Source organism: Rathayibacter sp. VKM Ac-2928 (assembly GCF_022815545.1).
GTDB classification, from domain to species: Bacteria; Actinomycetota; Actinomycetes; order Actinomycetales; family Microbacteriaceae; genus Rathayibacter; species Rathayibacter festucae.
Window position 1 is genome coordinate 224,880 of the sequence record NZ_JALGRU010000002.1, and the last position, 55,897, is coordinate 280,776.

Genomic DNA, 55,897 nt, shown 5'->3' on the forward strand with positions numbered 1-55,897 from the left:
CAGCGTCGTGGGCTGCAGCGTCACTGGGTAGGACAGCGGCGGGAGGTCGACCGCGGTCGGGCAGAAGGACGTCGAGCCGAGATCGACCTGCGTGGTGCCCGGAGCGCCGGGGACCGCGAGCACCATGACGGTCGCGGCCGTCGGCGCGCACGAGCCGGTGGTGTCGGTGAGGAACGTGAGGTAGGCGTGCCCGCCCGGCTCGACCGTGACCGGCTCCCCCGAGAACTGCTCGCCGGAACCCGCCTGGACCACGGTGTCCACCGGGGCGCCGGCGTCGTCGAGGAAGGTCACCTCCGGAGTGCCCTGCAGCACGCAGGTGCCGGTGCCCGCATCGGTCAGCTCCACGATCACCGTCACCGTGTCCTGCACCTCGAAGGTGGACGTGCCGGCGAGCGCGCACTCCTCGGCGACCGCCGAGGGCGTGGTCGTCGCGCTCGCGGTGCCGCTCGGAACGGGGCCGGCGGACGCGGTGCCGCCGGCAGCGGTGCCGTCCGGACTCGGCGCCGTGCAGCCCGCGATCCCGACGGCGAGGAGGACGGCCACCCCGCCGAGAGCGCACGCACGACCGGGCTTCATCGCGGACCTCGCACGATCATCGGACGCTCCTTCGCAGCACGGCCCCGCCGGAGGCCGATTCACCGTGCCGGCTCTCCGCGAGCCTCCTCCCAGTGTGCGCGCACGAAGGGAGGAGCGGTAGTGGCCCGCTGACGCAAAACGACAGATGGCGAATAGAGCGCCGGAAACCTACTGTGGAGGGGCGGCCGAGGAGTGGGGGCTCCGGTGACGCCGCAGGCAGACCGACGCGGACGTCGGTGCCGAGGTGCTCTCGGCCGCATCGGGGGACTGCGGCCGAGAGCACCAGCCCGGTCGGGACGGCTCGGCCGAGCCGCGGCCGACTCTCGGAGAATCATGCTGATCGAGCAGCCCGCGGAGCGCGGCGTATCGAGATCCACCCACCCTCGCCCTCGCCCTCGCCCTCGGGGATCGACCCGTGGGCCCGCTCCGCCCTACGCTTCGACGATGACACGCACTGACGCGCCGCGTCGCCCTCGCAACACGGTCGGGCTGATCGGCTTCCTGCTCGCGGTCCTCCAGACGCTGACGCAGATCCTGCTCGCCGGTGCCACCACTGCAATACCGGTGCTCGCCTACGGCAACGGCATCGACGCGACGAGCATCGGCGCGCTGTTCGCGGGCATCGCCCTCGTTCAGCTGCTGCTCGCCGCCGCCACCACCGGGCTCGGCGTCGCCGGCGTGGTCCGCCCGGGACGCCCGCGGATCCTCGCCGCGATCGCCCTGGGCGTCGGGGCGCACGGCGTCCTCGTGGGCCTGGCGACGCTGGTCCTGCCCCCGCTGGTCGGACTCGTCCTGCAGTGATCGCGCCGCGGTCTGCGACGGCCGCGGCGTCACCGGCCCGCCGGATCACGACCGCCCCGCGCCGCCCCCGGTCGTCCGATTCCGGACATGACCGCTAGAGGACGTTGCCTCCACGACCCGGAGCCTGCCACTGTCGCAGAGCGACCGACGACGGTCCACAACTCGAAGGACCGGAGTTCACCGATGAGCGATTCCCTGTCGACCGATCACCCCACGAGCGAGATGACGCCCGAGGTGCTGGCGGCGTTCAGCGACGCCTGGTCCCGCCACGACCTCGAGGAGCTGATGAGCCACGTCACCGACGACTGCGTCTACGGCGCGTCCGTCGGTCCCGAGCCCGGCCGGACCTGGTCCGGGAAGGAGCAGGTCCGCGAGGGCTTCGCGCTGATGCTCGCCTTCGACACCGGCCAGGAGCGGCACGAGGAGGGGGAGCCCCTCATCGCCGGCGCGCGCGGCGCGGCCACCTGGTCCTTCACCGGGACCGGCCCCGACGGCGAGCCCCAGGTCACCCGCGGCTGCGACATCTACGAGTTCCGCGGCGGCAAGATCGCCCGCAAGGACGCCTTCCGGAAGGTGTACAAGGCCGACGCGCCGTCCAACTGACGATCGGAGCCCGCACGCTGCCTCATGGTGGTCGAGTAGCCCCGCAGGGGCGTATCGAGACCCGCCGCGATCAGCAGGGCGGTCCGCATGCTCCTCTTCCGACGCTGGTGGATCTCGATACGCCCGCTCCGCGGCCTACTCGATCAGCATGCTGTAACCCGCACGAACAAGGCGATCGACGTGCAAGAGGCGCCCGCAGACATGCTGGTCGAGTAGCCCCGCCGGGGCGTATCGAGACCCGCCGCGATCAGCAGGGCGGGCCTGCAGACTCCTCTTCCGACGCTGGTGGATCTCGATACGCCCGCTCCGCGGGCTACTCGATCAGCATGCCTTCACCCGAGCGATGCCGGCGACTCTAGGCCTTTCCCGCGAGCCTGAGCGCGCCAGCCACCACCTCCGGCACGCGATCCCAGCTCCGGCACGCCGTTCCGCGCGGAACCGGCGAGCCCAGGCCCGTTCCGCGAGCCTGAGCGCGCCCGCCACCACCTCCGGCACGCGAAACGACCTCCGGCACGCCGTTCCGCGCGGATCCAGCGCGCCCGAGCCGATTCCACGAGCCCGAGCTCACCCTCCGGGACGCGAACCGGCCTCCGACTCGACGATCAGCGAAGAATCTCGCGGCGCGGATGAACGCTCGCGGGGGCCGGGCAGTACCCCTCTTCGAGTCGCCGATCTGCGGCGACCGGAAGTCTCGAGGAGTTCATGATGAGCAGGACCTTGAAAGTCGGCATCACCGCTGTCGCCGTCGCGAGCGTGATGGCCGTCGCCCCCGTGCTGGCCGGCGCGAGCACTGTCGCTCCCGCCGCCGCGACCAGCGATGCCAGCAGCGCTCTGGTCAGCGCCGCCCGCTCGGTGGCCGCCAAGCTGCGCGTCGTCGGTCTCGCCGACGAGGGCACGGCGCTCGTGCAGTTCAACCCCCTCAAGCCCGGCACGGTCTCCGGCAGTGTCGCCGTCACCGGTCTGACCGGCGGCGACACCGCGCTCGTCGGCATCGACTACCGCGTCCAGGACGGCGAGCTCTACGGCGTCGGGAACACCGCGGCGAGCGCCGGCGTCTACTCCATCGACGCGACCACCGGCGTGGCCACCCCGGTCACCCGCCTCACCGTGGCGCTCAGCGGCACCACCTTCGGCGTCGACTTCAACCCCGCCGCCAACGCCCTCCGCGTGATCAGTGACACCGGCCAGAACCTCCGCCAGCCGTTCGCGACTCCGGGTGCCGCGACCGTGGCCGACGGCGCGCTCAGCTACGCCGCGCCCGCCGTCGCCACCGGCGTCAACGGAGCCGCGTACACGAACAACGATCTCGACCCGAACACGGCGACGACCCTCTTCGTCCTCGACACGGCGCTCGACCAGATCGCGATCCAGTCCCCCGCCAACGCCGGCACGCTGGCGCCGACCGGGAAGCTCGGCGTCGACGCCGCCGGTGTCACCGGCTTCGACATCTACTCCGTCCTGCGCAACGGCGGCTCGATCGGCTCGATCGGCCTGGCCGCGGTGAACGGCTCGCTCTACGAGGTGGGCGTGCTCAACGGCACAGCCACCCGCCTCGGCACGATCGGCGCGGACGTCACCGACATCGCGATCCCGCTCGTCCAGCGCTGACCCGACCGGTCAGGCGCGGCACCGACGCCGGCCGGCGCTCCACGGGGAGTGCCGGCCGGCGTCCTGCTCGGCATCGACGTCACTGCTCCGAGGGGGCGGTGCGCGCCCGGAGGACGCCGAGGGCGACGAGCGCGGCGGCGAGGCCGGCCAGGACGAGCCCGGCGACGCCGACCGCGCCGGAGAGCTGCTCGGCCCCGGCCGCCGTCGCCCGGGCGCTCGTGATGCTGCCGGCGACGAGCGCGCTGAGGATCGTGCCGCCGGCGGCGATGCCGACCGCGGTCGCGAGCTCGCTCGCCGTGTCCACGAGGGCCGCGCCGACGGAGGTGCGCTCGGCCGGGAGCCCGCGGAGCACGTTCGTCCCGGCGACGACGCCGACCACGCGCATCCCCGCCGCGACGAGCACGAGGGCGATCAGCACCCCGCCGTAGCCGAAGCGGCCGAGCAGCCCGAAGACGGCGAGCCCGGCGACCACGGCGCCCGCGCTCACCGCGGCGGCGCGCTCGAGGCCGACGCGCGCGACGAAGGGGCCGACGAAGCGACCGCCGGCGAGGAGGACGACGACCTGCGGGAGCAGGCCGAGCGCCGCGGCGGCCGGGCTCCAGCCCCAGGCGAGCTGCAGCTGGAGCGTGACCAGGTAGGAGAGCCCGCCGACGGCGAGACCGGTCGCGGCCTTGAACGCCAGTCCGCTGGAGACGAGCGGCAGGGCCACGAGGCGCAGGTCCAGCAGCGGATGCCGGGCGCTGCGCTGGCGGAGCACGAAGCCGGTCCCCGCGAGGACCGCCGTCGCCACGGCCGCCCACGGCGCCCACGGTCCGACCCCGGTGCTGTCGGCACCCACGGATCCGGTGCCGACGAACAGCGTCGGCGCGACGAGGGCGGCCGCGATCGTCACCGTGCCGAGCAGCGCGCCGACGACGTCGATCGGGCCGCGGTGCAGGTCGTCCGGGGCATCGGCCGGCACGCCCAGGCGGATGCCGATCAGCGCGAGCACCGCGATCGGCACGTTCGCGAGCAGGAGCACCTGCCACGGCGCGACCGCCAGCACGAGACCACCGGCGGTGGGGCCGACCGCGAGTCCGACGAGCCCGGCGGTCGAGACGACGGTCAGCGCCCGGACCCGGAGCTCGTCGGTCCCGAACAGGCGGAAGGCGAGGGCCATCGACCCGGGCGTGGTCATCGCCGCCGCGACCCCCATCACGGCCCGGACGGCGATGAGCTGCTCCGTCGTCGTCACGGCCGCGGTCGCCAGGCTCGCGACGGCGAGCAGCACCAGGCCGGCGAGCATCACCCTGCGGCGTCCGAAGCGGTCGGCGATCGCGCCGAAGAGGAGCATGAGGCCGCCGAACGCGACCGAGTAGGCACCCGTCACCCACTGCAGGCCCGCGGTCGACGCGTGCAGCTCGCGACCGAGCGTCGGCAGGGCGACGTTCAGGACCGAGTTGTCGAGCATCTCGAACAGGAAGACGGCCGAGAGTCCGGCGAGGGCGATCCAGGCGTCGCGCAGGCGGCGGGGAGCCGCGTCTCGCGGGGCGGATCGGGGGGTGTCGTGCACCATGGGCGCACTCCTTCACAGGGAAGAAGTGGCGGATCTCTCGATGCCGCGTGCGCGTGCAGACCGGCGCGGCCTGCGTTTTACCTCAGATGCGACGACCGTACACCCGGGGCGGGTCGAAGGGCGACCACCGCCGCCGAGGTGGCCGGCTCAGCGGAAGGGCAGCGCCTGCTCCCGGCTGGTCAGCGTGCCGCTCGCGACCGGGCTCCGGCGCCCGCCCCCATGCTGGTCGAGTAGCCCCGCAGGGGCGTATCGAGACCCACCGTCGCCAGCACGGATGCCGGAAGCGGCTCAGCGCTCGGGCAGGCGAGCGGTGGTCCAGGCCAGGGCGTCCGCGACGGCGGCGGAGTCCGGTCCGACGACGGTGCCGTGGTCGAGGCCGGGATAGGGGCGCGCCTCCAGGGCGGTGCCGTCGGCGGCGGCGGCCCAGCGCTCCAGCGAGGCGGGGGCGACGACGTCGTCGGCCTCGCCCCAGGCGACGAAGGTCGGGGTGCCGGGCGCGGTCGTGGCCGTGTTGCCCGCGAGGCGGCGCCGGAGCAGCGAGGCCGAGTCGCGGACGCCGACCGGGACGGCCCCCGCGGCGACCTGCTCCAGCCCGGCCGTGAGCTCGGCGGTCGGCGGGTCGCCCAGGCAGCCGGCCGCGACGGCCTCGAGGACGGGGGCGAGCGCCGGATCGAAGCCCTCCGTCGCGGAGTCGTCGCCGTACCAGGCGTCGTAGCCCGCGGCGATCCAGCCGCCGAGCAGCGCGGCCGCGACCGGCGGCGCCGTCGGCGCGATCAGCTCGCCGGGATCGACGGCGGGCGCGAAGGCGGCCACCGCTCGCACGGTCAGCTCGGGCGCGTACGACGCGGCGGTGCTCGCCGTCCAGAGCGCCGCGTGCCCGCCCTGCGAGTGGCCCCAGACCGCGAAGCCGGCGTCGAGTGCGCCGCCGGACAGCTCCCGCGTCGCGCGCACGGCGTCGAGCGACGCGCGCGCCTCCCCCTCGCCGACCAGATAGGGCATCGGCCGGTCCGTGCGCGGATCCGCGAGGTCCGGCGCGACGACGGTCCACCCTCCGCGCAGGAGCTCGTCGAGCCCGGGCACGGCCCCGCCGGTGAGCCAGCCGGGGATCGCGCTCGGCGAGCAGGCGGCCTGCGCGCCGGTCGTCCCGTGCTCCCAGACGAGGATCCGCCCCGCGGCGGCGGCGCCGGCGGCGGTCGGGCTGATCACCAGCGCGTGCGAGGAGACCGCGCGGTCCTGCACGTCGAGCGTGCGGAAGGTGACGCTCTGCACGACCGAGCCGGCCGGCGCCTCCCCCGCCCACGGCCCGACGTCGAGGACCGCCCCGGGCCGCGACGGATCGGCGGACGACGGCGCGGGCTCCGGCGCCGCCACGCAGCCCGCGCCGCCCAGGAGCACCCCGACGGCGAGCAGCGCGACGCCGAGCCCCCGCGCCCGCCCACCCGCGCGACCCGCCCTCACGCGTCGAGGGACCCCGAGACCAGCCCGGCCTTCCACGAAATCGTGCCGTGCTCGAAGTCCTGCACCGTCGTCCCCGCGGCGTTCACGTACTGGCCCGCCAGCGGGAAGCCGTAGGCCGGCCGCCACGCGGTCAGGATGTCGCCGAGCACGAGCCAGGTCCCCGTCGGCGCGTTCGAGAAGACGCGCACGCCGGTCGGGCCGTTCTGCATCCCGTCGGCGAACGGCCCCGACGGCGGCAGCGCGACCTGCCGCCAGAGCACCCCGGCGGCGACCGGCGAGCTCCACCAGCCGGTCGGCGTCTCGAAGCGGGTGCCGGACACGTGGTCGCGCCCGAGAGCGGTCGGCCCCACGGTGAAGACGGGGCTCACCGCCGCGCCGAGGGCGGAGTCGGCGTGCGCGTCGAAGCGGACGACCTCGTCGCGCGCGGGGACGCCGTTCTGGAGCATCCACTGCACCGCGAAGGCCGCCTGCTTCGGCGCGTTCGCCGTGTCGAAGACGCCGAAGGTGTCGGAGGCCCCCTGGTCCTTCAGCTCGTGGAGGTACATCGGCCCGGCGAAGGACATCTCGGCCCACTGCGTCACGCCCGACGAGAGGAACCGCGCCTGCGGATCCGTGCCCAGGACGCTCGGGTAGCCGTACTCCGTCGCCCAGATCTGCGACGACCCCGCTCCGGCCGCCCGCAGCGACGCTGCGAAGCCGATCACCTGGCGCACCGGAGTGAGGTCCCAGCGGGCGCTCTCGGCGAGGGTGCCGTCCATGTCGTAGGGGTGGAAGGCGTAGTGGTCCACCTTCGTCGCGACGATGCCCGCGGCGATCATCCGGCGGACGAACTCCGGCGCGAGCATGTCGCCCGCGGCGGTCGATCCCGGCCCGAGACCGCCGCAGACGGTCAGGGTCCCGGGGGCGGCCGCGCGGATCTCCTCGACCGCCGCCTTCACGAGCGAGGTGAAGAACACCGGATCCGGCCCGGGCCAGAAGTACTCCTTGCCGTTGGGCTCGTTCCAGATCTCGTAGGCGAAGATCCGCCCCTTGTAGCGGGTCGCTGCGGCCTTGACGAAGCGGCGCCAGGTGGTGAGCGAGGCGGGCCGGTTGTGCGGCTGCCCCTCCTTCTTCTGCGCCGCGGCCCAGTACGGGGCGCTGCCGAGCACGGCCAGCACCGACAGCCCCCGGGCGCGGGCGCCGTCGACGATCGGATCGAACAGCGACCAGTCGAAGGTGCCGCTCTTCTGCTCGGCGAAGAACCAGGAGAGGTCGAAGCGGAGGGAGTTCGCGCCCACCGCGACCATCCAGTCGAGGCTGCGGGTGCGCGACTCCGCCGTCTCCCAGAGGATCCCGGAGTTGACCGAGAAGCCCGCCCCCGAGCGGGGCGCGATCGCGCGGGGCGCGGCGGCCGCGGCGCTCGGCAGCGCTCCCGCCGAGAGCGCGAGCGTGGACAGCCCCGCGGCGGAGATCAGTCCGCGGCGGGAGAATCGTGGTGCGTCGGACGGTCTGCTCGATGCCATGGCGCTGCTCCTCCACCGGTGCACCGAGAGCTCTCCCCCGGCCGTGTCCCCCGATCATTCCCGCTCCCCGCGGATCCCGCCCCCGTGCGGATCCGGCCGCGCAGGGCGCTCCCGAGGGGCGCCGCCTCGGTAGCATCGATCCGGGTCGACGCGGGCGGACCCGTCGAGGGCCCGATGCGAGGAGGATCCGTGGCCGAGAGACCGGGAATCGACGCCGGCAGGCGCGAACGGCTCCCCGAACCCCCTCGGCCGGCCGGCACGACGCCCGCCGAGATTGGCGGATTCGGGCGCCGCCCTGTCGCAGCGGCACGCCCCGGCGCCGTTCGAGGAGCCGCCCGATGAGCGCCGCGGAGACCGCCGCCGAGCCGTCGCTCCGCCGCCGGCGCTCCCCGCGGATCCTGCTGGTCTGCGAGGGCAACATCTGCCGGTCGCCCGCGGCCGAGCTCCTCCTCGAGTCCCTGCTCGACGGCGTGCCGGTGCGGATCGCGAGCGCGGGGCTCGGCGCCGCGATCGATCGGCCGATGCCCGAGCCGATGCGCGCGGCGATCGCGGACTGGGGCGTCGACGCGCACGCCCTCGATGAGCACCGCGGCCGGCAGCTCACCCCCGAGCTGCTCGAGCGCTCCGATCTGGTGCTCACCATGACCCGGGAGCAGCGCACCGCGGTCGTGCGCCTCGCCCCGGCCCTCCTCTCCCGCGCCTTCACCCTCGCCGAGCTCGCCCGCCTGGCCGACGGCGCCCGCCCCGGCGACTCGGCCGATCCCGGCACCCGGCTCCGGCAGCTGCTCGCCAGCGTGCAGGCCCGACGGCCGCTCGCCCAGGCGGCCGCCGCCGCCGAGGACATCGCCGACCCCTACCGCCGGTCCCACGACTCCTACGAGCAGGCGGCCACGGCGATCCGGGACGCGCTCGAGCGGGCCGCACCGGCGCTCCGGGCAGCGCTCACGCCGGGCGACGGCGTCCCAGCTTCCGCAGTCGCAGCGCCGGTCGCTCCACCCCCAGGAACACCACCGACGCCAGCGCGACGGTCGTAGCGAGCACGACGGCGGCGCCGGTCACCAGCCCGAGCGGGGTGTCCGGGAAGTCGACGCCGGCGCGGTCCAGGAAGAGGATCACCGGCATGTGCAGCAGGTAGATGCTGAGCGAGGTCTTGCCCAGCCAGAGCAGCACCGGGTTGTCGACGAGGTGCGAGACGCGCCAGACCGAGTGGCCGTCCTTGACCGGCAGCGCGAGCAGCAGGATCACCCCGAGCGACGCGATCGCCACGCCCGCGCTGATGAACCGCGGCACGAGCAGGTAGGCGGCCACCACCGCGACGAGCCCGACCGCGATCGCGATCCAGCCCGAGCGCCGGGCCGTGCGCAGCCCGCGCGGCCCGACCGCCTCGCGCTCGACGGCGATCCAGACGACGATCGCGATCATCCCCCAGCCGAAGCCGTCGGCCCAGACTGGCAGGCTGCGGCTGAAGACCGCGAGGGCGTTCGGCCCCCACTCCGAGGAGCCGTACTCGAGACCCGACGCCTGCTGCCAGAGCGTGCCGGCGGTCTTCGAGACCAGGCCCACCGCGACGAGGACCGCTCCCGGTGCCGCCGCGACCGCGTAGCGCCCGAGCCGCGGAGCGACCCGGCCGAGGACCAGGACGCAGACGGCCACCAGCGGCGGCAGCAGCAGGTAGTAGGCGAGCTCGATGGTCAGCGTCCAGGCGGGCGCGATGCCGGTCTGGATCTGGGAGGGGAGGTAGGACTGCTGGAGGCTGAGGTGCAGGAGCACCCGCCACGGATCCTCGAAGCGGCCGATCGCGCTGTCGCCCGCACCGTCGCGGACGGCGTCGTAGGCGTTGGTGAGGTAGAGGGTGCCGCTGAGCCAGGCCACGACGAAGCCGACGGTCGCTCCCGGGAAGACGCGCAGCACCCGCGAGAGCGCGTAGTCGCCGAGCTTCCCGCGCATGCTCGTCCCGGCGACGACCGCCCGGGCGAACGGCCAGTAGATCAGGAAGCCGCTCAGCACGAAGAAGGAGACGACCGCCTGCGCAGTGACCTCGAGCCCCGTCCCGCGGAGGGCGCCGGGCGCCCAGTGCGAGCCGACGTGCGCGACGATGATGCAGATCGCCAGGCCGCCGCGGAAGCCGTCGAGGCCGATGACGCGCAGGGGGCGGCGGACGGGGGTCCGCTGGGTGGTGGCGGTCATGGCTGACGCTCCTGTCGGGGGGACGGCTGCGGAGTCGCGAGGGCGGCGGCGGTCCGCACTCCGGCCACCGGATCGGCGGGTGGCGGCGCGGGCGGAGCCACGCTGCAGAGCTGGGTCAGCAGCAGGCCGAAGGCGAGCGTGAGCGGGGTCATCGTGACGACCGGGAAGTCGACCTGGAAGGCGAAGAAGACCGTCCCGGCGTAGACCGCAAGGGCGAGGTCCGAGCCGGACCCCGAGCCCGCCCGCCGCGACCGCCGGACCGCGACGACCAGCACCACGAGCAGCAGCGCCACGAAGAGCAGCCCCGAGAGGATCCCCGCGCGCCAGACGATCAGCAGCGGCGTGTTGGCGACGTGGTTGAGCGAGTAGCCGTAGGCCGCGTCGGTGAACTCCCGCAGGTCCCAGCCCCGGCCGAACCACCAGTGCCCGGCCATCTGCCCGGGGTAGTTCGCCAGCGCGTCGACGCGGTCCGAGACGCCCGCGGTGCGCGAGTCGAAGGAGTCGACGAAGCGGTCTCGGAGCGCCGGCACCCAGTAGAGGCTCCCGAGCGCGAGGATCCCGCCCGCGACCGACGCGGCGCGGGCGCCCGCCGAGCGGTGCGAGACCACGAGCGTCACGGCGAGGCCGAGCACCAGCGCGCCCATCGCGCCGCGGGAGAACGTCCCGACGATCGCCGCGCCGAGCAGGACGAGCACCAGGATCCGCGGCCGGCCGCGCAGCTGCGCGCCGGCGATCCCGAAGGCGAAGAGGAAGAACAGCCCCGCGACGTTCGGGTCGACGTAGAGCCCGCTGACCCGGGTGAGCGAGGAGCCGTCCACCGTCACGGTCCGCAGGTTGCCGACCGCCGAGGTGTCGCCGTAGCCGAAGAGGGCGAGCGAGTTGAGCAGCTGCCCGCCCGGATCGAGCACCACCATGACCAGCGCGGTCGCCGCGCCGAGCGCCGCGCCCGCGACGAAGGCCCGCAGCACCGTCCGCCGCATCCGCTCGTCGGCGACGAGCGCGAGGATCGTGATGCCGGCCGCGAGCGCCCAGCGGAGGTAGGTGAGCAGGGCCCCGATCCCGTCGAAGGTCACCACCATCGAGAAGGCCGAGACGATCAGGAAGGCCGTCAGCACGCCGAGCACCGCGGTGCTCTGCGGGCTGGAGCGGGGCCGCAGGCAGAGCACGCTCACGGCGAACCAGACGGCGAGCGCCAGCACGGCGTAGGTCCCGGTGCCGGGGACGGTGGCGAACGGCGCCGCGCCGAGCACCCCGCCGAGGGCGACGGCAGAGAGCGCGGGGACGCGGACGGCGAGGTGGAGCAGCAGCGGCGCGCTGCAGAGCAGGATCGCCACCGCGGTCGTCGCGACGCCGCCGCGGACGACGGCGAGCAGCAGCGCCGCCAGCGCGACGAGCGCGTAGGCGACGGCCGCGAGCACCGGCAGCGGTCGCCGGCTCACGGCGCCAGCCAGTCCTGGACCGCCCGGAGCGGGCGCTCCTGCCGCCAGTGCTCGATGTTCTGCTCGTAGACGTCGTCGCCGAGGCGGCGTGCGAGCGCGGAGTCGAGGAGGAGCCGGCGCGCCTGCTCGATGAAGCCCTCCCTGGTCTTCTCCACCGGGAGATCGAAGAGGGAGTCCAGGCTCCCCACGGCGGCGGGCGTGCCGACGACCGGCATCCCGCGCGCGACGGCGTCGAGGATCTTCACCCGCACGCCTCCGCCTGTGGCGATCGAGGCGAGGATCCCGCGGCAGGAGGCGAGCGTCGCGTCGAGGTCGTCGACGAAGCCGAGCTCGCGGACCCCCTCCGTCACGGGCAGCGGCCGCTCGCCGTGCCCGATGACGAGCAGCTCGGCGCCGGGGATGCCCGCGCGGATGGCAGGCCACCACTGCAGCAGCAGGCGCACGCCCTCCTAGTTCGGCGGCCAGCGGCGGTCGCCGACGAAGGCGACCCGCGGCGCGGCAAGGTCGCGCCGGTGGCGGGACACCGGCGGGAGGGTGACGTCCAGCCAGCGCGTCCGCCGCACTCCCCGGCGCGCGAAGTCGTCCGCCTCGCCGGCGTCGTAGGTGGCGACCGCGACCGCCTCGCGCACCGCCCGCAGCTCGTCGCGGAGGATCATGCCGCTCTGCAGGCGCCCGAGGTTCCCGCGCGCCGCGCCCCAGACCAGCGACTCCGACACGACGGTGTTGATGTACAGCTTCTTCTGCACGCCGGAGCGGAAGTACGGCTCGGCGAGGTAGGTGTGGTCGGCGACGACCCGGTCGGCGTCGCTCGCGGTGATGGCGGCGCGCAGCTCGGGCAGGTCGAAGCGCTCGTGCACCAGGCTCCGCCCGCGCGCGAGCGCCCCGGCGACGAGGCGCACCGGCGACGGCGGCGACTTCTTCACGAGCGTGTTCCCGTTCCGCACGCCCGACTCGCGCGAGAGCGCGATGTAGCGGACGGGCCCGAGCTGCTGCGCGAGCGAGTAGACGAGCGAGAACATCATCATGTCCCCGGTGCGCTCGAGCTCGGGGTCCTTGGCGACGAGGAACTCGGTGACGCCGCTCATGCGGATCCCTCCCCTGTCCTGCCCGCCAGCGGAGCCGCCGGAGGAGGATCGATCGCCGGATCGGCGGGAGCCTCCGGCGGCCCGCCCGCCCGCCGGTAGGAGTCGTGCAGGACGACGGCGAAGGCGCCGACCAGGAGCACCTCGCCGACGACGGCCGCGAGCGCCGCGGCCGTCCCGCCGGCGACGCCCGCGAGCACCGCGATCGCCAGGCACTCGGCGCGCAGAAGCAGGGCCGCCCCCGCGCCGAGGATGCGGCGCCGGTCGGCGCCCAGCACGTACAGCGCGGTGACCCACGCGTTCGAGACGGAGCGCAGACCGGCGAACGGGGCCAGCACGAGCAGCAGCACGCCGACCTGCGCGGTCCGCTGGTCCAGGAGCAGGACGCCGCCCACTCCCGCGGTCCCGAGCGCCATCACCGCGCCCAGCCCGAGAACGAGCCCGAGCGGCGGGCCGCCGTGCCGGCGCCCGCCCGCGTCCCGCAGCGACGCCGTGTACTGCTGGCCGAGCAGCTGCCCGACGATCGACGCCGCGAGCACCAGCTGCGAGGCGATCGCGTAGGCGCCGACGACCTCGTCGCCGAGCAGGAAGCCGAGGAGGAGGATGTCGCCCTGCAGGTAGAGCGCCGTGATGACCGCGTCGACGACGAGCAGCAGCTGCCCGCGCGCGCCCCGCGGCCAGCGCGGCCGGACCCCGCGGATCCCGCGGACGGCGACGACCGCGACGACGAGGTAGGGCAGGACGTAGGCGAGCATCAGCAGCTCGAGCGGGAGACCCCGCCCCGCGAGCAGCCAGAGCCCGACCGCTGCCAGGATCGAGCCGACCTGCCGGGCGGCGTCCCAGCGGGTCGGCAGCATCGGCTCGCCGTCGCGCAGCGCCCGGCTCTTGACCGCGTTGAACAGCATCTCACCGCCGGCGATCAGCAGGGCGAGCCCGGCGACGAACGACCAGGCGTAGACCATCGCGCCCAGCGCGAACAGGGCGAGGCCGAGCAGCGTGCGGGCGCTGCGCTCCGCCGCGTAGGTCGCCGCGTCCACGCGGACGCTGCGCACCAGGAAGATGTTCTCGGACGGAGCGGCGAGCACCGCCGCGGCGGCGAACGCCATCGCGTACAGGCCGTAGTCGCCGAGGCCGACGGTCGCCACCAGGAACAGCATCCAGGCCAGTCCAGAGCCGCGGCCCAGCACCATCCAGCCGCTCGCGCCGGCGAGGGCGAGGATCCGCCGGTGCCCCTGCCCCGCGGCGGCCGTCCCGGTCACGAGCGCGCGCCCTCGAGCAGCGCGGACCAGCGACGGGCGAACACCGCGAAGGCCGCCGCGCTGGTGAGCCGCTCCGCGAGGCCGGCCGAGCGCTCCGCGAGCGCGCCGATCGCCGCGTCGTCGGGCACCACGGCGTTGACCCGCTCGGCCAGCTCGCGCACGCCACCCTCGACCACCTCGGCCTCGTCGCTGAGACCCGGGTGGCCGAGGGCGATGATCGGCGTCCGGTAGGCGAGAGCGCGCGCGACGACGCTCGACGCGACGTGGATCGTGGGACCGTAGGCGCCGCGCCGGCCGTAGGGCAGCACGATCGCGCGGACGCCGGCGAAGAAGCGGTCCTCGTCCTCGCCCTCCACGCCGCCCAGCACCCGCACGCCCGGCACCGGCTCCAGCGCCTCGGTGCCGCGCCCCGCCACCACGATCTCGATGGCCGGATCGACGGCCTCGCGGAGCGCGGCGAGCTGGTCGAAGCCCTTCCCCCGGTAGACGTAGCCGAAGAGCCCGATCGCGAGCGGGCGCTCCGCCGCCGGGGCGACGGCCGGCTTGACCGGGGCGGGCAGGAAGGCGACGTCGACGTCGCGGACGCGCAGCTCCTCCTCGATCGCCGCCGCCCCCGACGCGGTGAGGGCGAAGAGCGAGACGCCGCGCAGCACGCGCCGCTCGAGCAGGCGGTGCAGCCGCATCAGCGGGAAGTGGATCGCGTGGGTCGCGAAGTGGCTGCGGCCGACGAGCGCGGTGCGGAACGGCGTCCAGACCGCGAGCGGAGCGTCGTGCAGCGTGGCGGTGACGACGCTCGCCCGCGCGCGCACCCGACGGCTCGCGAGCAGCCAGAACGGCACGATCACGCCGCCGCTGTGCTCGGTGTGCACGATCACCGGGCCGGTGGCCGCCTCGATCGCTCGCAGGACCTCGCGGCGGGCCCGTCGGACCTCGGCCACGCCGTCCGCCCCGGCCCCGCCGTGCCGCACCTCGACGACCGCGCCGGCCACCTCGCGGGCCCGGGCGATGAGGTCGTCGGCGTAGTCGCTCACTCCGCTGGAGCCGGTGCGCGGGGCGACGTAGACGAGGGTGACGTCCGACCAGCCCTCGGCGCCCTCGTACTCGCGGCTCATCGCCGCCCTCTCGTGCATCAGTAGAACAGCCGTCGGAAGCGGGTCGAGTAGGCGAGCGAGGAGGTGCGCTGCCCGCGGACGACGGCGGGCACGCCCGCGACGATCGTCATCGCCTCCACGTCCGTGCGCACCAGCGAGCACGCACCGACGACGGCGCCGCGGCCGATCGAGACCCCCGCGACCACGGTCGTGCGCGAGGCCAGCCAGGCGTGGTCGCCGATGGTCACCGGCTCCTCGACGGCCTCGAAGGTGTCGGACTGCGGCAGGTGGTACGCGGTGATGATGTGGGTGTCGCTCGCGATCGCGACGTCGTCGCCGATCGTGATCCCGCCCCGCGCGTCGAAGAAGCAGCGGAAGCCGATCGAGCAGTTCTCGCCGATCACCAGGCGGTCGATGTCGAGGATCGACGTGCCGCGGCCGATCGAGGTGCCCGCGCCGATCCTCGCGCCCCACAGCCGCAGCACGCCCAGACGCACGAGGTGGGAGGGGACGTGCGTGGCGACGATGTTGAAGGCGGCGATCCCGAGCTGCCGCCAGGCGCGGCCGGCGATCCCGGTCACGAGGGCATCAGCTCCCGCTTCGAGTCGTCCGCACTGGCCGCGGGCTCCTCCGGGCGGACCTGCGCGATCGCCTCGACGTAGGCGCGGCTCTCGTAGCCGTAGGCGCGGCCGCGGTCATCGGTCGCGGCGAGCAGATTCACCACGACGCCCACGAGCGGGGCGTGCACGCGCTGCAGGGCGTCCTTCGCGTTGGTGAGCTGCGGCCGCTTGACGAGCGCCGAGCCGACGACGAAGAGCACCGCGTCGGCCGCCCGCGCGAGCACGAGCGAGTCGGCGACGGGGAGCACGGGCGGGGCGTCGAGGACCACGTAGTCGGCCTCGGCGTGCAGCTCTTGCAGGATGCGGTCGAAGGTCGGCGAGGCGAGCAGCTCCGCCGGGTTCGGCGGGGTGCGGCCGGACGCGAGCACGCGGAGCGAGCCGCTCTCGCCGACCGGCTGGAGGAGGTCCTTCGCGGCGGCCCGGCCCAGCAGCGCGTCGGTGAGGCCGACGCCGGTCTCGAGCCCCAGCCGCTCCGACAGCCGCGACACCCGCAGGTCCGCGTCGACGAGGATCACGGACTTCCCGGCCGCGGCGAGGCTCGCGGCGAGGCTGAGCGAGATCGTCGACTTCCCCTCCCCGGGGATCGAGGAGGTGACCAGGATGATCCGCCGCGGCGACCCGCCGATGTCGACGAAGGTGAGGTTGGTGCGCAGCGCCCGGATCGCCTCGCCGAAGGAGGAGCGCAGCGCCGCCTCCTCGATCAGCGGGACGGTGCCGAGATTGCGGGTCCGCGGGATCGTCCCGAGCAGTGGCACGCCGAGCAGCGCCTCCGCCTGCGCCGCCTGCCGCACCCGCTGGTCGAGTGCGTTCAGGAGGAGAGCCAGCCCGACGCCGAGCAGGATCCCGGCGAGCCCGCCCGCGAGGAGGACGAGCGGGATCGACGGCCACGACGGCGCCGCGGGCGGTGCGGCCTCCTCCAGCGGCGTGACCGTGACGACGGGGTCGCGTCCGGCGAGCGGCCGCTCGAGCGTCTCGGTGATCGTCGAGGAGAGCGAGGACGCGACCGCGTTCACGAGGTCGGCGGCCTCCTCGGCCGACCCGGACTCCGCTGAGAGGTTGATGATCAGGCTGTCGAGCTCGACCGTGGAGGACACCCGCGTCGCCAGCTCCGCGGAGGTGGTCTGCAGCCCGAGGTCCTCGATGACCGCGTCGAGCACGATCGGCAGCGTCGCCACCGCGGCGTAGGACTCCACGCGGCTCTGCGTGTAGGTGGACCCCTGCAGCAGATCGGTCGCGGAGCCCGAGGCCTGGTTCGAGACGAACAGCCGCGCGGTCGCGGTGTACTGCGGCGCCGTGAGCAGCAGCGCCCCGCAGCCGGTCAGCAGGCCGACGGCGAGCACGCTCACCACGAGCGCCCAATAGCGCTGCCAGATCTGCACGAGTTCTCGGAGGTTCATGGGGCTTCTCTCGTCGTGTCCCGGAGCACCGCGTCAGCCCTCGAGAGCGGCGCGGACGCGCTCGGAGACGATCGGTGCGATGGCGGTGGCGTAGTCGTCGGTGATGTGCTGCTCGTCCGCCCGGACGAGGGTGCCGCCGGCGAACGCCGGGCACAGGTCGGCGCTGGCGCAGAACAGGTCGCGGGTCTCCACCAGCCGCGCGGAGGGGGACGCCGCCACGGCCTCGGTGACGGCGTCGAGCTGCGAGAACCAGGTCTCGCTGACCGGCGCCGCGCAGTCGGACGGCGAGGCGACGCGGGTGTAGCAGGTCGCCACCGCCTGGCCCCGGGGCGGCGTCATCAGCACGACGGTCCGGGCGTCGCCGACCTCGGCGAGGCTCCGCTCGAGGCCCTCGGTCCAGCGCGCCTGCGCGGTCGAGCGGTCCTCCGGGATCAGCTGGAGCATCTCGACCTCGGCGTCCGAGACGATCACGGCGGCGGGCCGGAGCGCCGCGATGCGCTCCAGCGTCCAGCGGCGGTGGTCGTCGCAGGTCGCGGGGAAGCCGGGGGCCGGGTCGGCGGTGACGGTCCCGGTGACCGGCAGGTCGGCGAACGGGCAGAGCGCTCCCGTCAGCAGCCGCACCCGGTACCCCTGCTCGTTGAGCGAGCCCGCGAGCGCGGGAACCCAGGCGAGGGCGACGGAGTCGCCGACGACGACGGCGGTCCTCGGGAGCGACGCGTCGCCGATCACGCAGTCGTCCTCGTTCGCCGCGTCCACCGTGATGCAGGTCCGGGCGAGGGCGCCGCCGAAGGCCGCGTCCCCCGCGTCGATCGCCTCCGCGACCGGCTCCGGCCAGGAGACCGCCGACGAGGCTGCACCGAGCGCGGCGGTGACCTGATCGAGCCCGTCGAGCCACTCGGGCACGGCCGGCGCGGCGCCCGGCTCGACGGCCGTCGACGCGGAGACCCCGGCGACGGCGACGCTGTCGCGCGGGAGCACGAGCACGACGGCGGTCGTCACGAGCGCCGCGGCGGCGAGGCCGAGCGCGACCCAGCGGGGCCAGCCCTCGCTCCCGCGCCGGTCGGTGCGGCGGGCCCGCGGCTCGAGCCAGCGGCTGCGGCGCACGGGCTCCTCGACGCCGTAGTGGCTCGCGGTGGCGAGGACGAGGGCGAGCGGGATCGCTCCGGCGAGGTACCAGGGCGAGTCGTGGCCGACGAGCGCGGCGAGGAAGACGAAGACCGGCCAGTGCCAGAGGTAGAGCGAGTAGGAGATCCGCCCGAGGAACCGCGAGACCGGGTTGCTCAAGAGGACGACGTGGGAGGGTCCGCCCTCTCCGGCGACGATGATCGCCGCGGTCGCCAGGGTCGGGAGCAGCGCCGCGACGCCCGGGTACGGGGTCTGCGGAGTGAGCACGAACGACGCGGTGACGAGCACCGCGACGCCCAGCCAGCCGAGCACCGGGCGCAGCCGGTCCGGGATCCGGCGCCAGTGCGCCGCCCCGAGGAACAGGAGCGCCCCGAGGGCCAGCTCCCACGCGCGGGTCAGCGTCGAGAGGTAGGCGACCCCGGGCGACAGCTCGGACTCCACGACCCCCCAGGCGAAGGAGGCCGCCGCGACGACGGCGACCAGCGCGACGACCGCGCGCGACGACGGCGGCCAGACCCGCTGATCCGCCGGCCCGCGCCGGCGCCGGGCGACCGCGCGCGCGATCCCGAAGCCGACCAGGACCAGCAGCGGCCAGACGAGGTAGAACTGCTCCTCGACCGCCAGCGACCAGTAGTGCAGCAGCGGCGACTGCGGCGCCCAGGTGGCGAAGTAGTCGGTGCCGTTCAGGACGAAGTTCCAGTTCGCGCTGACCAGCGCCGCCCAGACCCCGTCCACGAGGATCGACTCCGCCCGGGCCCGGCCGAAGACCAGGAAGCCGGCCAGCACCGTCACCGCGATGACGACCGCGGCGGCCGGGGCGAGCCGGCGGAACCGGCGGACGTAGAACGTCGGCAGCGAGATCCGGCGCGAGCGGGTGTACTCGTTCACCAGGAGCCCCGTGATCAGGAATCCGGAGAGCACGAAGAACGCGTCGAGGGCGACGAAGCCGCCGATCGGCACCTCCGCGAAGTGGGTGAGGAGGATCAGCACGACGGCGAGCGCGCGCAGTCCCTCGAGGTCCGCGCGGTAGCTCGAGCCACCCGGCGAACGCGGCGCGGTGAAGGGTCTGGACACCGTGCACCTCGCGTTCTCGATGGGGTCGGGAAGGCATTCACGGCGCGCCGATACGACCGACGGAATGTCCTGTTTCTCGCTGTCGACGACGACTCGGCATCACTGTAGTGCGACGCCTTCTTCACGCCTACCATCGCATTCGCCCGGTATGCCCTCTCGAAGAGCGAAGAGGAGCGATCGGTGAATCCGCGGAGCAGACGGGTGACCATGACACGCCATTCCGACGACGAGCAGTCCGACCGGAGAGAACCTCTCGAGCGGGTGACGGTGCTCCATGTCTGCGAGCGCTTCGGCGGCGGTCTCGCCGACGCGATCTCGAGCTTCGCCGCGGCCGATGCGGGGATCCGCCACGTCCTGCTCTACGCCGCCAGTCCGGAGGTTCCGCTGCCGGTCTCGGCGCACGCGCTCTTCGACGAGGTCCTCGAGCTGCCGGCCGGCCACCTCGCCCGCGTGCTCGCCGTGCGCAGCGCCGTCCACCGCACCCGCGCCTCGATCGTGCACTCGCACTCCGCATTCGCGGGTCTCTACGCCCGCCTGGCCGTCTCGCGGCACGGCACGGCCCAGGTGCATTCGCCGCACTGCTTCCCCTTCGAGCGGGCGGATCGCGGGCCGTCGGCGCTCCGTGCGTTCCACCTGATCGAGTGGGTCCTGGCGCGCAACACCAGCCTCTTCGTGACCTGCTCCGAGAACGAGCTGCGCCGCGCGCGAGCGCTCGGCGGCGCCCCCGCCACCTGGGTGGTGAACTGCGCCAACGGCGTCCCGGCCCAGTTCATTCGCGACAACATCAGTGATTCCCCACCGGGATCAGAAGATATCGGGCATGATTCCGCACGCATCGTCGGAGTGGGCCGAATAGCCCCGCAGAAGGGCCCGGACATCTTCGCGAAGACCGCGAGGACTATCGCCGGACAAGGAGTTCTGGCGCGATTCCACTGGGTCGGTCGCGGAAACTCGGACGACCTCACGAATGATCTCGAGGAATCGGGTGTCGAAGTGACCGGCTGGCTCTCCAAGGAGAGCGGTCTCTCCGTTCTCGCGGGCGCGAGCGTCTATCTGCACACGGCCCGCTGGGAGGGCTTCCCGGTGTCCCTGCTCGAAGCCGTGGCGCTCGGCGTGCCGGTCGTCGTCCTCCGCCGGCCGTACGCCGAGTCACTCCCCGAGGAGCTGCTCGCGGAGGAGCACGAGCTCGCCGACCGGATCGCCCGCCTCCTCGGGGACGCCGACCTGCGCCGGAGGAACGTCGCCCTGGCCCGCGACGCCCTCTGCTCGCACGTCCCCGGCCGCCAGCGGGAGCAGCTGCAGGACGCCTACCTCTCCCTGACGGCGTCGAAGGCGCGGCCGCGCACCGCGCCGGAGCCGGTCCCCGCCCTGCGCTTCCCCGCCGAGAAGGCCTCCTGACCCGTCGACTTGCGACGTCCTGAGCCCCGATCGGGGGCCGCCCTCTCCCCGGAGAGCGGATCTCGATACGCCCGCGGAGCGGGCTACTCGATCAGCATGAAGCGCAGGCGCCCGCCCCCCATGCTGGTCGAGTAGCCCCGCAGGGGCGTATCGAGACCCACCGTCGCCAACAGCCCGGGTCTGCAGCCCCGCGCGCCGCGCAGCCGACCCGGGGTCGTCCGCTTCAGTGCGCCGCGTCGTACGCGGCCTGCACGTCCGCGGGCACCCGACCGGAGCGGGGGACCTCGTAGCCGTGCCGTCGCGCCCAGTGCCGGATCGCGGCGAGCATCTCGGGGCTCTTCCGCCCGGCGCTCGCGGCGATCGACGTCACCCGGGAGCGGGCCGGCGCCTCGGACAGCGGACGGGCCGCGTCCACGAACGGCGCGAGCGCGCGGTGCAGGTGCCCGATGTTGGCCGCCGACAGGTCGATCTCGTACGCGTCGTCCCCGACGGAGAAGGACACCGTCCCGCCGCGCCCGGCGGCGATGGGTGCACCGGTGAGATCGTCCACGAGCACGACCTGGGAGACCACGGGATCCGACCACCTTTCACGGGAGGAGCAGTGCGGCCGGACGGACGCACGCGCACGTCCATGGAACCAGATGCGGGCGCGCCTCGGTGCCCGGCGCGGTCCGACGACGGGACGGCGGCCGGCGAGAGCGACGTCGAAACCTCTTGAGAACAGCCTCCGATCAGCACCTTCAGCGGCGTCCTGTGCGATTCGCCCCCGCCGCGGCCGGGTCGTCACGGTGCCCTCAGAAGCAGCGGTCGGGGCGAGTAGTGGCCGGGACGCGCGAAGTCAACTAAGTTGACTTCACTGCTCGACCACCCTGAAGGAGGACGCATGTCCACGACCGCCCCACTCACCGCCCAGAGCTCGATCGGGGAATGGCTGAACCACCCCGAGGGCTCCGCGCTCATCCGCGACGTGCTCGGCGGCGCCGCCGGCGGCTTCGACGAGGCGAAGCTGGCGCCGGTGCGCTCCCTGCCGCTGCAGCAGCTGGTCGCGCTGAGTCAGGGGCAGCTCCCGCAGAGCGTCGTCGACGACCTGGTGCTGCGGGCGAACGGCGGCGTCATGCCCGAGGCCGCGAAGAGCACGGGCTGGCGCGAGAGCGTCACCCCCGGGCGCTTCGCAGGGAGGACCGTGATCGTCACCGGTGCGGCGTCCGGGATCGGCCGCGCCACCGCCTCCCGCATCGCCCGCGAAGGCGGCCGGGTCGTCGCCGTGGACATCTCGGCCGAGCGGCTCCAGGAGTTCGCAGCCTCGCTGCCCGACGCCGAGATCGTGCCCGTCGCCGGCGACATCACGAAGCAGGACGACATCGACGCGATCGTCGCGGCGGCCGGCGAGCGGATCGACGGCCTCGCCAACATCGCCGGGATCAACGACGACTTCTCCCCCGCCCACGAGACCTCGGACGCGGTGTGGGACCGGGTGATCGCCATCAACCTCACCGGCGGCTTCAAGCTCTCCCGAGCCGTGCTCCCCGCGATGCTCGCGGCCGCGGCCGGATCGATCGTCAACGTCGCCTCCGAGGCGGGGCTGCGCGGCAACGCGTCCGGCAACGCCTACACGGTCTCCAAGCACGGCGTCGTCGGGCTCACCAGGAGCGCCGCGTTCATGTACGCGGGCAGCGGGATCCGCGTGAACGCCGTCGCGCCCGGCGGCGTCGCCACCGGCATCCCGTTCCCGCCGAACGTCTCCGAGACCGGCAGTGCCCGGCTCGCCCCGTTCCAGAGCGCGATCCCCTCCGTCGCCTCCGCGGAGCAGCTGGCGGCGTCGATCACCTTCCTGCTCAGCGACGACGGCGTGAACATCAACGGGGCGATCCTGCCCAGCGACGGCGGCTGGTCCGTGCAGTAGTCAGGCGGACGCCGGCGGGCCGGACCGGTCCGCGGGAGTGAGCAGGCCCTGCAGTGCGTCGCCGTAGCGCTCGACGATCTGCTCGTGGTCGGTGGCGAGGAGCACCTCGTCGCCGACCACCCACATCGAGTGCAGCAGTCCGCCGACGAGCGCCGCGGCCAGGCGTGCGCGCAGGTCCGCGTCCGGCCCCGTCATGCGGGCCCGCAGCGGAGCCACGAACGCCTCCTCGTGCACGGCGTGCAGCCGGGCGCCGATCGCCGGCTCGCTCCCGCCGCGCACCAGCGCGAGGAAGACGGCCTGCGTGTCGCGCTCGTCCGCGAGCAGGGAGGCGACGAAGCTGCGCCCGAAGTCCCGTAGCGGCACGTCCAGCTCCGGGCGGTCCTGGATGCTCACCTGCATCACCTCGAGGAACAGAGCCTCCTTCGACCCGAACCGGCGGACGACGACGGCGGGATCCACCTGCGCCTCCGCCGCGATCTCGCGGACGGTGACCCGCGAGTAGCCGCGCTCCCGGAACAGCCGCTCCCCCGCCGCGCGGATGCTCGCGCTGAGGGCGGCAGGAGAACGGCGAGGCATGGTGGTCGATCGTACCCGCGAGGTGCCGGACGAGGCGCGCCGAGCAGTTCGTCGACTCCGCGTGACGGGGGCGGTCACGGCTCGGTTCAGCGCTGCCGGCGGGCGCATCCGGCCTACCCTGCCGACATGGCCCTGCATCTGCGACAGATCGTGCTCGACGCCGAGAACGCGCGAGAGCTCGCCGCGTTCTACCTCGCCCTGCTGGACGGCGAGTACCGACCCGGGGACGAGCCGGCCGCAGACGGCTCCGACGACGACGCCGAGTGGGTCGCGATCCGCACCTCCGAAGGGGTCGGCATCACGGTGCAGCGGGTGGACGAGCTGCCCCGGGTGACCTGGCCGGACGGGCCGGTGCGCCAGCAGCTGCACCTCGACTTCACCGTCACGGATGCGGAGGAGCTCGAGCGGCAACGTGCGCGAGCGGTCGCCCTGGGCGCCACGGTCATCGACGATCAGAGCGCAGATCCGGAGGAGGCGCTGTACGTCCTCGCCGATCCGGCCGGTCACCCGTTCTGCATCTTCGTCGCAGACGACGGAACAGCACAGCCGAGCAGTCCGTGACCCGCCGGGCCATCGACTCCCTCGCCACCTCGTCGGAGCGGCCGGCGAGGAAACCCTCTGCGGCCGGCGGTGTCGCACCGAGCGATCATCAGCGGAACACTCCACAGCGGTCGACCTCGCCGCCCGGCGGCTCGTGCCGATCAGCGCCCCTGCTTCTCCGGAGTCAGCTGCCCGTGAGCTGCGACACCCGGCCTCGGGACACGCCGAGGATCGCCGCGGAATCCGTCACGGAGTAACCGGCTTCACGCAGTCGTCGCGCTGCGGCACGCGAGCGAACCGCAGCGGCGACGGACGCCTGAGCCGCCTGCTCGGTCGCGCGTCGCGCTTCGATGATCTCGGCGCCGAGCGGACCGATCTCCGGAACGACGGTCACGTCCCATCCGCTGTGGTCGACGCTCGGATCGACGGTGTCGAGATAGTCGCGCACCTGCTGCACGGCCTTGTCGAGCGCGCTGACCTGGGTCACGGTCTCGCCGTCGATCCACAGCTCCCAGCCGTGCTCCCAGTGATGGGCCGTGACCGTGATGCTCATCGCTCGTCCTCCTTCGCCGCCTCGATCGCGTTCAACGCCTTGCGCACGAGTCCCGGCGAGACGTCCCGAGTCTGCGTGAGGACCACATGATGCCTGCCGTTGCACGACCACACCTCGTGGTCACCCTTCCCCTCTCGGGAAGTGAAGCCCGCAGCCCGCAACAGCGCCACCAGCTCCCTGTACCGCATCGGCTTGACCACGACCATAATTTACCCGGGCTCAACCGGCAACGGCGAGCCCGGATGGATGAGCGCGAGCGGTCACCCCGTCGGGCACGATCCGTCCCGTCGGCACGCCGCCGGTCCCCGGCGTCTCGAGCGGAGGGGGCGGCTCGGATGCCGGCGGAGGGTGGGGAGGAGACCGACGCCCAGGGGGAGATGGGTCTCCTTGGAAGAGACGCCCGCAGACATGCTGGTCGAGTAGCCCCGCAGGGGCGTATCGAGACCCACCACCGCCTGGACGTCTGCCTCTTCCCGCCCTGCGCCGGCGCCGAAGGCGCCCCCAGGGCCGCGCGTCGGCTCCGGGCGCCCGGGCAGGTGGGACGCCGCCGACCCGACGTCGCCCGAAGTGCTCAGTGTCGCCTCAGCGCGCCAGCAGCCCGAACGACCCGATGACGACCGGCACCACCGCGACGGCCAGCAGGAGGTAGGACAGCACGAGCCCCACCGTCGACTCGCGGCGAGGGCCCTCGCGTCGTCGCGCCACGTGACCGACGACGACGCCGGCCAGCGGGAGGACGTACTGCAGCGTCGTCGCGATCCCGATCACCAGGGGATCGCCCCGCCACAGGCGAGCCACCGCCAGGTATCCGATCGCGTACGACACGACGGCGAGAACGCCCAGCACGAGCGACGCCCGCGTCCACCCGCGTCCGGTCCGCCGTGCAGTGCCCGTCTCCTTCATCACACTCATGCCTCCACTGTACGAAGCGACCCTCGCGTTCCGTGGGCTCGGACCCGCACGAGGGCGGGGCGGAGGACGCGGATCCCGCCTCAGCGGAGCGGTCGGCGGTACGGGGTCGCGACGCGGAGCATCAGCGCTCCCGCGAAGGCGAGGAAGGCGGCGCCGATCAGCCCGAAGCCCGGCGGGTCGTCCGCCGAGGTGTGACCGCCGTTGATCATCGGGGTGAAGGCGGAGTCGATCAGCGCACTCGACGCCAGCACCGCGACGAGCGCGAGGCCCGCGGTGCCGAGGCGTCGCCCCGCTGCGACGGCGGCGACGATCACGACGAGCGCGAGCAGCACCTCCACGAACCACACCCAGTACGGCAGGAGCCACGCCGGCGACGGCGCCTCGTACTGCAGGAAGTCGCACGCCGCGCTCTCGAACCCCTCGGACCAGCAGGGCGCCCAGAAGTTCGCCGCGCCGATCCCCTGCACCGCCGCATGGCCCATCAGCAGGACACCGACCGCCACCGCGAGCACGGCCAGCAGGATCGACCGCCGCCGCTGGGACCGGACGGGCACGGCTCTCGTCATCGCCACGGTCGGGAGAGTAGAGCCGCTGGGTGAACAGCGGGCGGACTCCCCTCCACCGGACGGGGAGATCGGGCAGCGACCGGGGAGTCGAGGTGGCGCTCGATCGCGGGGTCAGAGTCGGGGTGGCGTCGCCCGCGATCGAGCCGTGGGTCACCGGGGCGAGGGAGACCGCAGCGGCCTCACCCGGAGGTGAGGCCGTCAGGACGAGGACGCCTCAGCTCCGATGCGAAGAAGCCGGTGATCCGGTCGAGCGCCTCGAGGACCACGGCCCGATCGCGCCCGGCGAGGAGATCGTGGTCCGAGCCGACGAAGACGTGGTGCTCCGTGCGCACGCCCCCGCTCCGGAGCCGCGCGGCGAGCTCGGCGCCCTCGGGGGCGAGGGTGTCGTCTCCTCCGGTCAGCACGAGCGTCGGCGGCATCGCCGCAGGCAGCGCGAGGTCGCGGGACGGCGACGCGAGAGGCTCCTGCTGGCGCGGGACGTCCGGGAAGTACGCCCAGCCGACGAAACGCTGGACGAACGGGCTGATCGCCGGACGAGGGACGCCCGACGTCCGGTCCGTCCGGATCACGTCCGTCACCGGGACGACGAGCGCGACGGCCAGCGGAGCCGGCAGCGACGCCGCGTGCAGCTGCTGGCAGATGTTGATCGCGAGCTTCGCCCCGGCGCTGACGCCGCCGAGCAGGAGCCGGTCCCCGGACCATCCGGCGCCGGTCTCTGCCTGGAGCCAGCGGGCGATGTCGCAGACCTCCTCCTCGGCGACCGGATACTGCACGCGCGGCCCGGTGTCGTAGTCCGGCAGCACCACGACGGCACCGAGCCGATCGGCCATCGCCCGCGCGATGTGCAGGTCCTGCTCGGGGTAGCGGTTGACGAAGCCGCCGCCGTGCAGCTGCAGCACGACCGGAGCGTCCGGGTCGTCGGCAGCGGGACGCTGCACCACCGCGCGCACGACGCCGTGCCGGGTCGGGATCCGCAGGCCGGTCGGGGCGGGCAGTCGGGTGCTCGGCTCCGGGAGACCGCGGGGCGCTCCGACGCGGACCCGCGACCCGATCTGCGCGAGGGCCCAGAACAGCGGGCTGAGGGGACGGCGGACGGTCACGCCTCCACCGTAGAGCGGCCGCGGGGGTGGCGCCTGCAGGACGATCCCCCACCGGGACGGCGCCCGGCCTAAGGTCCCGGTGTGAGCATCGAGCACGACTCCCTCCCGCCGAGCGGTGAGCCGTCCGCGGAGGCAGGGCCTCCGCTCGACGAGCGGCTGACCGAGGACGAGCTCCGCCGCTGGTACCGGCTCCGCGACGAGCTCGCCGCCTTCGCCCGCGCCCGCGGAGTGAGCGCCTCGGGCCCGGACGGCGACCGCGCCGGGCTCCTCGCCGCCTGGCAGGAGTACCGGGCACTGCCCGCCGACGCCCGCCCCCGCGCCTGAGGGTCCTGGCCGGACGGCGCTGCGGTCGACCCTGGGCGCGCTTGACTCTGACGCTGCGTCAACCCGTAGCGTCGCTTCCGTCGCCCCGGGATCCGCCCGGCAGGCGGGAACGGAGGACGCGGTGGAGCCGAAGGGCCGGCGCAGGAGTGGTCCGCGCACGAGGTGGCGCGGCTGGCCGGCACGACCAGCCGGACGCTGCGGCACTACGGCGCCGAGGGGCTGCTGCCGCCGAGCCGGCTGGGCGCGAACGGGTACCGCTACTACGACGCGGCCGCGCTGGTGACGCTGCAGCGGATCCTGCTGCTGCGCGACCTCGGTGTCGGGCTGTCCGAGATCGGGCGGATCCTGCGCCGCGACACCGAGCCGGCGGTGGCCCTCGAGCGGCACCTCGACGTGCTGCGGGAGGAGCGCCGGCGGCTGGACCGCCGCATCCGCGCGGTCGCCGGGACCGTCGCGACGATGAGAGAAGGGACCGGGCCGATGGCCGAGGAGATGTTCGACGGGTTCGACCACGCGGAGCACCGCGAGGAGGTGGAGCGCCGCTGGGGCGCGCCGGCCTACGCCGACAGCGACCGCTGGTGGCGCTCGATGACCGCGGAGGAGCGGGAGCAGTGGCTCCGGCGGCAGGCGGACCTCGCCGGCGCCTGGACCGCCGCGGCGGCGAGCGGCGCGGACCCGGCCGGCGAGGAGGCGCTCGCGCTCGCCGAGCGGCAGCGCGCGTGGCTCGCCGACGTGCCGGGCACGCCCCGCGACGCGTCCGGCACCCCGAGCGACGAGTACCTGCTCGGCCTCGGCGAGCTGTACGTCGCCGACGAACGCTTCGCCGCGCATTACGGCGGAGTGGCCGGCGCCCGCTTCGTCCGCGACGCTCTGCGGGCCCTGGTCGATCGGGAGAACTGACGCGACGGCGCGTCCGACACCGCACCTCCGGCTCGCGGAATCCCCTCCGGCTCGTCGTTCCGGCCGTTTCCAGTGAGCCCGAGCGCATTCCGCGAGCCGGAGCACACCCGCCACCACCTCGGGCACGCGATCCGCCCTCCGGCTCGTCGATCCGCCCGTTTCCAGCGAGCCCGAGCGCATTCCGCGAGCCGGAGCGCACCCGCCACCACCTCGGGCACGCCATTCGCCCTCCGGTACGTCGATCCGCGCGAATCCCACGAGCCCGAGCGCATTCCGCGAGCCCGAGTACGGCCCCACAGGGGACCTGCGGACCTGCGCTCTCCGCAACGGGTCCTCGATGCGCGCCACGGCCTTGGCAGGACGACGGCCGCCGAGTTGGATGGCAGGATGCTGACCCTCCTCCCGCCGATCTCGGAGCCCTGGACGGTCACGGGTCTGGGCCGCACCGACGACGGTCCGCTCGACGAGGTGCTGATCGCCGTCGACCGTGGAACGAAGGAGCACCGCGTCACGATTCGCACGATGCGGCGCACCGGCACGCGGCTGGGACCTCGGGGCTCCGTCCACGGGACGGTGACGGACTCGGTCGCGACCGCGAGCCTGGCCGTCGGCTGCCTGCTCCTGGACGTGCTGCCCACCGACCTGCCGACGCAGGAGGCGCGCGCCGCGATGAGGGCGACGGAGGAACGAGCTCAGGCTCTCGCCCGCGACCGGGACGGGTGGAACGTCACCGCGCTCCCCCTCGACGGCGTCGACTACGCCCTGTTCACCCGCAGCATCCCCGAGGGGAGCGTCGCCCACTCCGACCTCGGCTGGGCCACCGTCGCGATGTGGAGCCGCGGCCCTCTCCACGAGGGCCCCTTCCGACTGGCGGACGTCGAGCCGGGCGACGACCTCGGCGAGCACTGACATGCCCGATCCCCGTTCGGGACCGCGCGGCGCTACTGTTCGGGCATGATCTCCCCCGAGCACTTCCTGGCGTTCGCCCTCGCGTCGGTGGCCCTGATCGTGATCCCCGGGCCGAGCGTCCTCTTCACGATCAGCCGGTCGATCGCCTACGGCCGCCGGGCGGGGGTGCTGAGCCTGCTCGGGAACGCGCTCGGGATCATGCCGGCCATCTTCGCCGTGGCCTTCGGGGTGGGCGCCGTCGTGGCGGCGTCGGTCGTGGCCTTCACCGTCCTCAAGCTCGCGGGAGCCGTCTACCTGGTGTGGCTCGGCGTGCAGGCGATCCGCCACCGCCACGCGCACGCCGGCACGGCAGCCACTGCCCCGGCGTCGTCGTGGACCCTGCTGCGCCAGGGTTTCGTCGTCGGCCTCACGAACCCGAAGACCGTCGCCTTCTTCGTCGCCGTCCTCCCCCAGTTCGTGGATCCGGGCGCCGGCCCCGTCTGGGCGCAGCTGCTGCTGCTCGGCTTCACCTTCCAGGCCCTCGCGCTGATCTGCGACAGCGTCTGGGCGCTGGCAGCGGGCACCGCGCGCTCGTGGTTCGCGTCGTCGCCGAAGCGGATGTCGACCCTCACCGGCACCGGCGGCGTGATGATGATCGGCCTCGGCGGCACGCTCGCGCTGACCGGGTCCAAGAGCTGATCGGGTCCGCGGGCTGACCGTCGAGATCCCGGGCTGCGCGAAGGCCCGCTCCCGGATCCGGGGGCGGGCCTTCGCGGTCGAGATCGTCCCGGGAAGCTACACGCCGCGGCTGGCCCAGACGGCGACGCCGAGTCCGTCGTACTCGACGAGGTTGCCGTCGTTCTGCATGACGAGGCGGTAGGGCTCGCCGGTCTCACTCGGCTTCGGCATGTTGGACCAGTAGCCCTGGCCCTCGCCGGAGCCGGGGGCGTAGACGACGAGGTAGCCGATGTCCAGGCCGACGATGCTGCCGGGGATCGAGGTGCCGGTCGACCAGTCGGCGCCGCGGGCGCCGTAGACGACGAAGTTGCCGTCGCGCTGCATCACGGCCCGCCAGGCGCCGTTCGCCGAGGTCAGCTGCTCGTTGCTCAGCAGGAGGTAGTTGTTCTGCAGCGTGTCGCGGCGGAGCTGTCCGGAGCTGCTCCAGAGCGGACCCCGATCGCTGGCACCGATGACGAGGTTCCCGTCGCCGCCGAGGTACATGGTGGCGCCCGGGTTGCCGTCGGTTCCGGAGGACCACTTCACCGAGCCGTCGGTGCCGTAGATCACGGCGTTGCCGTCGGTCTGCATCACGAGGCGGTTGCCGGCGCCGCTGGTGCCGGTGAACCACAGCGGGGTGCTGCCCGTGTAGACGACGAAGTTGCCGTCGGCCTGCATGATCGCGCGGCTCGGCCCGGCGGTCAGCTGCTGGCCGGCGGCGAGGGTCTGCCCGGACTCGAGCGTGAAGACGTCGGGCGCGGCGATGCGGCCGTTGACGAAGCTCGCCCAGGCGGGGGTGCCGGTGGCGCGGTAGACGACGAGGTTGCCGTCGTCCTGCATCCGGAGGGTGGAGCCGGGGTCGTTCGTCCCGGTGAACCAGACGGGACGGCCGGTGGCGTCGTAGATGACGACGTTGCCGTCGGCCTGCATGATCAGGCGGTCTCCGCGGCCCTGGGTGGCGGACTGCCAGACGACGCCGTAGGTGGCCAAGACGACCGCGTTCCCGTCGTCCTGGAACACGAAGCGGAAGGTGCCGTCGGGGGAGACGAGCGACTGGCCCCTGGTGAGCTGCTGCCCGGCGGTGAGCACGGATCCCTCGGCCGCGGCCACGGCGGCGGCCGTGATCGCGTGCGGCGCGCTCGCGGCGAGGGCCGGAGCCGCGCCGGCGAAGAGGCCGCCGGTCAGCGCCAGGGCGGCGAGTCCGGAGACGAGGGGACGGGAGAGGGAAGGCGTCATCGCGATGCTCTTTCGGCTGGTGGTGAGTGGTGAGAGACGGGCGATCGAGCGCGGTCCGCGGGCTCGAAGCACATCTGACCGATGTCTATCAGCGCGGTGCCCGGGTGCACATCCGTCGTCCGGGGGGCGCCGATCTCGGTTGCATCACGACCGCGGGGCGGGGGGGCGAGACCGCCCTTCCTACCAGTCCCCGCGCGCCGCCCCTCCGGAGTCAGCCGACCTCGACGCGGCTGCCGAGCAGGCGGCGCAGCCGGGACAGCCGGTTGCGGACCGAGCCGACCTGCACGTCGAGCTGCGCGGCCGCGTCGGCGTAGGAGAGGTCCTCGACCAGGCAGAGGCGGAAGATCTGCTGGTCGATCTCGGGCAGCCGCGAGACGGCCCGGGTGACGTCCTCGAGCACGAGACGGGCCTCGACGAGGCGCTCGGCGGAGAACGCGGTGCCGACGTAGGCGTCGGGCTGCTCGCGGGCGACCTGGCGGATCGCGGCGCGCAGGACGTTGTTGCACTCCAGCCGCGTGGCGACGAGCAGCCACGGCAGGGCCGAGGTGCCGACGAAGTGCGTGCTCGCGCGCTTCCGCCAGAGCGCGAAGAAGACGCTCTGCAGCACGTCCTCGGCGTCCTCCTCGCTCCGCAGGCGCGCGACGGCGTAGCGGTAGACGGCCAGCGCGTGACGGCGGTAGAGCACGCCGAACGCGTCGCGGGAGCCTCCCGCCAGCTCGCTCAGCAGGGCGACGTCGTCCGCGGCGGCGCTCTCGGCGGTCATCGCGACTCGAGAGCGTCGAGGCCCAGACGGGCGCACCACGCGGCATCCGGCTCGTCGCGCGCCGTCGGGAAGACGGCGGCGAGACCGTCGGGGCGGACGCAGACGGCGCTCACCGACTCGTCCGAGCCGCACATCGAGGTCGCGAGTGCGACGCGCTGCGTGATCTCGTCGGGCAGCCCCTCGACCATGATCGCCACCGCGGGATCGGGCTCGTTCAGGTCGGCTGTCGCGTAGCAGGCGGCACCGTCGCGGACGGTGCGGGAGGTGGCGGCCTCGAAGGTGGTGATCCCGGCCGCCACGCCCGCGGCAACGACACCGAGCCCCACGAGCACTCCGACGGTGCGCCGCTGCCGCGAGACTCGCCTCGCCCTGGTGATCCGCACCTCGAGGCGCTCCTCCACCCGCGCGAGCACCTCGTCGTCCCGAGTCGATGCCGTCATCAGTCCCCCCTCTGAACACTCTCACCCGGTAACGTCCGCCGCACCGTTTTCGTCTCACCGGAGTCCGACAGCAGGAACGGCGCATGATGCGGTCGCCCTGGTGCGCAGCGATCGAGCCGGAGTCACGACGTCGACCGCTGGCGGGCGGAGGAGCACACCGACCGGACGCTGCTCGGTGCGCAGTCGGGCTGATCGGTGGGGGCGGGGCCGGGCCCGGCCCCACCCCGTGGAATCGGGCGACGCGTCCGGTCATCTGCGGGGTACGGGACCGGAGGGCGGATTCCACCCCTCGAGCGGCGCGTGCGCGCTGCGCTCGAGAGTCGAGGGAGACGGGGGCCGGGTCTCGCGATCACCGGCAAGCTTCGCGCACGGCCGCGATCCTGACCAGGGTGACCGCTCGCGGCCGTCGCGGGCGCGACGGCCCGGCGCCTAGGCTCGCGGAATGGCGAAGCGGAGGGTGTCGGAGCGCGCGCAGGCGCTGCTCCTCGCCCGGCCGTGGACGCTGGCGGTGCTCAGCGGCGTGTTCGTGGCGATGATCGTCGTGCTCGCCGCGGACGTGGGCTGGGACCCGGCCGCGGTCGTCGGCGGGGGCCGCCGGCACGCACCGCTGTGGCTGGTGGCGGGGATCGGGCTGCCGTTCTTCGGCACCGGAGTCGTCGTGGGAGTCGTCAAGCAGGTGCAGCTCGTGCAGCGGCGGCGGGGCGCGCCCGTGTCGCCGAGCCCGGAGGTCGAGCGGCTGCGTCGGGAGGGCCCCGGCTGGCTGAGCCGCCGCGAGGACGAGGCGCGCTAGCGGGAGGAGTCCGCGGTCGTCTCGCCGGAAGCGGTCGGCCGGCGCGCAGGGCGAGCAGCCCGACGGAGGGGCCGTCGTGAGCAGTAGGCGGCCGGCGCCTGATCGCGCAGCCTGCGGTCGTGACTCTCGTGGAGCGGCAAGGCGCCGTCCGGCTCCTGAACCGCGCGGAACGCGCGCGCCCCGTCGCTGATCGAGCAGGCCGCATCGTGGGCGCATCGAGATCCACCGTCTACCGGAGTCGAGTCTCGATACGCCCTCCGGGCTACTCGACCAGCATGGGGTCGCGTCCATGCTGACCGCGCAGCCCACGAAGCGGGCACTGCATGCTGATCGAGTAGCCCGCATCGCGGGCGTATCGAGATCCACCGTCGTCAGAACGGTGCGGGCACGTCGACGAAGCGGGGCTCGGGTGGCGGGTCGGGCGGGCGGCCGGGCAGAGGCGGCGGCCGGTTGCTGATCCGCCGGCCGGTGGGGCTCGTCCAGACGATCGTCCCGCCGGAGTCGGCCGGGTCGTAGCTCCACTGCTCTCCGTGCCGGACGTGGTGGTGGGAGGTGCAGAGCATGACGAGGTTCTCGAGGCACGTCTCGCCGCCGTTGCGCCACTCGAGCGTGTGGTCGGCCTCGCTGGTGCTGGCGGAGCGGGTGCAGCCGGGGAAGCGGCAGGTCTGATCCCGCAGCTGCAGGTGGAGGCGCATCCGGGCGGGCGGGAGGCGCTGGGTGCGTCCGACCGAGACGACGACACCGGTGTCCGGATCAGTAAGGACCCGGGTGAAGGAGGCCGCGGTGCGGATGAGCTCACGGGCGATCGGGGCGGGGACGGGTCCGTAGCCGTCGAGGTCCGCGGGCGCCTCGTCGAGGCCGACCGCTGTGGATGCGGCGAGCGTCAGCCGCACCTCGGCGCGGACGCCGGGGACGAAGGTCGGATCCGGCCGGTGCTCGGCGTTCGGCGTGGTCCCGGCGATGTCGCCGTCGCAGAGCAGGTCGATCGCGGCGTCGGCGCTGAGCTGCTGCAGGGTGCGGGGGTCGCCCTCGTCGCGGAGCGTGCGGGCGATGCGGCGCAGCCGTTCGTGCGCGCCCACCACCGCGGGTGCCGGGCCGTGGATGCAGAGCGTGGCCATTCCGTCGATGTCGGGCGTGACCCAGGCAGCGCGGTCCTCGCGGGCGCGGGCGTGCCGCTGGGCGAGGGGATCTTCGTGCAGCTCCTCCCGCCAGCGGCGCAGGGCGCGGCGCAGCTGCGTGAGAGTCATCGACGGTGCCGCTTCGGCGGCACGCTCGTCGAGAGCGGCGCGGGAGGATTCGGGGAGACTGCCGGCGGTCGCGCAGATCGCCTCACCTTCCTCCCAGTGCAGTCGCGCCTGCGCGAGCAGCGCCCGGGTGAGCGGCAGGTACTCCATCAGCAGCTGCGCGTTCTCGAGACGGCGCGCGATCACCTGCTCCGGCAGGCCCTCGGCGACGGCGAGCTCCGCGCGGATGGAGCGCTCGACGAGGTCGCGGGTCTCGCTTGGGGTCGCGCCGCGGGCGAAGACCTCTTGGTGGGCGAGGGCCGTGTGGTGGAAGTCGTAGAGGTCTTCGGCCTCGGTGAGACGGCGCTGGGCCGCGGCGCGGGCGTTCGCGGCGGCACGGGCGCTCAGTACGCGCAGGTGCGCGAGCGCCTCTTCAGTCGATCCGAACTCCGTCACACGAGTATTGAATCAGGGACCACCGACACTGGGGCCGGCTCGTGGGGGCAGCGGGACGATCGGGGGCTGAACCGGGGCTGTGGAGGAGGCACTGCGCCGACGCGGCGGGTCTCGATACGCCCTTCGGGCTCCTCGACCGACAGGCAGCGCCCTGCTGCCTCCTCGACCAGCACGCAGCGCCCTGCAAGCTCCTCGACCCGGTCGGCGCCCCGTGAGAGGCTCGCCCGGTGGACAGCGGGGACGATCAGCGCGACGGCGCGGAGCCGAGCCCGGTCGAGACGACCGAGCGGCTCCTGCTCCACCGACCCGCCGAGACGGACCTGGACGAGCTCTTCGCCCTCTACTCGGATCCCCGGCTGGCCGAGGGCGATCCCCTCCTCCTGCACCCCTCCCGCGCACACACCCGCGCGGTGCTCGACCGGCGGTGGGAGCAGTGGGCGCGCGACGGCCTCAGCAGCTGGGTGGTCCGCGAAAGGAGCCCGCGCGGCGGACCCGGCCTGATCGGCATCGGCGGCTGCTCGCTCCTCGCGGGCACGGCGTGGAACGTGGCGTTCACCCTCCACCCGGACCACTGGGGCAAGGGCTACGCGCAGGAGATCGCCAGCGCGGGCATCGACCGGGCCCGACTCCTCCGCCCGCAGCTGCCAGTCACCGCGGTCGTCGCGGAGCAGAACCGGCGCTCCCACCGCGCCGTCGAGCGCCTCGGCCTCGTGCGGGCGTGGACGGGCCCCGACGCGCACAGCCCGGACCCGACGGCCCGAGTCGTCCTGTACGCCGACCGCCCGCTCTCGGCGGAGCAGATCGGCCTGCTGACGAGCTGACCCCTCCTGTGGTTGGGTTGCCGCACCGACCACACCTGGAGGACGACGATGCCCGACCACGACGAGACCTGCGCAGCCGAACTCCGGAGCCGAGCAGCGGCGGCCTGCGCATGACCGGCCCCGGCCCGATCGACGTCGCCTTCACCGCGCCGATCGGCGTCACCGTGAAGGGCGACCTCTGGTCGTGCGTGGAGGTGCCCGACTCCGCCGCGCTGTTCGGCACCGGCAAGTCCGTGAAGGTCGTCGCGACCGTCGACGGCGAGCCGCTCACCGCCGGCCTGATGCCCACCGGCGCCGGCGGCCACATGCTCTCGATCAGCGCCAAGCTCCGCAAGAAGCTCGGCAAGGACCTCGGCGACGACGTCGCCGTCCACCTGACGGAGCGCCTGACCTGACGGCCGGACCGCGGGAGAACGGTGGATCTCGATACGCCCGCGGAGCGGGCTACTCGATCAGCATGCACTCCCCGCCCGGCGAGCAGCCACCCTTCCATGCTGGTCGAGTAGCCCCGGAGGGGCGTATCGAGACCCGCCGCCGTCAGCAGGGCGGGTCTGCAGACTCGACTTCTGACGCTGGTGGATCTCGATACGCCCGCGGAGCGGGCTACTCGATCAGCATGGGACGGCTCCTCGATCAGCACGGGGGTCACGGCAGGACGCCGTCCGGGCTCCGCCACTCCGGATGGCGGGCCTCGACGGCGTCGGTGATGGCGTACTGGGTGTCCGTCGTCAGGGCGAACGGGCTCTGGACGTCGATCTGCACGTAGTCGAGGCGGTCCCAGACGGAGACGTGCCAGTCGCCCGGGGAGTCGCCGTCCCAGGTCGCGGTGCCCTCGGCGCCCGGCCGGGTGAACCACAGCTCGGCGCCCTCGCCGGTCTCCGCGGCGTCCTGCGTCAGCTCGTCCGCGACCCAGCCGTCGGCGAGCAGCTCGCGCTCGATCGCCTCCTGGATCTCCCGACTCACCTCGGGCCCCGCCTCCTGCGGTACCAGGCGCAGGAACAGCTCGACCCAGCGCTCGTCGTCGCGGCTCACCGAGGGCTTGCCGCCCCGCACCGACACCCGGAGGTCCGCACCGATCAGCACCGGATGCAGCGACTCCGCGGCGGTCACCGCACTGTCGCCGAGTTCCTCCGCCGCGAGGATCTGCTCGTCGACGCCCGCCGTCGGCCCCGGCGCGCAGCCGGTCAGCAGCCCGAGCAGCACGACGCCCGCGATCGCCGCCCGCCTCGATCTCATCCGCCCACCGTATCGACAGGTGCAGTCGGGCCCCGCGAGGGCTAAAGTTCGCGAGACGCGACCCGACGCGGATGGACGGATCCTGGCCGGCCACGATCGTCGGTGCGCCCGCATTCGGAGACCCCTTGGACGCTCGACGACGCCTGCTGGTGGTGGCCGGAGCGGTCGCCCTGCTGCTGGTCGCGGGAGCCCTCGTGCTCGACGCGACCGCCGGTGGCCCCGGCGACGGCAGCCCGATCAGCGTGGGAGCGACCGGCTCCGCGGGCACCTCCTCCCCCGGCGCACCCTCCTCCGGCACCACCTCCTCCCCCGGCGCACCCGCGACCCCGGGCGCGACCTCCGCCGCCACCGTGACCCCGCAGGACCCGTCGAACCCCGCCGCCGTCGCCGACCCCTCCGCCCCGCTCGAGGTCTCCGGCCCCGCCCCTGTCGACACCGGCCTGCCCGACTCCACCCCGCGCGCCGCCCTCGTCTCCCTGCCGCTGCCCGCCGCCGCGAGCGCCACCCGCGCGCTGGTCGCCGGCTACCCCTCCGCCGTCGTCGCCCCGCTGCCCGACTCGGTCGTCGCCTCGAGCTCGGTCGAGCCCGCGGGCGGCGCGCTGCGCTCGGGACTCGCCGCGACCGTCGCCCTCGACGCCGAGCAGATCGTCGAGAGCTACCGCCGCTCGCTGGCCGCGCAGGGCTTCACCTCCGCCGCCGTCGACGCGCCCGCCGACGGCGGCGCGATGGTCTTCACCGCGGGCGAGGACAGCGTGAGCCTCTCGGTCACGCCGACCGGCACCCCGCGGATGAGCTACTCGCTGATCGCCGTCCTGCACCCGAACGGCGGCTAGACGTGTACATCTCCCTGTCCGACCGGCCCGAGGGCGCCGCGGAGCAGCCCGCGCGCAGCACCGGTCCGTCGCGCATCGCCCCCGCCGTCATCGCCCTCGGCATCGTCAGCCTCTTCACCGACATCTCCTCGGAGTCGACCGCCGCGATCCTCCCCTTCTACATCACCGCCGCGCTGGGCATGTCGACGCTCGCGTACGGCTTCCTCGACGGGCTGTATCAAGGCGTCAGCGCCTTCGTCCGCATCGGCGCCGGCTGGACCGCCGACCGCACCGACCGGCCCAAGCTCGTCGCCCTCGCCGGCTACGGCCTGTCGATGCTCGCGCGCCTGGGCCTGCTGGTCGGCAGCGGCCCGGCCGCGCTCACCGCGGTCGTCACCGTCGACCGCCTCGGCAAGGGCATCCGCACCGCGCCCCGCGACGCGATGATCTCCGCCTCGTCCGAGCCGGCGTCGCTCGCGCGGTCGTTCGGCGTGCACCGGATGCTCGACACCGTCGGCGCGACGATCGGTCCGCTCCTGGCCTTCGTCGTGCTGCTGCTCGTGCCGGACGGCTACTCCACGGTCTTCGTGCTGTCGGCCGCCTTCGCGACGCTCGGCGTGGTCGTGCTGCTGCTGTTCGTGCCGGACGTGCGGACGCGCATCGCCGGCGGCACGGCTCGAACGAAGCTGCCCTGGCGCCGCCTTTGGGACCGGCGCCCGCGCCGCCTGCTGCTCGCCGCCGGCCTGCTCGGGCTGCTCACGGTCGGCGACGGCTTCGTGTACCTGGTGCTGCAGAGCCGCAGCGGCTTCGCGGCGCAGTGGTTCCCGCTGCTGTACGTCGGGACGAACGCCGCCTACCTCGCCCTCGCGATCCCGTTCGGCCGCCTCGCCGACCGCTGGGGCCGCGCGCGGATGTTCGCCGCCGGCCATGTGCTGCTGCTCGCCGTCTACGTGCTCGCCGCGTCGCCCGCCGCAGGGCTCGCGGTGACCATCGCCTGCCTGCTGCTGCTCGGCGCCTTCTACGCCGCGACCGACGGCGTGCTCGCGGCCGTCGCCGGGGCGAGCGTGCCCGCCGAGATCCGGGCGAGCGGGATCGCCGCGGCCCAGACGGTCGTCGCGGTGGCCCGGCTGTTCGCGTCGGTCGGCTTCGGAGCGCTGTGGCTGTGGCTCGGCCGGGAGGGCGCGATGATCGCCGTCGCCGTGGGTCTCGTGGTGGCGCTCCCCCTGGCGGCGCTGCTACTGCGTGAGCGCTTCGCGGAGAAGGAGGGATGACGGCCGGGCAGGCGGGCCGCCTCTCGGACCGCGCGCGCTGGATCATCGCCGTGGTGGCCGCCGTCGCCCTGCTCGGCGGTGCGGCCGTCTACGGAGCGGGCGCCTGGGCGCGGTACCAGGCGCGCGCCTCCGCCGACTCGGCCGTCGCCGTCTCGACCGGCGCCCCCGCGGACGGCGACCGGATCGTCTTCCGCAACACCGCGAGCGGCCAGGGCTACGGCCTGGTCGCCTCCGTCCCGCTGGCCGACCCGGGCGCGGCGCGCACCCTCACCGACCGCGCCTGCGACCGCGTCGCCGCGACCGAGTCGATGGAGCTCTGTCTGCGCACCGACCGCGGCGTGCTGACCACCTTCGAGGCCGTGCTGACCGGCGCCGACGGCGAGACCCTGCAGCAGTGGCCGCTGCCCGGCATCCCCAGCCGCGCCCGCATCGGCGACGGGATGCTGAGCACCACCGCGTTCGTCACCGGGCACTCGTATGCGCCGACCACCTTCTCCACCCAGACGGTGATCCGATCGCTCGACCCGGCCGTGCCGGACCCGGGGGATCTGGAGTCGTTCGCGCTGAGCGTCGCGGGGGCGCCGCTGACAGCGGCCGACCGGAACCTCTGGGGCGTCACTTTCGCGGACGACGGGGACACCTTCTACGCGACCGCGGCGTCGGGGTCGCGGACGTGGCTGGTGCGCGGGAGCATGTCCGCGCGGACGATGACGGCGATCCACGACACGGCCGAGTGCCCGTCGCTCTCGCCGGACGAGACGCGGGTCGCGTACAAGAAGGACGTCGGGGACGGGGTGCCGGACTGGAGGATCGCGGTGCTGGATCTCGCGTCGGGGGTGGAGACGGTGCTGCCGGAGGAGCGGAGTGTGGACGATCAGGTGGTGTGGCTAGATGAGGGGACGCTGCTGTACGGGCTGCCGCGGAAGGGCGTTGCGGGGGATACCGACGTCTGGTCGATTCCGGCCGACGGCTCGGGCGAGCCCGAGCTGTATCTCGAGCACGCCTGGTCGCCATCGGTCGTCCGACCCTAACCCGAAGCCTGCGCCGTTGTACTGCAACTGCTAAGCCTGGAATTTCACGGCGCCGGGAGTCAAAGTGAGCGTCGGCATAAGCTGACCTTTAATAGCGAGATACATACACGATTTTTGTTTCTTGGTTGCTTCACATTTCGCATACGTCGAGGTGGTAGCTAAAGCCTTTACTACACCACACCTGATTGAGTTGCAGCCAATCACCAGCCGCCTCAGTCGAACTTGCGCGTTTACGACTACGCATAGAGAGCGCTTTGCCCGCCTTCTCGGGAAAGTAGCAATCGTACCGGGCACCCGCGCGGACTAGTCTGAGCCCGTGCACACGCTTGGATCCGAACTTCGCACTCGACGATTGCTACTTCGGCGTCTTGAACTCGAGGACGAAGCAGCTGTGATGAGCTACCGCGGCGACCCGAACGCGTCACGTTTCTTGCAACACGCGCCTATGCAAAATGGCGAATACAAAGAGTGGCATTCTGAACGATCCGAAGAGTGGCATTTGCACAAACCCGGCAACCGAAGATTTTACGGCATTACCGAATTGTTGTCCGGCGAGCTGATAGGCGACGCCGTTTTGGTTCGCCTCCCAGATGGACGTCAAGTTGAAATTGGAATGTTCCTTAATCCGCGAACAGCCGGGCTTGGTTACTCTATGGAAGCCGGGTCGGCGTTGCTTGAACTTGTATTCAACCGCTTGGAATTTCGAAGAACTGTATGCAAAACCAACTCCGCAAATCACGGCGCCATTAAAGCCATAACACGCATGGGCCTGAGCTTCGAGGGTCATTTTCAAATCAGAGAATCGGTTGACAATGAGTGGATGGATACCTTCATGTACTCTATCTCTGCCGACCAGTGGAAAAACTCCAACATTCGAGCAATCAGCCGGAATTAATATCCGTCTTTATTCAGCCTTAGGCATTAAGGTCAACTGGTCTGAAGGCGTGCTCCGGGAGAAGTCGAGATAAAAGCCCGCAAAAGTCTCCGGCTTCTTAACGGTAAGCCTGTAACGACTGTCGCCGAGATGAGTGACATCGACAAGCCGAAGATCCGAAATTGCGGTAGGTCCAACAGGTGCAACTAGTACCTGTTCAGGGGTGGACCTGATCGCCTCCATCATCGTATGAGCGATCCGTTCCAAGGCAGCTTCGAGCAATAGGCGAACATCTCCTGCGGGATCCAAAGAAAATGCGCACCACGCGGCAACGTCGTCAATCGGCCCGGGGATCGCGGCCGCTTTTTGAGCCGCTTCTCTGCTCTTAGAAGTGATGCCAAGAACGTCCTCGAGCGTCCCCTGCCGATGAAGCCATAGATCGGAGCGTCGCCAAATCTCGAGAAGAATATTGAAGCGCGCTTCATATCCTGATTCGGTAGGAATCTCAGCCGCGAGCCAGCTACTTCGATCCTTCGGACTGGTCGGCACAGCCTCCCTGTTCATTAAGTCCAGTAGCGGACGAAGTACCAAATGTGTATATGGGGGCTCCTGGCCGAGCTGAGTTTGATAAGATGAAACAACGTCGATATTCGAATCCATCGCGCGCTGGACCTCCGACGACAGGCAAGCGTCGAGGTCCGCTACCGCCCGTACGTCAATTCCTGCGGATCGCGATATCTCGTACCAGAGCGCTACGAATCCACTTCCCCCACACTCGATGAAATCAGTTTGAGCAACGACTTCAGTTGCGTGCGTCCGCGCTAGCGCAGTTGTCAGGGCTGCGACGTCCGTCACGCCTTCGACAAGGACAGGGCGCGGGGCAAACACCAATTGGCTTACAAGTTGCGGATTCGAGACAAGCGAAGAAGTGACTCTGTGCTCCTGCCCGGCTGGAATGTGAGTTAGAAGGGAAGAACTAGCACGTCCAGCCGAAAAGAGCCATATCGCACCAAGGTCATCAGCAGATTTTGGCTTTATTACCGAAGGCTCATGCGTGACAACAATAGCTCGCCTATTTGTTCCCTTGCAGACCTTTTCCAGCTCACTAAGCCAAAGTCTAGTCATAGAGGGATGAAGATGGAGTTCCGGCTCGTCGACCACAAGCAATGTCCAGTCTTCCCTATAAGCAGCAGCCAAGAGAATTACCAGCTCTCGAAGACCGTGGCCTTCGTCGCGGAGAAGCGAGTACTCGGTTCTCCCCACTCTAATGTACGGATCGAGAAATCCAGCATTCTCTCGAATGTCGATTATCCTACCTAGTGCTCTTCGCAAAAAGGCTGCTACCCTTAAAAGTACATCGGGATTATCTCGTAGCGCGTACATTTCTGCGACGCCTATCCCACTTTTGATTGACGCGTCTTCAGCTTGAGTTTTCTCTTGCGCCCCTAGAGGAATACCACGATTGTTTTCATTGTTTGGCACGGACATGTATCCGTAGTTACTATAGAGGGTTAGGCCCGCAAGTCGATCGGTCGAGAGAATGCGGCCCGAAAAAGACTCGGCGACCAATTTTGCAGTTCTAGATTTTCCGCTTCCGTTTCGCCCGACAAAGTATGTAATTGGATGCTCCCAAGTACCAGACTCATAAAATGTCTGACTGGAGCCTCCAGCCGGAAATACATCGCCGAATGTGAAGGAGACCTGACCTAGGGGCAGATACGGATTTTCCATACCTCATTATGACGGATGACTCGCTGGACGCACTCGAGCTCGTGTCAGTGTGGGTACACCGGCGAGCGGTTGCGTCATCGTATCGACGGCGCTAGCCGACAGCGGCCGCGATCGGGGACTTCACCCGGTGCGCCGCGGCTGGGCGGGTGGAGCACTCCGGAGGCGGACCGCGCCTCATCGACACCCGCCCGCAGGCGCTCCTTAATGCCCTCCGCGCTGATGCCCCTGTCGTTCCGACTGACCGCAAAGACCTCGTCTCACTCCAAGCAATTGTAGTTGTCGCCGACGTAGCTGTGAGCTGCCAGCGCGTGACCCGACTGGGCCGAGGCGGACGCATCGGCCACGGCGTCCCGGTAGGTATGCGCACCCGCTTCCCGCCGCCATACCTGACGGCCAGCTGCCCCTTTTCCGGGCGCGGTGCCACCGAGTAGCCGGCCACAACTTTTTCGCGGCCCGCTACGGAACGCTGGCGGACGACTGCGCCGGCCCGACGCATGCGTCATACGAACTCGACCTCATCCACGGACGCAGTAGCCGACACCCGCACCACCCACGTGAGACGGTGCATGTCCGATTCGCCCGGCCGCGAGGCCGCAGGGACTCGCGCGCTCCGAGCTTCTCCCCATGCTCGCCTACTGGCCGGTCGAAGTGCTCGATGATCTGGGCACGGACGGTCGTGGAACGAGTCGTTGCACAAACGTCTGCTCAGACCGCATTGCTGCGAATAGCAACCCTTGAGACCACAAAGTTCGAGACCAAAGAACCTTCTTCTTGCCACTGCGTCTCGCAGTCGTGGTGCAGTCGTCGGGAAGAAGCAGCGTTGTAGACAGCCTCGCCCCCGCCCACCCCATGATCGGGTCCACGCGCTGAGCGCGGCGTAGAGTGCATCGCGGACTGCAATGGATCGCCCGTAACGCCATCGTCGTCCGCCCTGAGTGGGGTCGGGAGCGCCTGCTCAACCGCTAACGGCTCGACGCGCAGGACAGCATCGGTCCTGGGCCGAAACCCAGCCAGCCTGCTCCGGCACTTCATGCAAGCGTCCCCGTAGCACCGCCGACACGAGCAGCACTCCGCGGATTTCGCCCACCGCATCGCTCTCTCAGACGCCCCGAGCTCTCGTCGGCAAGACCATCAGCGAGTTACGCCCCGAACCACCCCACGTTAGGAACTCAACATGAGCATGGAAGGCGTCGCCTGGAGCTCGCTCTACCGGATCTCCTCCGCCCAGAGCGGCAAGCACGGCATCTCCCGCGAGTCCGTGCGCCGCATCATGACCTTCGCGGTCCCCTACCGCGCCCGCCTCCTCCTCTTCATCGGCCTCAGCGTCGTCGGCGCGTTCCTCGCCGTCGCGACGCCGGTGCTCGCCGGGCGGGTGGTCGACACCATCGTCGCCCGCGGCGCGGTCGGCACGATCGTGCAGCTCGCCGTGGTCATCGCCCTCGTGGCCGTGGCCGACGCCGGCGTCTCGCTCGTCACGCGCTGGTACTCGGCGCGGATCGGCGAGGGCGTCATCCTCGATCTGCGCACCGCCGTCTTCAACCACGTGCAGAAGATGCCGATCGCGTTCTTCACCCGCACCCGCACGGGCGCCCTCGTCAGCCGGCTCAACAACGACGTGATCGGCGCGCAGCAGGCCTTCAGCGGCACGCTCTCCGGCGTCGTCACGAACGTCGTGGCGCTGGTCCTCACCCTGATCGTCATGCTCAGCACGTCCTGGCTGGTCACCGTCCTCGCGGTGATCATGCTGCCGATCTTCCTCATCCCCGCGCGCCGGATGGGCAGCCGCCTCGCCGCGCTCCGCCGCGAGGCCGCCGACCACAACTCCGCGATGAGCACGCAGATGACCGAGCGCTTCTCCGCGCCCGGCGCCACCCTCGTGAAGCTGTTCGGCCGGCCCGATGAGGAGGCGGAGGAGTTCCGCGTCCGAGCCGCCCGCGTCCGCGACATCGGCGTGCGCACGGCGATGCTGCAGCTGGTCTTCGTCACGGCGCTGACCCTCGTCTCCGCGCTCGCCCTCGCGCTCGTCTACGGGCTCGGCGGCGTCCTCGCGCTCGGCGGGCAGCTCGACACCGGCGCGGTCGTCACCCTGGCCCTCCTGCTCACCCGCCTCTACGCGCCGCTGACCAGCCTCGCGAACGCGCGCGTCGAGATCATGAGCGCGGTCGTCAGCTTCGAGCGCGTCTTCGAGGTGCTCGACCTCCAGCCGCTCATCCAGGAGAAGCCCGATGCGGGCACCGTCCCCGAGGGCCCGGTCTCCGTCGAGTTCGACGACGTCCGCTTCGCCTACCCCTCCGCGGACAAGGTGTCGCTCGCCTCCCTCGAGGAGGTCGCCGTCCTCGACACCCGCGGCGGCGAGGAGGTGCTGCACGGCCTCTCCTTCCGGATCGAGCCGGGGCAGACCGTCGCGCTCGTCGGCACGTCGGGGGCCGGCAAGTCGACGATCGCGCAGCTGCTCTCGCGCCTCTACGACGTCGACAGCGGCGCGGTGCGCCTGGCCGGGACCGACGTCCGCGACGTCACCTTCGCCTCGATGCGGCACACCCTGGGCATGGTCACGCAGGACGGCCACCTCTTCCACGAGACGATCCTGTCCAACCTGCGCCTCGCCCGGCCGGAGTCGACCGACGACGAGGTGTGGGACGCCCTGCGCCGCGCGCGACTCGAGCCGCTCATCCGCTCCCTGCCCGACCAGCTGGACACCCTCGTCGGCGAGCGCGGCTACCGGCTGTCCGGCGGCGAGCGCCAGCGGCTGACCATCGCGCGGCTCCTGCTCGCCCAGCCGCGCGTCGTCATCCTCGATGAGGCGACGGCCGCGCTCGACTCCACCTCGGAGGCCGCGGTGCAGGCCGCCCTCAGCGAGGCGCTCGAGGGCCGGACCGCGATGGTGATCGCCCACCGCCTCTCCACCATCCGCAGCGCCGACCTGATCCTCGTGATCGAGGACGGCACGATCGTCGAGCGCGGCACCCACGAGGAACTCCTCGCCGCGGCCGGCCGCTACGAGGAGCTGCACCGCACGCAGTTCGCGGTGCAGAAGGACGTGGCGGCGGAGGAGGAGGCGCTCAGCGGGTCTTGAGCGCGACCGAAGTCGCTGGGGTGGGCGGGTCTCGATGCGCCCCTGCGTGGCTGCTCGACCAGCATGTCTGCGGGCGTCTCAGGCAGAGGAGACCCACCGCCGTCTGTGGGGCTGGTCTGCACACTCGCTTTCGACAGGGACCGCGACGGACGCACCAGGAGCCCTGCTTCAGCGGCTCTCGGCTCGGCCCCGCCCGTCCTCCTCCCCGCCTCCGGGCGGCCACTGCCCTATCGTTACCGCTAACACGGGATCAGGCGGCGGGGGACGAGCATGGCCGACAGGCAGCAGCGCGCGGCGACCATCTACGACGTCGCGCGGGCGGCGGGGGTCTCGCATCAGACGGTGTCGCGGTTCCTGACGGGGACCGGCGGCATCCGCCCGGCGAACCGGGTCCGGGTGGAGGAGGCGCTGCGGACGCTGAACTACCGAACCAACGCCACCGCGCGCTCGCTCGCCACTCGCCGCACGCACCGGCTCGGGGCGCTGGTGCACGAGCTGTCCGGCACGGGTCCGGGCAAGACGATGCAGGGGGCGAGCGACGCCGCCCGCCGGGCCGGCTATTCGCTCGACATCATCAGCCTGGACACCTCGGACGACGTCGAGCTCGCCGATGCCCTCGACGCGCTCGGCAGCCGGGACCTGGAGGGCATCCTCGCCACGGCGCCCACCGACGAGGTCGATGCGGCGCTGCGCACGCTCGATCTCCCGATCCCGATCCACATCGATCGCGGCGGCGAGCGGACGGACGGCTCGTCGGTGGTCGGCACGCGGCTCGCCGTCTCGCACCTGCTGGAGCTCGGCCACCAGCGCATCGCGCACCTCGCCGGCCCCGAGCGCTGGATCTCCGCGCAGGACCGCGCGCGCACCTACCAGCAGTGCATGACCGAGGCGGCGCTGCCCGCCCTTCCGCTGGTGCACGGCGACTGGTCCTCCCGGTCCGGTTACGCGGCGGCTCCACAGCTCTTCGCGGAGGCCGGCGTCACGGCGGTCGTCGCGGCGAACGACCGGATGGCGCTCGGGCTGCTGCTCTGGCTGCACGACAACGGCCGGCGGATCCCCGAGGACGTCAGCGTCGTCGGCTTCGACGACATCGCCGAGGCGGAGTTCTTCCACCCGCCGCTGACGACCGTCCGCCAGGACTTCACGGCGATGGGCCGCGCCTCCGCGCTGGCGCTGATCGCCCTGGTCGAGGAGTCCGACCGGGCGGGCGCCGTCGACTACCCGGCGCCGGAGCTCGTCGTGCGCGCGTCGACCGCCCCTCCCGCCTGAGGGATCCGCGAGCCCGCGCAACCACGACCGCGGACCCTCCGATCCCCGAATCGTGACCGGTAACGATTCGCCCTTGCGGAGTCGCGGACGGCGCTCTACGGTGATCCTGTCGCACAGTTCGTTACCGGTAACGAAACCCGGATCCACGACGCGACGCGCCTTCTGCAGAGCAGCAGAGGATTCACGCAGGGATGAAGACACCGATGAGAACGACGAAGTTCCGCAGGCCGCTCGCGGCCGTGACCGCCCTCGCCGCCGCCGCCCTCCTGGCGGGCTGCACCGGCGCGACCAGCCCGGCCGCGACAGGCGACGCCGACGGCCCCGTCACCCTCGAGTACTGGTCGTGGGCCCCCAACATCGAGAAGATCGTCGACGTCTGGAACCAGGCGAACCCCGACATCCAGGTGGAGGTCAACACCTCGACCGGCGGCGCGGAGATCGTCGCGAAGCTCAGCGCGGCGAAGCAGGCCGGCACCCTGCCGGACCTCTCGAACACCACCTACGAGAACCTGCCGAACCTGATCACGAGCGAGATCGCCTCCGACGTCACCTCGATCATGGGCGACCGGGAGGCCGAGACGGCCGGCCCCGCCTGGGAGCTCACGACGTTCGACGACGTGAACTACGCCGTCCCACAGGGCACCGCGCCGATGTTCCTCTACTACCGCACCGACATCTTCGAGGCCAACGGCCTGGCCGTCCCGACCACCTGGGACGAGTACGCCGACGCCGCCCGCGCCCTGCACGCCGCGGACCCGACGAAGTACCTCGCGACCTTCCCCGCGAACGACGCGCAGCTGTTCGCCGGGCTCAGCCAGCAGGCCGGCGCCGAGTGGTGGAGCCAGGAGGACGGCACCTGGACGGTCGCGATCGACGACCCCGCCTCGCAGAAGGTCGCCGACTACTGGCAGGGCCTGGTCGACGACGGCAGCCTCGCGACCTTCAAGACCTTCACCCCCGAGTGGCAGGCCGCGCTCGCCGACGGCACGCTGGCCAGCTGGCTCGGCGCGGTCTGGACTCCCCCGCTGCTGCAGAACAACGCGCCCGACACGATCGGCAAGTGGGCCGCGGTGCCGATCCCGCAGTGGACCCCGTCCGACCCGAGCTCCGGAGTCCTCGGCGGCAGCGGCACGATCGTGACCACCGGCTCCGACCACCCGGAGCAGGCGCGCGAGTTCGCGCTCTGGCTGAACACCTCGACCGAGGCCCTCGAGGCGTACATCGAGTACGCCAGCATCTGGCCCGCCGCGCTCTCCGGCCGCGAGCTGCCCGAGCTGCAGCAGGCCCCGGCGCTGCTGCCCGAGCAGACCGACTTCTACGCCACCGCCGACGAGATCGACCAGATCACGGCCTCAGTGACCTGGGGGCCGAACGTCTCGGTCGCCTACGACGCCTTCAACAACGCCTTCAGCGCCGCCGTCAACGAGAAGGGCAGCTTCGCGGAGGCTCTCGCGAGCGTGCAGGAGGCGACCGTCGCGGACCTCGAGAAGTCCGGCTACGACGTCGCCGGGCAGTGAGGCTCCCGTGACGGCCACCGCCGCGCCCCGGACCGGGCGCCCCTCGACCCTCGCCCCGCGCGCGGCGCCCTGGTTCTTCGTCGCCCCCGCGGTCCTGCTCGCCGTCGCACTCCTCGCCCTCCCGCTGCTCTACACGGTCTGGCTCAGCTTCCGCGGCAACACCGTCAGCGGCAGCGGGCTGGGCGTGAAGAAGGAGACGTTCGTCGGCTTCGACAACTACGCGCGGACCCTGTCCGACCCCGCGCTCTGGGCCGGCTTCGGCCGGATGCTGACCTACGCGCTGCTCTCGGTCCCGGTGACGATGATCCTCGCGCTGGTGTTCGCGCTCCTGCTCGACAACCTGTCCACCCGCTTCGGCCGGTTCTCGCGGATCGCGATCTTCGTGCCCTACGCGGTGCCGGGCGTGATCGCCGCGCTGATGTGGGGGTTCCTCTACCTCCCGGGCGTCAGCCCCTTCGTCGACGCGGCGACCGCTCTGGGGCTGCCCGCTCCGGTCTTCCTCGGACCGGACTCGGTGTTCCTCTCGGTCGCGAACATCGCGATCTGGGGCTCGGTCGGCTTCAACATGGTGATCCTCTACACCTCGCTGCGCGGTCTGCCGTCAGAGATCTACGACGCCGCCCGCATCGACGGCTGCTCCGAGCGCCAGCTCGCGCTGCGCATCAAGCTGCCGCTGATCGTGCCGGGAGTGATCATGACCGGGCTCTTCTCCGTCATCGGCGCACTGCAGGTCTTCTCGGAGCCGAACACGCTCGTGACGCTCACCACGGTGATCGGCTCGGACTGGGTGCCGATGATGCTGATCTACCGCGACGCCTTCGTGACCAACGACCTGTTCTCGGCGTCGGCGACCTCGGTCGTGGTCACCCTCCTCACCCTCATCGCCTCGCTCGGCCTGCTGCGGTTCCTGCAGTCGCGCGCCTTCGGAGAAGACTGATCATGACCGACACCCTCACCAAGCTCCCGCCCGTCCTCGAGGATCCGCGCCGGGCCGCGCAGTCGGTCCGCTCCCGCCGCCGCGGCCCCACGGTCACCCGGCCGCGGGCGGCGTTCTGGCCGACCGCTGTCCTGCTCGTCGGGGCCGTCTACTGCCTCCTGCCCGTCTTCTGGCTCTTCACGGCCGCGACGAAGCGCTCGGGCGAGCTGTTCACCACCTTCTCGCTCTGGCCGAGCTTCACCGGCGGGTTCCAGGAGAACTTCGGCCTGCTGCTCGGGGTCGGCAACGGCGCGTTCTGGTCCTGGTGCCTGAACAGCCTGATCTTCGCCGGCGGCGGCGGGCTGCTCGGCACCGCGGTCTCCGCCCTCGCCGGCTACGGCCTCGCGAAGTACTCCTTCCGCGGGAAGAAGCTCGTCTTCAACTTCCTGCTGATCGGGGTGCTCATCCCCGGGGTGATCCTCGCGATCCCGCAGTACCTGCTGCTCTCCTCCGTCGGGATCGCCGGCACCTACTGGTCGGTGCTGCTGCCGTGCATGATCAGCCCGTTCAGCATCTACCTCTGCCGCATCTACGCCACCGCGGTCGTGCCCACCGAGATGCTCGAGGCCGGCCGGATCGACGGGGCGAGCGAGTGGCGGATCTTCTCGCGGATCGCCGTGTACCCGATGGTGCCCGGACTGATCACCGTTTTCCTTCTGCACTTCGTCGGCATCTGGAACAACCTCCTGCTCCCCTTCATCATGCTCTCGCGCACCGACATGTTCCCGTTGACGGTCGGCTTCTACTCGCTGATGAACCAGGGCAACGACCAGCCCAACACCTACAACGTCGTGATCATGGGCTGCCTCGTCTCGACCATCCCGCTGATCGCGCTCTTCCTCTTCCTGCAGCGCTACTGGCGCCTCGACCTCGTCAGCGGATCCCTCAAGGGCTGACCGCCCGGTTCCGCCGACCGCCCTGACCGCCCGGTTCCGCCGACCGCCCTGTCCGACCGCTTCTCCGCGCCGACCACCTCTCTCACACCGAAGGATCGACATGACCACCACCGAGACCGCCACCGCTCCGACCGCGACCGGCAGCACCCTCCCCGACGGCGGCTGGCCCGTCATGCTCACCCCGTTCCGCGAGGACCGCTCGCTCGACTTCGAGCAGGTCGACGCCCTCACGGACTGGCTGATCGACAACGGCGCCGCCGGCATCTTCACCGTCGCGCTCTCCAGCGAGATGTACGACCTCACCGAGGAGGAGCGCCTCGCCCTCGCGACGCGGGTCGTCGCCCGCTCCGCCGGTCGCGTCCCGGTGGTCGCCTCCTCCGTCTCCTCGGGCACCGCGGAGGAGCAGGCCGCGTCCGCCGCCGCGATGGCCGCGACCGGGGTCGACGCGGTCGTGCTGATCTCCTCGCTGGTCGGCGGGCTCACCACCACCGAGGAGGAGTGGCGCGCGACGGTGCAGCACATCCTCGACACCGTGCCGGGGGTCGACTTCGGGATCTACGAGTGCCCGGTGCCGTTCAAGCGCCTGCCCTCGACCGAGAACGTCGCCTGGATGGCCGGGACCGGCCGCTTCGTCTTCTACAAGGACACCTCGCACTCGCTCAAGACCATGCAGGAGCGCCTCGCCGCGATCGCGGGCACCCGGCTGAAGCTCTACAACGCGCAGATCTCCTCCCTCACGGACTCGCTCCGCGCGGGTGCCGCGGGCCTCAGCGGCTACGCCGCGAACATCTACCCGGAGCACGTGGCCTGGCTCTGCGAGCACTACGACGACGAGCCCGCCGAGACGGCCGTCGCCGTGCAGCGCCTGCTGACGGTCGCCGAGCACACGATCAACTCCCGCTACCCGACCTCGGCGAAGTACTACCTCCGGCACAGCTCGCGTCTGGCGATCGAGCCGATCAGCCGCTGGAAGCCCGAGGGGATCGGCGCGCACGAGGGCGCGCCGCTGCTGGAGCTCGCCGCCTACATCCGCGACCTCCGGCTGCCCGGGTCGGCGCGGGTCGAGGGCTCCCGCTAGATGCTCGTCGGGGCGTACCCGTCGCTGCCGGAGCACGCGCGACGCGACGCGGCGGCCTTCGACGCCTTCCACGAGCGGATCGCACTCGTCACCGGATGCTCGGGGTTCGAGATCCCGTTCGGCAGCGCCTTCGTCCCCGACGAGGCGGAGCTGCTGCGGCTGCTGCGCCGCGGGGGGACGCACGTGCTCACCCTGCTGCCGGCGGTGCTCGAGCGCGGGGTCGGGCTGGCGGATCCGGTCGAGGAGCGCCGGGCGGCCGCGGTCGCCCTCGTGCGGCGGGCCATGAGGGCGGCCGCGGCGGCGAACGACCGCGAGCAGCGGTCGGTCGTCGACGCCGTGCTGCTCCACTCGGCGCCGCGGACGACCCGCGGCTCCGCAGGGGCGGCCCGGGCGGCGTTCTCGCGGAGTCTCGCCGAGATCGCCGGCTGGGACGCGCACGGCGTGCGGTTCGTGATCGAGCACTGCGACTCCTTCGAGGGGCCCGGCCCGGCGAAGGGCTTCCTCGACCTTCCGACCGAACTCGACCTCGCCTCCCGCCACGGCTTCGGCACCGCGATCAACTGGGGCCGCTCCTACCTCGAGACCCGCCGCCTCGACGGCCCGCTCGAGCACGCGCGGGCCGCGCGCGACGCCGGCACCCTGGCGATGCTCGGCGTCTCGGGAGTCAGCGACACGGCCACGCCACTCGGCCCCGCGTTCAGCGACAGCCACGCCCCCGTCCGCACCGACGACACCGTCCCGAGCCTGCTCGATTCCGACACCCTGCAGCGCTTCCTCGGGGTGGATCCCGGAGCTCGTGTCGTCACCAAGGTCGCGGGCGGACCGCGCGCACTGGCCGCCTCCGCCCACGCCGCCCGCCGGCCCTTCCTGCCGGCCGAGCAGCCCCGCAGGCTTCCCCTGCCGGCCGAGCAGCCCCGCAGGCCCCACATGCTGGTCGAGTAGCCCCGCAGGGGCGTATCGAGACCCACCGTCCCCGGCAGTTCCGGCCTGACGACACGACGCCGACCACATCACCGCTCTCTGGAGACACGCCATGACCCACCACCCCGCCGACACCCGCTACGACCGCATGACCTACCACCGGACCGGCCGCAGCGGCCTGAAGCTGCCCGCCCTCTCGCTGGGCCTGTGGCACAACTTCGGCGAGACGAAGCCGATCGAGACCCAGCGCGCGATCGTCCGCCGAGCCTTCGACCTCGGGATCACCCACTTCGACCTCGCCAACAACTACGGCCCGCCCTACGGCTCCGCCGAGACGGCGTTCGGCCGGATCCTCGCGGAGGACCTGCGCCCGTACCGCGACGAGCTGGTCCTCTCCACGAAGGCCGGCTACGACATGTGGCCCGGCCCCTACGGCGATCACGGCTCGCGCAAGTACCTGCTCTCCTCGCTCGACCAGAGCCTCGGCCGGCTCGGCGTCGACCACGTCGACGTCTTCTACTCGCACCGCCCCGACCCGGAGACCCCGATCGAGGAGACGATGGGCGCGCTGGCGAGCGCGATCCAGCAGGGCAAGGCCCTCTACGCGGGCGTCTCGAACTACTCGCCCGAGCAGACGATCGCCGCCCGCGACGCGCTCGCCGCGTACGGGGTGCCGCTGCTGATCCACCAGCCCCGCTACTCGATGCTCGACCGCCGGCCCGAGGAGTCGGGCCTGCTCGACCTCGTCGAGCGGGAGGGCATCGGCGCCATCGTCTTCTCGCCACTGGAGCAGGGGCTGCTCACCGACCGCTACCTCTCCGGCGAGATCCCGCCGGACTCGCGCGCCGCGGTCGGGCACTTCCTCAAGCCCGGGGCCCTCGAGGGCGACTACCAGCGGCTGATCCAGGGCCTGAAGGAGATCGCGGACGGGCGCGGCCAGAGCATCGCCCAGCTCGCCCTGAACTGGGTGCTGCGCTCCTCCGCTGTCACCTCGGCGATCATCGGCGCCTCGAGCGTGCAGCAGCTGGAGCAGAACGTGGCGGCCCTCGACGCGCCGCCCCTCTCGGCGACCGAACTCGGGGCGATCGAGGATCTGCTCCAGCACTGACACCGTGCCGACCGGCGAGCTCGGATGCATCCACACGTCGGTTCCCGGCCCCGCGAGTCGAGGTCGTCCTGAGGGACGAGGCTGCACGCGACATCGGACATCGACGTCCGCTAGCCGATGATCCTGTCCAGGGTCGCGGCGGGAAGATCGAGCCGGTTCAGCAGGCGGAGGACGACGAAGACGCTGGGGTTGTCCTGGTCGCCGCGCTCGATGCGGCGCAGAGTCGCGGTTCCGACGCCTGCGTCGCGCGCGAGGTCCTCCTGGCGGAGCCCCCGCTCCAGCCGGGCTCGGCGCAGGTGCGCTCCGAGCCGGCGTGCGGAGTCGGTGGTGGGGTGGAGAGGTCGAGGCATCGGCGATCGGCCCTTCGGTGCTCAGTCGGACGGGATCGGGGTGCCGCGCCGGCCGTAGGCGCCGGCGGCGAGGAACGCGGCGGCCAGCAGTGCGGCGACGAGCCAGAAGGCGTTGAGGAGCCCGAACGACTCCGAGAGGCCGCCGATGACGGGCGGGCCGGCGAGGTTCGCGAGGTAGCCGACGGAGGCGACGATGCTGACGCGGGCGGCCGGGTTCGGACCGCTGTCGGCGGCGGCGGACATGCCCAGGGGGAAGCCCATCGAGACGCCGACCGCCCAGAGCACCGTCCCGAGGAGGATCAGCCAGGTGGGCCCGCCGAGGATGAACAGCACGAGCCCCAGCACCCCGACGGCGGCCGTGATCCGGATGGTGGCGACGCGGCCGAGGCGGTCGACGACCGGGCCGCCGACGACGCGAGCGATCGTCTCACCCAGGGCGAAGACCGTGAAGAAGAGCGCGGCGACCGTCTCCGTCTGTCCGTGGCCGTCCCGGGCCGAGAGCGACAGCCAGCTGTTCGCGGTCCCCTCCCCCAGCTCGGCGCCGAACATGACCACGCCGATGAGCAGAAGCCGCCAGTCGGCCAGGACCCGCAGCCGCTGACGCCAGCCACTCGAGGCCGGGGCTCCCGCGGCGCTCGCCTCGACGGCCTGCGCCGCCGGAAGGTAGCGGACCGCGATCAGGCCGGCGATCGCGATCAGCACCGCCTCGGCGCAGAACTGCCACTCGAAGCGGATCCCGGCCGCCGATGCGCCGGCGCCGAGCACGGAGCCGAGGATCGCGCCCGCCGACCAGGCCGCGTGCAGCAGCGGCATCAGCGTCTTCTGCACGGCGGCCTCGACCGCCGCACCCTCGACGTTGATCATCACGTCGAGCGAGCCGACCCCCAGGCCGACCGCGACGAACCCGACGATCGTGATGCCGAGGGAGCCGGCGACTCCGGCTCCGAGACCGACGACGGCCACGCCGGCAGCGGTCGTCAGGAGGGCGCCGAGGATCGCGCGCCGGGCACCGAGCCTCGACAGCAGCAGCGCCGCGACGCCCAGGCCGGCGATCGAGCCGACGGTCACGCCTGCCAGGGCGAGGCCGATCACGGCGTCCCCGATCCCCAGGGAATCGCGGATGCTCGGGAGTCGCGGACCCCAGGTGGAGACCGTGACGCCCCCGAGGGCGAACATCACCATGACGGCGTTCCGCCACGCGGCGGTCGAGTGGCGAGAGGGGGCGAGGGCGGTGCCGTGAACGTTCACAGGCCAGACGCTAGCAGAGGTCGGCGCAGAACCGTGAACGTTCCGATTTCTGCAGAGAAAGAGAGCCCGGGCGAGCGCATCGGTGCGCCGACCCGTGCAGTCGCGGTCAGGCGGAGTCGCGCAGGAGGAGTGTGAGCCCGACGACGGACTCCCCCACCGGCCCCGTTCCGCCGTCGGAGAAGGCCCGCTCGAGCAGCGTGACGGCCGCCTCCGCGAGCCGAGCCTTGTCGATCGCCAGGGTCGTCAGCTCGGGCGTGACGAGTCGGCCGATGTCGAGGCCGTCCACGCCGATCACCGCCACCTCTTCGGGCACGCGGCGCCCGGCCCTCGCCAGCGCCTTGAGCACGCCCAGCGCCATGATGTCGTTGTAGACGAGGACCGCGTCGAGCTCCGGGCACTGCTCCAGCAGCTCGCCGGCCCCGCGCATCCCGCCCTCCATGCTCTCCTCCGCGACGAGTGCCGGCAGGTCCCGCCAGGACAGGTCGTGCTCCTCGAGACCTGCGCGGAAGACGTCGCGGCGGACGTCGGTCCCCACCTCCGAACCGAGGAACGCGATCCGGCGCCGGCCCTGCGCGACGAGACGATCGACGGCCGCCCGGACCCCCTGCTCGACCTCGAGCACGACCCGCCCGTTCAAGCGCTCGTCGGCGGGCCCGTCGATCATCACCAGCGGCAGTCGCCGCTGCCCGCCCCGCAGCACGTCCTCGGGCAGCAGCGACAGGGTGTCCGTGCGGCAGCCTGTGAGCACCAGCGCGTCGACGCCCGAGACGATCGTCGCGAGCTGCCCGCGCGCCTTCCCCCGGTCCGTGCCGACGTCGCAGAGCAGCACGCCCCAGTCCCGATCGGCCGCGACCCGGTTCACCGCCGCGGCGAGTTCCGCGAAGTACGGGTTGCTCAGGTCCTCGAGCACGAGCCCGATGATCGTGCGGCGCCCGCGGACCATGCTCTGCGCCGCCCGGTTCGGACGGTAGTTCAGCTCCCGCGCCGCCGCGATCACACGCGCCTTCGTCGTCGCCCGGA

General features: G+C 72.4%; 55 protein-coding genes (2 of these 55 only partly in view). 26 read left to right on the forward strand and 29 right to left on the reverse strand.

Annotation, left to right across the window (positions count from 1 at the left end; translation table 11 throughout):
- A protein-coding gene (locus MT350_RS08645; RefSeq protein ID WP_243615733.1) for a DUF4232 domain-containing protein crosses the window boundary here: on the reverse strand, positions 1-576 show its 5' portion. Its footprint begins 6 nt before the window's first position; only the first 576 of its 582 coding nucleotides appear in the window; its start codon is at positions 574-576; the stop codon falls past the left edge of the window.
- Positions 577-1,020: 444 nt separating this feature from the next.
- Here MT350_RS08645 and MT350_RS08650 point away from each other — a divergent pair, with 444 nt between their 5' ends.
- The 3 genes from MT350_RS08650 to MT350_RS08660 all read left to right on the forward strand — a co-directional run bounded on the left by MT350_RS08650 (position 1,021) and on the right by MT350_RS08660 (position 3,588).
- Positions 1,021-1,377, forward strand: coding sequence for a hypothetical protein (locus tag MT350_RS08650; protein WP_243615734.1), 357 nt, complete (start codon positions 1,021-1,023; stop codon positions 1,375-1,377).
- 183 nt (positions 1,378-1,560) lie between these two features.
- Positions 1,561-1,980 (forward strand): nuclear transport factor 2 family protein, encoded by a 420-nt coding sequence (locus MT350_RS08655; protein WP_243615735.1) that lies wholly within the window; start codon positions 1,561-1,563, stop codon positions 1,978-1,980.
- A 705-nt stretch (positions 1,981-2,685) separates the two neighbouring features.
- Positions 2,686-3,588, forward strand: a complete 903-nt coding sequence (locus MT350_RS08660; RefSeq protein WP_207901615.1) for a DUF4394 domain-containing protein — start codon at positions 2,686-2,688, stop codon at positions 3,586-3,588.
- A gap of 79 nt (positions 3,589-3,667) precedes the next feature.
- Here the strand turns inward: MT350_RS08660 and MT350_RS08665 are convergent, their stop codons facing one another.
- From MT350_RS08665 to MT350_RS08675, 3 genes are all read right to left on the reverse strand, one after another.
- Entirely contained in the window at positions 3,668-5,143 is a 1,476-nt protein-coding gene (locus MT350_RS08665; protein ID WP_243615736.1) for an MFS transporter, read from the reverse strand.
- Positions 5,144-5,431: 288 nt separating this feature from the next.
- Positions 5,432-6,601 carry a lipase family protein gene (locus MT350_RS08670; RefSeq protein WP_243615737.1) on the reverse strand — a complete coding sequence of 390 codons (1,170 nt, stop codon included), beginning with the start codon at positions 6,599-6,601 and terminating at the stop codon, positions 5,432-5,434.
- Positions 6,598-8,103, reverse strand: a complete 1,506-nt coding sequence (locus MT350_RS08675; protein ID WP_243599540.1) for a cellulase family glycosylhydrolase — start codon at positions 8,101-8,103, stop codon at positions 6,598-6,600. The genes MT350_RS08670 and MT350_RS08675 overlap by 4 nt, the downstream gene beginning before the upstream one ends.
- Positions 8,104-8,441: 338 nt before the next feature.
- Between MT350_RS08675 and MT350_RS20040 the strand changes: the two genes are divergently transcribed.
- Positions 8,442-9,137, forward strand: a complete 696-nt coding sequence (locus MT350_RS20040; RefSeq protein WP_279396338.1) for a low molecular weight phosphatase family protein — start codon at positions 8,442-8,444, stop codon at positions 9,135-9,137.
- On the opposite strand, the gene MT350_RS08685 is transcribed toward MT350_RS20040, so the two are convergent.
- From MT350_RS08685 to MT350_RS08725, 9 genes are read right to left on the reverse strand one after another with little or no spacing between them, the layout of a single operon-like run.
- Positions 9,046-10,290, reverse strand: a complete 1,245-nt coding sequence (locus MT350_RS08685) for an acyltransferase (protein ID WP_243615738.1) — start codon at positions 10,288-10,290, stop codon at positions 9,046-9,048. The genes MT350_RS20040 and MT350_RS08685 overlap by 92 nt on opposite strands.
- Positions 10,287-11,729: a hypothetical protein gene (locus tag MT350_RS08690; RefSeq protein WP_243615739.1), complete on the reverse strand. Its 1,443-nt coding sequence runs from the start codon at positions 11,727-11,729 to the stop codon at positions 10,287-10,289. The genes MT350_RS08685 and MT350_RS08690 overlap by 4 nt, the downstream gene beginning before the upstream one ends.
- Positions 11,726-12,172 (reverse strand): glycosyltransferase family 4 protein, encoded by a 447-nt coding sequence (locus MT350_RS08695; RefSeq protein WP_243615740.1) that lies wholly within the window; start codon positions 12,170-12,172, stop codon positions 11,726-11,728. Before MT350_RS08695 ends, MT350_RS08690 begins: the two co-directional genes overlap by 4 nt.
- A gap of 6 nt (positions 12,173-12,178) precedes the next feature.
- Entirely contained in the window at positions 12,179-12,814 is a 636-nt protein-coding gene (locus tag MT350_RS08700; protein WP_243615741.1) for a hypothetical protein, read from the reverse strand.
- Positions 12,811-14,070 carry a hypothetical protein gene (locus MT350_RS08705; RefSeq protein ID WP_243615742.1) on the reverse strand — a complete coding sequence of 420 codons (1,260 nt, stop codon included), beginning with the start codon at positions 14,068-14,070 and terminating at the stop codon, positions 12,811-12,813. The genes MT350_RS08700 and MT350_RS08705 overlap by 4 nt, the downstream gene beginning before the upstream one ends.
- Positions 14,067-15,182 (reverse strand): hypothetical protein, encoded by a 1,116-nt coding sequence (locus MT350_RS08710; protein ID WP_243615743.1) that lies wholly within the window; start codon positions 15,180-15,182, stop codon positions 14,067-14,069. Before MT350_RS08710 ends, MT350_RS08705 begins: the two co-directional genes overlap by 4 nt.
- Positions 15,183-15,199: 17 nt before the next feature.
- Entirely contained in the window at positions 15,200-15,742 is a 543-nt protein-coding gene (locus MT350_RS08715) for a DapH/DapD/GlmU-related protein (protein WP_243599533.1), read from the reverse strand.
- Positions 15,739-17,178, reverse strand: a complete 1,440-nt coding sequence (locus tag MT350_RS08720; protein ID WP_243599532.1) for a polysaccharide biosynthesis tyrosine autokinase — start codon at positions 17,176-17,178, stop codon at positions 15,739-15,741. The genes MT350_RS08715 and MT350_RS08720 overlap by 4 nt, the downstream gene beginning before the upstream one ends.
- Positions 17,179-17,211: 33 nt before the next feature.
- Positions 17,212-19,377, reverse strand: a complete 2,166-nt coding sequence (locus MT350_RS08725) for an acyltransferase family protein (protein ID WP_243615744.1) — start codon at positions 19,375-19,377, stop codon at positions 17,212-17,214.
- A gap of 207 nt (positions 19,378-19,584) precedes the next feature.
- Between MT350_RS08725 and MT350_RS08730 the strand changes: the two genes are divergently transcribed.
- Complete coding sequence (locus MT350_RS08730; RefSeq protein WP_243615745.1) at positions 19,585-20,775, forward strand: glycosyltransferase; 1,191 nt, start codon at positions 19,585-19,587, stop codon at positions 20,773-20,775.
- Positions 20,776-20,998: 223 nt separating this feature from the next.
- Here the strand turns inward: MT350_RS08730 and MT350_RS20045 are convergent, their stop codons facing one another.
- Positions 20,999-21,346 carry an Lsr2 family protein gene (locus MT350_RS20045; RefSeq protein WP_123447396.1) on the reverse strand — a complete coding sequence of 116 codons (348 nt, stop codon included), beginning with the start codon at positions 21,344-21,346 and terminating at the stop codon, positions 20,999-21,001.
- Between the two features lie 312 nt (positions 21,347-21,658).
- Here MT350_RS20045 and MT350_RS08740 point away from each other — a divergent pair, with 312 nt between their 5' ends.
- Entirely contained in the window at positions 21,659-22,678 is a 1,020-nt protein-coding gene (locus MT350_RS08740) for an SDR family NAD(P)-dependent oxidoreductase (RefSeq protein WP_243615746.1), read from the forward strand.
- Here the strand turns inward: MT350_RS08740 and MT350_RS08745 are convergent, their stop codons facing one another.
- A complete protein-coding gene (locus MT350_RS08745; protein WP_243615747.1) occupies positions 22,679-23,254 on the reverse strand; it encodes a TetR/AcrR family transcriptional regulator in 576 nt (191 codons plus the stop codon). It abuts the gene before it with no gap.
- Between the two features lie 126 nt (positions 23,255-23,380).
- Between MT350_RS08745 and MT350_RS08750 the strand changes: the two genes are divergently transcribed.
- Complete coding sequence (locus MT350_RS08750; RefSeq protein ID WP_243615748.1) at positions 23,381-23,815, forward strand: VOC family protein; 435 nt, start codon at positions 23,381-23,383, stop codon at positions 23,813-23,815.
- Positions 23,816-23,978: 163 nt separating this feature from the next.
- Here the strand turns inward: MT350_RS08750 and MT350_RS08755 are convergent, their stop codons facing one another.
- From MT350_RS08755 to MT350_RS08775, 5 genes are all read right to left on the reverse strand, one after another.
- A complete protein-coding gene (locus MT350_RS08755; protein WP_243615749.1) occupies positions 23,979-24,347 on the reverse strand; it encodes an antitoxin HicB in 369 nt (122 codons plus the stop codon).
- Complete coding sequence (locus MT350_RS08760) at positions 24,344-24,547, reverse strand: type II toxin-antitoxin system HicA family toxin (protein WP_243599525.1); 204 nt, start codon at positions 24,545-24,547, stop codon at positions 24,344-24,346. Before MT350_RS08760 ends, MT350_RS08755 begins: the two co-directional genes overlap by 4 nt.
- 382 nt (positions 24,548-24,929) lie before the next feature.
- The gene (locus MT350_RS08765; RefSeq protein WP_243615750.1) at positions 24,930-25,259 is read right to left on the reverse strand and encodes a hypothetical protein; all 330 of its coding nucleotides are present in this window, start codon (positions 25,257-25,259) and stop codon (positions 24,930-24,932) included.
- A gap of 80 nt (positions 25,260-25,339) precedes the next feature.
- Positions 25,340-25,813, reverse strand: a complete 474-nt coding sequence (locus MT350_RS08770; RefSeq protein WP_243615751.1) for a hypothetical protein — start codon at positions 25,811-25,813, stop codon at positions 25,340-25,342.
- A gap of 191 nt (positions 25,814-26,004) precedes the next feature.
- The gene (locus MT350_RS08775; RefSeq protein WP_243615752.1) at positions 26,005-26,925 is read right to left on the reverse strand and encodes an alpha/beta hydrolase; all 921 of its coding nucleotides are present in this window, start codon (positions 26,923-26,925) and stop codon (positions 26,005-26,007) included.
- 81 nt (positions 26,926-27,006) lie between these two features.
- Here MT350_RS08775 and MT350_RS20430 point away from each other — a divergent pair, with 81 nt between their 5' ends.
- The 4 genes from MT350_RS20430 to MT350_RS08795 all read left to right on the forward strand — a co-directional run bounded on the left by MT350_RS20430 (position 27,007) and on the right by MT350_RS08795 (position 29,736).
- On the forward strand, positions 27,007-27,249 hold the full coding sequence (locus tag MT350_RS20430) for an SAP domain-containing protein (RefSeq protein ID WP_243615753.1): 243 nt from the start codon (positions 27,007-27,009) through the stop codon (positions 27,247-27,249).
- Positions 27,250-27,411: 162 nt separating this feature from the next.
- Entirely contained in the window at positions 27,412-28,149 is a 738-nt protein-coding gene (locus MT350_RS08785; protein WP_243615754.1) for a MerR family transcriptional regulator, read from the forward strand.
- A gap of 387 nt (positions 28,150-28,536) precedes the next feature.
- Positions 28,537-29,058, forward strand: a complete 522-nt coding sequence (locus MT350_RS08790; protein WP_243615755.1) for a hypothetical protein — start codon at positions 28,537-28,539, stop codon at positions 29,056-29,058.
- Between the two features lie 45 nt (positions 29,059-29,103).
- Complete coding sequence (locus MT350_RS08795; protein WP_243615756.1) at positions 29,104-29,736, forward strand: LysE family translocator; 633 nt, start codon at positions 29,104-29,106, stop codon at positions 29,734-29,736.
- A 96-nt stretch (positions 29,737-29,832) separates the two neighbouring features.
- Here MT350_RS08795 and MT350_RS08800 read toward each other — a convergent pair whose 3' ends face one another.
- From MT350_RS08800 to MT350_RS08810, 3 genes are all read right to left on the reverse strand, one after another.
- On the reverse strand, positions 29,833-30,990 hold the full coding sequence (locus MT350_RS08800; protein WP_243615757.1) for a hypothetical protein: 1,158 nt from the start codon (positions 30,988-30,990) through the stop codon (positions 29,833-29,835).
- Between the two features lie 211 nt (positions 30,991-31,201).
- Entirely contained in the window at positions 31,202-31,753 is a 552-nt protein-coding gene (locus MT350_RS08805; RefSeq protein ID WP_243599517.1) for an RNA polymerase sigma factor, read from the reverse strand.
- Positions 31,750-32,193: a hypothetical protein gene (locus MT350_RS08810; RefSeq protein WP_243599516.1), complete on the reverse strand. Its 444-nt coding sequence runs from the start codon at positions 32,191-32,193 to the stop codon at positions 31,750-31,752. The genes MT350_RS08805 and MT350_RS08810 overlap by 4 nt, the downstream gene beginning before the upstream one ends.
- A 442-nt stretch (positions 32,194-32,635) precedes the next feature.
- On the opposite strand from MT350_RS08810, the gene MT350_RS08815 reads away from it, so the two are divergent.
- The gene (locus MT350_RS08815; RefSeq protein ID WP_243615758.1) at positions 32,636-32,983 is read left to right on the forward strand and encodes a hypothetical protein; all 348 of its coding nucleotides are present in this window, start codon (positions 32,636-32,638) and stop codon (positions 32,981-32,983) included.
- A 371-nt stretch (positions 32,984-33,354) separates the two neighbouring features.
- On the opposite strand, the gene MT350_RS08820 is transcribed toward MT350_RS08815, so the two are convergent.
- A complete protein-coding gene (locus MT350_RS08820) occupies positions 33,355-34,662 on the reverse strand; it encodes an HNH endonuclease signature motif containing protein (RefSeq protein ID WP_243615759.1) in 1,308 nt (435 codons plus the stop codon).
- A 227-nt stretch (positions 34,663-34,889) separates the two neighbouring features.
- Here MT350_RS08820 and MT350_RS08825 point away from each other — a divergent pair, with 227 nt between their 5' ends.
- The gene (locus tag MT350_RS08825) at positions 34,890-35,483 is read left to right on the forward strand and encodes a GNAT family N-acetyltransferase (protein ID WP_243615760.1); all 594 of its coding nucleotides are present in this window, start codon (positions 34,890-34,892) and stop codon (positions 35,481-35,483) included.
- Between the two features lie 110 nt (positions 35,484-35,593).
- Positions 35,594-35,878 (forward strand): DUF1905 domain-containing protein, encoded by a 285-nt coding sequence (locus MT350_RS08830; protein WP_243615761.1) that lies wholly within the window; start codon positions 35,594-35,596, stop codon positions 35,876-35,878.
- Positions 35,879-36,128: 250 nt separating this feature from the next.
- Here MT350_RS08830 and MT350_RS08835 read toward each other — a convergent pair whose 3' ends face one another.
- Positions 36,129-36,719 carry a hypothetical protein gene (locus MT350_RS08835; protein WP_243615762.1) on the reverse strand — a complete coding sequence of 197 codons (591 nt, stop codon included), beginning with the start codon at positions 36,717-36,719 and terminating at the stop codon, positions 36,129-36,131.
- A 125-nt stretch (positions 36,720-36,844) separates the two neighbouring features.
- Between MT350_RS08835 and MT350_RS20050 the strand changes: the two genes are divergently transcribed.
- The 4 genes from MT350_RS20050 to MT350_RS08855 all read left to right on the forward strand — a co-directional run bounded on the left by MT350_RS20050 (position 36,845) and on the right by MT350_RS08855 (position 40,728).
- Positions 36,845-37,552, forward strand: a complete 708-nt coding sequence (locus tag MT350_RS20050) for a hypothetical protein (RefSeq protein ID WP_279396339.1) — start codon at positions 36,845-36,847, stop codon at positions 37,550-37,552.
- 2 nt (positions 37,553-37,554) lie between these two features.
- Positions 37,555-38,802, forward strand: a complete 1,248-nt coding sequence (locus MT350_RS08845) for an MFS transporter (RefSeq protein WP_374206635.1) — start codon at positions 37,555-37,557, stop codon at positions 38,800-38,802.
- Complete coding sequence (locus tag MT350_RS08850) at positions 38,799-39,833, forward strand: hypothetical protein (protein WP_243615763.1); 1,035 nt, start codon at positions 38,799-38,801, stop codon at positions 39,831-39,833. The genes MT350_RS08845 and MT350_RS08850 overlap by 4 nt, the downstream gene beginning before the upstream one ends.
- A gap of 316 nt (positions 39,834-40,149) precedes the next feature.
- On the forward strand, positions 40,150-40,728 hold the full coding sequence (locus tag MT350_RS08855) for a GNAT family protein (RefSeq protein ID WP_308197466.1): 579 nt from the start codon (positions 40,150-40,152) through the stop codon (positions 40,726-40,728).
- A 9-nt stretch (positions 40,729-40,737) separates the two neighbouring features.
- Here MT350_RS08855 and MT350_RS08860 read toward each other — a convergent pair whose 3' ends face one another.
- On the reverse strand, positions 40,738-42,438 hold the full coding sequence (locus tag MT350_RS08860) for an ATP-dependent endonuclease (protein WP_243615764.1): 1,701 nt from the start codon (positions 42,436-42,438) through the stop codon (positions 40,738-40,740).
- Between the two features lie 1,174 nt (positions 42,439-43,612).
- Here MT350_RS08860 and MT350_RS08865 point away from each other — a divergent pair.
- The 8 genes from MT350_RS08865 (at position 43,613) to MT350_RS08900 (ending at position 53,279) form a co-directional block, all read left to right on the forward strand.
- On the forward strand, positions 43,613-45,514 hold the full coding sequence (locus tag MT350_RS08865; RefSeq protein WP_123736057.1) for an ABC transporter ATP-binding protein: 1,902 nt from the start codon (positions 43,613-43,615) through the stop codon (positions 45,512-45,514).
- A gap of 270 nt (positions 45,515-45,784) precedes the next feature.
- Positions 45,785-46,783: a LacI family DNA-binding transcriptional regulator gene (locus tag MT350_RS08870; protein WP_243615765.1), complete on the forward strand. Its 999-nt coding sequence runs from the start codon at positions 45,785-45,787 to the stop codon at positions 46,781-46,783.
- Positions 46,784-46,986: 203 nt separating this feature from the next.
- The gene (locus MT350_RS08875; RefSeq protein WP_243615766.1) at positions 46,987-48,300 is read left to right on the forward strand and encodes an ABC transporter substrate-binding protein; all 1,314 of its coding nucleotides are present in this window, start codon (positions 46,987-46,989) and stop codon (positions 48,298-48,300) included.
- Between the two features lie 7 nt (positions 48,301-48,307).
- Complete coding sequence (locus tag MT350_RS08880; RefSeq protein WP_123736060.1) at positions 48,308-49,237, forward strand: carbohydrate ABC transporter permease; 930 nt, start codon at positions 48,308-48,310, stop codon at positions 49,235-49,237.
- Positions 49,238-49,239: 2 nt separating this feature from the next.
- Positions 49,240-50,172, forward strand: a complete 933-nt coding sequence (locus tag MT350_RS08885) for a carbohydrate ABC transporter permease (RefSeq protein WP_243615767.1) — start codon at positions 49,240-49,242, stop codon at positions 50,170-50,172.
- Between the two features lie 100 nt (positions 50,173-50,272).
- On the forward strand, positions 50,273-51,250 hold the full coding sequence (locus MT350_RS08890) for a dihydrodipicolinate synthase family protein (protein WP_243599504.1): 978 nt from the start codon (positions 50,273-50,275) through the stop codon (positions 51,248-51,250).
- Positions 51,251-52,192 (forward strand): DUF4862 family protein, encoded by a 942-nt coding sequence (locus tag MT350_RS08895; RefSeq protein ID WP_243615768.1) that lies wholly within the window; start codon positions 51,251-51,253, stop codon positions 52,190-52,192.
- 91 nt (positions 52,193-52,283) lie between these two features.
- Positions 52,284-53,279 carry an aldo/keto reductase gene (locus MT350_RS08900; protein ID WP_243599502.1) on the forward strand — a complete coding sequence of 332 codons (996 nt, stop codon included), beginning with the start codon at positions 52,284-52,286 and terminating at the stop codon, positions 53,277-53,279.
- A 110-nt stretch (positions 53,280-53,389) separates the two neighbouring features.
- Here the strand turns inward: MT350_RS08900 and MT350_RS08905 are convergent, their stop codons facing one another.
- The 3 genes from MT350_RS08905 to MT350_RS08915 all read right to left on the reverse strand — a co-directional run.
- Complete coding sequence (locus tag MT350_RS08905; protein ID WP_123736065.1) at positions 53,390-53,629, reverse strand: helix-turn-helix domain-containing protein; 240 nt, start codon at positions 53,627-53,629, stop codon at positions 53,390-53,392.
- A 21-nt stretch (positions 53,630-53,650) separates the two neighbouring features.
- Positions 53,651-54,877, reverse strand: a complete 1,227-nt coding sequence (locus MT350_RS08910; RefSeq protein WP_243599501.1) for an MFS transporter — start codon at positions 54,875-54,877, stop codon at positions 53,651-53,653.
- Between the two features lie 106 nt (positions 54,878-54,983).
- Positions 54,984-55,897, reverse strand: the 3' portion of a protein-coding gene (locus MT350_RS08915; RefSeq protein ID WP_243615769.1) for a LacI family DNA-binding transcriptional regulator. It continues 100 nt past the right edge of the window; only the last 914 of its 1,014 coding nucleotides appear in the window; its start codon lies beyond the right edge, outside the window — the gene reads right to left on this strand; the stop codon is at positions 54,984-54,986.

What these genes read in the sequence shown, in the direction of transcription:
- MT350_RS08750 (WP_243615748.1), top strand. Translation starts at nt 23,381, where the DNA reads ATGGCCCTGCATCTGCGACAGATCGTGCTCGACGCCGAGAACGCGCGA.
- MT350_RS08870 (WP_243615765.1), top strand. Translation starts at nt 45,785, where the DNA reads ATGGCCGACAGGCAGCAGCGCGCGGCGACCATCTACGACGTCGCGCGG.
- MT350_RS08710 (WP_243615743.1), bottom strand. Translation starts at nt 15,182, where the DNA reads ATGAGCCGCGAGTACGAGGGCGCCGAGGGCTGGTCGGACGTCACCCTC.
- MT350_RS08850 (WP_243615763.1), top strand. Translation starts at nt 38,799, where the DNA reads ATGACGGCCGGGCAGGCGGGCCGCCTCTCGGACCGCGCGCGCTGGATC.
- MT350_RS08810 (WP_243599516.1), bottom strand. Translation starts at nt 32,193, where the DNA reads ATGACGGCATCGACTCGGGACGACGAGGTGCTCGCGCGGGTGGAGGAG.
- MT350_RS20040 (WP_279396338.1), top strand. Translation starts at nt 8,442, where the DNA reads ATGAGCGCCGCGGAGACCGCCGCCGAGCCGTCGCTCCGCCGCCGGCGC.
- MT350_RS08835 (WP_243615762.1), bottom strand. Translation starts at nt 36,719, where the DNA reads ATGAGATCGAGGCGGGCGGCGATCGCGGGCGTCGTGCTGCTCGGGCTG.
- MT350_RS08905 (WP_123736065.1), bottom strand. Translation starts at nt 53,629, where the DNA reads ATGCCTCGACCTCTCCACCCCACCACCGACTCCGCACGCCGGCTCGGA.
- MT350_RS08730 (WP_243615745.1), top strand. Translation starts at nt 19,585, where the DNA reads ATGACACGCCATTCCGACGACGAGCAGTCCGACCGGAGAGAACCTCTC.
- MT350_RS08665 (WP_243615736.1), bottom strand. Translation starts at nt 5,143, where the DNA reads ATGGTGCACGACACCCCCCGATCCGCCCCGCGAGACGCGGCTCCCCGC.
- MT350_RS08745 (WP_243615747.1), bottom strand. Translation starts at nt 23,254, where the DNA reads ATGCCTCGCCGTTCTCCTGCCGCCCTCAGCGCGAGCATCCGCGCGGCG.
- MT350_RS08875 (WP_243615766.1), top strand. Translation starts at nt 46,987, where the DNA reads ATGAGAACGACGAAGTTCCGCAGGCCGCTCGCGGCCGTGACCGCCCTC.
- MT350_RS08655 (WP_243615735.1), top strand. Translation starts at nt 1,561, where the DNA reads ATGAGCGATTCCCTGTCGACCGATCACCCCACGAGCGAGATGACGCCC.
- MT350_RS08685 (WP_243615738.1), bottom strand. Translation starts at nt 10,290, where the DNA reads ATGACCGCCACCACCCAGCGGACCCCCGTCCGCCGCCCCCTGCGCGTC.
- MT350_RS08890 (WP_243599504.1), top strand. Translation starts at nt 50,273, where the DNA reads ATGACCACCACCGAGACCGCCACCGCTCCGACCGCGACCGGCAGCACC.
- MT350_RS08720 (WP_243599532.1), bottom strand. Translation starts at nt 17,178, where the DNA reads ATGAACCTCCGAGAACTCGTGCAGATCTGGCAGCGCTATTGGGCGCTC.
- MT350_RS08755 (WP_243615749.1), bottom strand. Translation starts at nt 24,347, where the DNA reads ATGAGCATCACGGTCACGGCCCATCACTGGGAGCACGGCTGGGAGCTG.
- MT350_RS08865 (WP_123736057.1), top strand. Translation starts at nt 43,613, where the DNA reads ATGAGCATGGAAGGCGTCGCCTGGAGCTCGCTCTACCGGATCTCCTCC.
- MT350_RS08805 (WP_243599517.1), bottom strand. Translation starts at nt 31,753, where the DNA reads ATGACCGCCGAGAGCGCCGCCGCGGACGACGTCGCCCTGCTGAGCGAG.
- MT350_RS08790 (WP_243615755.1), top strand. Translation starts at nt 28,537, where the DNA reads ATGCTGACCCTCCTCCCGCCGATCTCGGAGCCCTGGACGGTCACGGGT.
- MT350_RS08765 (WP_243615750.1), bottom strand. Translation starts at nt 25,259, where the DNA reads ATGAGTGTGATGAAGGAGACGGGCACTGCACGGCGGACCGGACGCGGG.
- MT350_RS08800 (WP_243615757.1), bottom strand. Translation starts at nt 30,990, where the DNA reads ATGACGCCTTCCCTCTCCCGTCCCCTCGTCTCCGGACTCGCCGCCCTG.
- MT350_RS08815 (WP_243615758.1), top strand. Translation starts at nt 32,636, where the DNA reads ATGGCGAAGCGGAGGGTGTCGGAGCGCGCGCAGGCGCTGCTCCTCGCC.
- MT350_RS08700 (WP_243615741.1), bottom strand. Translation starts at nt 12,814, where the DNA reads ATGAGCGGCGTCACCGAGTTCCTCGTCGCCAAGGACCCCGAGCTCGAG.
- MT350_RS08895 (WP_243615768.1), top strand. Translation starts at nt 51,251, where the DNA reads ATGCTCGTCGGGGCGTACCCGTCGCTGCCGGAGCACGCGCGACGCGAC.
- MT350_RS08860 (WP_243615764.1), bottom strand. Translation starts at nt 42,438, where the DNA reads ATGGAAAATCCGTATCTGCCCCTAGGTCAGGTCTCCTTCACATTCGGC.
- MT350_RS08660 (WP_207901615.1), top strand. Translation starts at nt 2,686, where the DNA reads ATGAGCAGGACCTTGAAAGTCGGCATCACCGCTGTCGCCGTCGCGAGC.
- MT350_RS08885 (WP_243615767.1), top strand. Translation starts at nt 49,240, where the DNA reads ATGACCGACACCCTCACCAAGCTCCCGCCCGTCCTCGAGGATCCGCGC.
- MT350_RS08830 (WP_243615761.1), top strand. Translation starts at nt 35,594, where the DNA reads ATGACCGGCCCCGGCCCGATCGACGTCGCCTTCACCGCGCCGATCGGC.
- MT350_RS08795 (WP_243615756.1), top strand. Translation starts at nt 29,104, where the DNA reads ATGATCTCCCCCGAGCACTTCCTGGCGTTCGCCCTCGCGTCGGTGGCC.
- MT350_RS08900 (WP_243599502.1), top strand. Translation starts at nt 52,284, where the DNA reads ATGACCCACCACCCCGCCGACACCCGCTACGACCGCATGACCTACCAC.
- MT350_RS08740 (WP_243615746.1), top strand. Translation starts at nt 21,659, where the DNA reads ATGTCCACGACCGCCCCACTCACCGCCCAGAGCTCGATCGGGGAATGG.
- MT350_RS08675 (WP_243599540.1), bottom strand. Translation starts at nt 8,103, where the DNA reads ATGGCATCGAGCAGACCGTCCGACGCACCACGATTCTCCCGCCGCGGA.
- MT350_RS08650 (WP_243615734.1), top strand. Translation starts at nt 1,021, where the DNA reads ATGACACGCACTGACGCGCCGCGTCGCCCTCGCAACACGGTCGGGCTG.